This is a genomic window from Pinirhizobacter sp. (assembly GCF_036499745.1).
Taxonomy (GTDB): Bacteria; Pseudomonadota; Gammaproteobacteria; order Xanthomonadales; family Rhodanobacteraceae; genus Pinirhizobacter.
Genome location: NZ_DASYDG010000052.1, coordinates 1 through 51790, shown reverse-complemented (window position 1 = coordinate 51790; position 51790 = coordinate 1). Strand labels below are relative to the sequence as shown.

Genomic DNA, 51790 nt, shown 5'->3' with positions numbered 1-51790 from the left:
GCCAACCCCTTCTATCGCTGGCCGATGACGTTTGCCGAGATATTCCCCGTGGGGGTTATTGTCTCGCTGGTCTCGGCGGGGCTGCTTCGAAACCGTCGGTTCATGCCGGCACGTTAGTGGCCGCGCGCCCTGCTAGGCTTGAAGACTGACATTCACGTACAAGTACCAGGGGAAGATTTGGCCCTGCGGGAGTGCGCTGGTGCCGTCCAGCCCTTCGTTCGTCGCAATGTCCTTGCGTGGCGACGACGGGGGCGGGGAAGCTGGCTACGCCATCGCCACGGGGTTCAAGAACGCCATGTCCGCCTTTTCCTTCGTCTTCCGTCATTTCATCGCCTGGGGCGTGGTCTTCGCCATCGCCGTCTCGATCCTGTCGAGTTTCGACTTCCTGCCGGGTTTCCTGGTGTCGGTGTTCATACTGGCCATGCTGGGCGCCTGGCTGCTGCAGATGGCGCGGGTGATCGTGCATGTGCGTCGCATCCGCCTGTTACATCCGGGTAGTGGCCCGCTGCCGCTGGCGATTCGCCAACAGCGGACGATCGACTTGCCGGTGGGCGCCGAAATGGCCTTCGGCATGCTTGAAGCCGCCGTGCGCGAACTGCCCCGTGCCCGGGTGACGGAGTCCGCACGCGACAGCCTCCAGCTCTTCGCCACCGTGCCGCGCCGCATTCGCGACCAGGGTGAGCACCACATCCCGAATCCACGGCATCGCCTGGCCCAGGATCACGTCAGTGCGCAGGTGGTGGGCGATGATGAGGCTTCGTCGATCCGCCTCCTGTGCGAGCCGGCGACCGATCCGTGGATGGACCTGCTGTTCGTCGATGACGGCGCAAACATCGAGAACGCCGACGCCATCGCCCGTGCGCTGAACCGTCGGGTGCGCGAAAGCCGGCGCCAGGAACGCGAGGAGATGCGTGAAGTGCGCGCCACGCGCGAACTGGCACTGGCGCGGCTGAACCTGCTCAACGCCCAGGTGGAACCGCATTTTCTTTACAACACACTGGCCAGCGCACAGCTCCTGACCCGCTCGGCGCCGGCCAAGGCCGACGAGATGCTGGGCAACCTGATCACCTACCTGCGCCGCTCGCTTCCGCAAGAAGGGAATTTCGTCGCGCCGCTGGCGCGCGAGGTGGAGCGCGCGCGTTCGTACCTTGAGATCATGAAGGTACGCATGGGCGAGCGGCTCAATATCGAGATCGACGTGCCGCTGGACCTGGAAGGTATCCGGCTACCGGCGATGATGCTTCAGACCCTGGTGGAAAATGCCATTCGCCATGGCCTGGAGCCGCGCGAGGCCGGCGGCACGGTATGGATCAACGCCCGGGGTGGCAACGCCACGGGGAAGGTCACCATCTGCGTGGCCGACGATGGCGAGGGACTGCGCGAGGACAGTTCGGGCACGGGTGTGGGGTTGCGCAATATCACCGAGCGCCTGGCCCTCACCTACGGCGATACGGCCAGCCTGCGCGTTACGGCGAATATTCCCCGTGGCATCGTGGCGAGCATCGAGATCCCGCGTGAGATCCCGACGGAGGACGTGTGATGATCGATTGCATCGTTGCCGACGACGAAGAACTGCTGCGCGAGGCACTGGTGGCGCAACTGCGCCAGGCCTGGCCTGCGCTGGAGATCCTGGCCACCGCCGATTCCGGTCCCGATGCACTCGAGGCGATCGCCACGCACAAGCCTGCCTACGCCTTCCTCGATATCCGCATGCCAGGCATGACCGGGCTGGAAGTGGCGATGGCGCTTCCCGAAGTAAGCCCGGGGACCCTGCCAGTATTCGTTACCGCGTACGACCAGTATGCCGTGAATGCCTTCGAAGCCGGTGCGGTGGACTACCTCCTGAAGCCGGTGGAGCGCGAACGCCTGGACGCCACCGTGCGCCGGCTGCAGGGACGCCGTACGCCGTCGATGGACGACGCTCAGCGGCGCGGCGCGGTGCTTGACCAGTTGAATGCCGCAAGCCCGCCCACGGTGACCTCGCCGCTGGTGTGGATTACCGCCAGCGCCGGCCGCGAAACCAAGCTGATCATGGTCAGTGACGTGGTCTGCTTCCGCGCCAACCACAAATACACCACGGTGGTAACGGCGCAGGGCGATGCGGTGATCCGTACCTCGATCCGGGAATTGCTCGACAGGCTCGATCCGCGGTTGTTCCGCCAGGTGCATCGATCGACCATCGTGAACCTGGCCCAGGTTGTCTCGGTGATCCGCCACGACGCAGGCAATGGCTCGCTGCGGCTGAAGGGGCGCGAGGAAACCTTGCCCGTGAGCCAGGGCTACATGTCGCTGTTCCGGCAGATGTAGGAATTCTACGGTTTGAGCCCCAGCACTATCGTGGGCCAGAGTTCAGAAACAGTAGGATGGATCGGCACCGCCCAGCGCAGGTCGTCCACACTGCGGCCGGAGCTCATCATGTCCAGCAGGCCATGGATGGACTCATCGCCACCGATGCCCAGGATCGCCGCCCCCAGGATGCGTCGCGTCTTCGCATCGGCAATGAGCTTCATCAGGCCGGTGGTCTCGCCCATCTCCCTGGCACGGCCTACCAGCGACATCGGTCGCACCGACACCAGCACCTCGTAGCCCGCCTGGCGTGCCTGCGCTTCGTTCAAGCCGGCGCGGCCCAGCGGCGGATCGACATAAAGCGCGTAGCCGGGAACGCGTTGCGACAGGCTGCGGTTGTCGCCATCGAGCAGGTTCGCAGCGACGATCTCGAAATCGTTGTACGCGGTGTGGGTGAACGCGCCGCGGCCGTTGCAGTCCCCCAGGGCCCAGATACCCGGGACGTTGGTGGCGAGCGTATCGTCCACTTCGATGTAGCCGCGGTCATTCATGCGCACACCGGCCGCATCGAGCCCCAGGTCGTCGGTGTTGGGACGCCGCCCGGTAGCCAGCAGCACATGGCTGGCCACGATCTCCGGGGCACCATCGGTGCAATCCAGCCGAGCGGAAATGCCTTCGGGGTGGGACTTTAGCGCGATGCAGTCGGCACTGGTACGTATGGCGATGCCTTCTGCCTGCAGCATCTGACTGATGGCGTCGCAGATGTCGGGGTCTTCGCGGGAAAGCAGGTGCGGCTCTCGTTCGATCACCGTCACTTCGCTGCCGAAGCGACGGAACATCTGGGCGAATTCCAGGCCGATGTAGCTGCCGCCGACGATAGCCAGGTGCCGGGGCAGCGTTTCCAGCTGCAGGATCGAGACGTTGGTCAGGTAGGGGACATCATCCACACCCGGGAAGTCCGGGATGGCGGCGCGGCCTCCTACGTTGAGGAATATTTGCGTCGCCCGGATGCGGCGGCCGTCGATGTCGAGCGTGTCCCCGGAAACAAACCGCGCGTGGCCGCGAATCAATTCGACGCCCTCAGTATCGCCGAGCCAGGCTTCCTCCTCCGTGCGCGCCTTGTCGGTCACCGCGTGCGCGCGGGCCATCGCCACAGGCAGGTGGAAGGGACCTGGGGGACCCACCTGTACACCGTACTCGGCGGCGCGCGCCACCTGGTGCGCCACGCGCGCGCTGGCAATGAGAGTCTTGGTGGGCATGCAACCGGTGTTGACGCAGGTGCCACCCACCAGTTTCCGTTCCACGATGGCGACGCGCTTGCCTGCCCGGGCCAGGCGCACGGCCAGCGAAGGCCCAGCCTGGCCGGCACCGACGACGATGGCGTCGAAGTGTTGCGTCGAAGGATCAACCATGGCCGAGGCAGGCAACGATAGCCAGGCCGCCGGCGATGGCGACGAGGTCTTCGATGATGGCGGCGGGACGGTCGCTGCCGAAGGCACGCGCCATGCCGGCGCGCGCAGCAGCACCGCCCAGCGTTCCGATCACTGCGCCGACCACGCCGGCAACCAGGCCTTCCCACAGCATGCCGGCGGCCAGCCCCAGGGCCGCGCCGCAATATCCGCCGACGATCACGCGCGTGGCAAACTGCACCGGCACCTTGCGGTTGGGCGTGGTCGGCAACTGGTCGGTGAAGAGTTCGCCCATGGCAAGCAGGGTGAATACCCACGGCGTCCAGCGCCAGCCCATGAAGGCCAGCGCGGTGCCATCGAGGTGAACCCAGCCGAATTGCGCGGCCCAGGCCAGCACGGCGGGCGCAACCAAGGCCCGGAGGCCCGCGACGATCCCCAGCAGCAGGGCGGCGATGATCACGATCATGGCTTGCATCCTCGCGGCTAAATGTTGCGCCAGTCTACATGCCGTCCCCAGGCGCAGGGATCCTCCGAAAGGTCAGAATTCCAGCCGGTACGCCACCTTCACCAGCGCCTGCTCGACCTGGCGCAGGTCGAAGCTGTGGCGGAAATTCCCCGCCGCGTCGGTCGTGGTCGGATCGTCGTCGTAGCCGCCGCGGTTGTACACGATGTAGAGGTCCGACAGCGGCGCGATCTCGTAGCGGTAGCGCACCTGGAACCCCAGGTTGCGCACGCCGAAGTCGGCAACAGGCTCATCGGTAGGGATCCGGCTGCCATTGGGCGCAATCTCATAAGCCTGGCGCAATCGTGCGCCCACGCCCAGCGCCTGCAGCTTCACCCGCAGTTCCTGGTTGCCGCCGAAGTTGAGGTTGATGCCCGAATCCACGCCGATGGTACGGCCGTCAAAGGCGCCCACCAGGTTGCCCTTGCCCTGCCATATCGTCCAGTAGGGGTCCGATTCATAGCTCGCCCCGGTAAAGAAGCTCAGCACGTCGTTCACGTAGAAGGTGGGTACGAACTTGAACATGTAACCCAGCCGGTGCGCACCGGTAATCGGGTTGCCGGTAATTTCACCCTTCGACTCGAAACTCCAGTTGCCCACGCGCGGGCGCGTCCGTTCGTACATCAGGGTGACATTGGGCGGAAGCCGCATCGGGTTGCCGCCACGTGTGATGAGGTCGTCGTAGGCGGCACCATCGATGTTCAACTGCCAGGTTTCCTCGCCACCGTCACGGCGGAAGCTGTCGCGGATGATTCGCAGCTGGCGTTCGATGTTCAGGCCGTGGGTGTTATCCACGGCGATCACGCGGTAGTGCCAGGTATGCGAGGAATACGCAGAGTCCGCCGGCAGGCCGGTGATCCGTTGCCTCACTTCATAATGCAGGTACTCGAACGCATTTCGTGGCAGGTAACCGAAGTCGTTGAGTTCCAGGTGGCTGCCGAAGTACATGCCCAGCCATTGCTGGGTCCATACCGGGTTCATTTCATAGTCGATGACGGTGGTGGCGCCCAGCCCCGAAGAATCCTTCCCCGGCTCGTCGATCTTGCTTCCAACGACATTGCTGGTGATCGAGAAATGATCGGTGGGCTTCCAGCGATGGTCGATGCCAAGCACATTGGCGTCGCGATCATCGAACGGGTCGCCCACGTGGGTAGCCAGCAAGCCAAGGCTCTGGTTGCCGTAGTCCTGCAGCAATCGCAATGCACCGAACGTACGCCCTTCGTCGCCCTTTTCCTGCGCGGCGAGCACGCCATAGCTGGTGCTGCCAAGGCTGCCGTTGAGCTTCACCGCGCCAGCAATGTCCGCAGGTCCGGTGCCGTCGGGCTTCAAACCACCCACCCGGCGCGTGTACACCAGTTGGGTGTAGTCCTCCAACATGCTGAAGTCGAAGATGCCCTGGTTCTCGGTGAAGAACGGCCGCTTGTCGGTGAAGAAGGTCTCTTCCGGGGTGAAATTCACTACCAGGTCGTCGCTTTCCACCTGGCCGAAGTCCGGGTTGATGGTGGCAGTGAGCTGGGTCTGGCCATTGGGCTTCCACACAAGGTCCGCACCCTGCTGGAACGAAGTGCCACCGTGGACGCGGTCATTGGTGGCCACCATGTACGGAGTGACGGCGAACAGCGATTGCGAATACGCCGGCAACTGGACCTTGGCGAAGTCCGACAGGAACCTTGGCCGGTCCACGCTGGCGGTGGGCCACGACATGCGCTCACCGCTATAGGCCACCACGCGGTCCAGGTACAGGCCGATCGTGCGTGTATCGGTGGATACCGAACGCATCGGCGCGATGTACCAGGGAATAAGCACCTCCACCGACCAACCATCGGCATCCTGCGTGGTGGCGCTGTCCCAGCGGCCGTCCCAGTCGTAGCTGAAGGTATTCTCGCCAGTGACAATTTCATCGGCGACGCCGCCGGTGGAGGTCACCTCGAAGTCATAGCCGGTGCGGCCATCGCCATTGAAGTCGATCATCACATTGATGCGGTCGACCAAGGCCTCTTCATCCCGTCGCGTGTGCTGCGTGGTGCGCGGCACACCTGCCGGCTGGGTGGCGCGAATGGCGATCGCCAGGCCCTTGGGCGTGGACATCACCCAGGCCTCGGTGGGCAGGCTTCCCGGTTTCCGGGTGAGCGGCTGCGTATCGCGGAAATCTGTGATGTGACGGGCCCCTGCCCACTCGGCGGGATCGATCCGGCCATCGATCTGGATATCCGTGGCGGCGGCGGCTCCGGCCACCAGCAGCAGTGCGATAAGGACAAAAATACGGAAGAACATGCGACATCCATGGGCCAAATACATGGAGTGGGATGAGCCCCGAGCGTAAAAGGTTACGCATGACTGATGGCCTAGATTGCAATGTCCTTGTCATTTGGGCGACCTACGGTGGGCCGCTCGACAGGCAATCAACGATATTTCCCATGGATAATTCCCGACGCCGTTTCCTGGGCGTCGCCGGCGGACTCGCCGGTGCATGCGCCTTCACCGATGCGTTGCGCGTGGCCCAGGCGATGGACATGCCGATGAAACAACGCATGGCCATGCCGGCCCTCGCCGCGCCCAACGTGCCGCTGGTAAACCCGGTGACCATGGCCAGATTCGTCGACGCGCTGCCGGTGCCGCCGGTTGCCGTGCCCACGGGCAAGCGCGCCCACGCCGCCTTCCCGGGCCGGGAATTGCCGTTCTACCGTATGCCGATGCGGGCCTTTAGCGCCAAGGTGCATCGCGACCTGCCACCCACGCCGCAATGGGGCTACGCAGGCGCCACGCCGGGCCCCACCATCGTGACGCGCCGTGGCGAGCCGGTACTGGTGGAATGGGCCAACGAACTTCCCACCAAACATTTCCTGCCCATCGATCACGGTGTCCACGGAGCCGAGAAATCAAAACCCGAGGTGCGCACCGTCACCCACCTGCACGGCGGGCGCGTTTCCGCGCCGAACGACGGTTGGCCCGATGACTGGTACGTGCCGGGCAAGTCAGTGACGGCACTCTATCCGGGCGCCCAGGACGCGACCACGTTGTGGTATCACGACCACGCCATGGGCATCACGCGGCTGAACATCTACGCGGGCCTGTTCGGAAGTTTTCACGTCCATGACGAAGACGAAGAAGCGCTGGGCCTGCCGTCGGGCGCGTTCGACATCCCGTTGATGCTCTACGATCGCCTGCTGGCCAAGAGCGGCAAGCTCTATTACCCGGTATCGGACGATCCCGAGGCGCCCTGGGTGCCCGAATGCCGCGGCGACGCCGTACTGTGCAACGGCAAGCTGTATCCCTATCTTGACGTCGAGCCGCGTCCATACCGGCTGCGGCTGATCAACGTGGCTAACACCAGCTTCTTCAATCTTTCGCTGTCGCACGGCAAGCCGTTCCAGCAGATCGGCAGCGACCAGGGCCTGTTGTCCGCACCGCTCGATCGCCAGCGCATCGAGCTTTACCCGGCCGAACGCGCCGAGGTGGTCGTCGACTTCAGCCCATACGCAGGTCAGTCGGTGCAGCTACGCCACCAGGCCGAGGGCATCGTCGAGTTCCGCGTGCGTACCAAGGGCCGCCGCGATACCTCGGTGGTGCCGGCCGCGCTGCGACCGGTCCAGCGCACTGATCCATCCACCGCCGTGCAAGACCGCGTGCTCGCCCTGGGCGAGCACGACGACTCCGGCGGCAACCCGATGATCATGTTGCTCGATGGCAAGATGTGGAGCGATCCCATCAGCGAAAAGCCGAAGAAAGGCACGGTCGAAACCTGGACGTTCGTCAACGTGACGGGCGACGCGCATCCCGTCCACCTGCATCTTGTGCGCTTCCAGGTACTCGAACGCCGTCCGTTCGACCTCTTCGCGTGGAACGCCCGCAAGGAACTGAAATTCACCGGGCCGTCGATCCCACCCGAAGCACACGAAGCCGGCTGGAAAGACACCGTGCGCTGCGATCCTGGCATGGTCACCCGCATCATCACGCACTTCGACGGGGAACCGGGCAAATACGTCTGGCACTGCCACTACCTCGAGCACGAAGACAACGAAATGATGCGCCCTTACGAACTGGTGTGAACCCATAAGGGGTTGAACCCATAAGGGGTCAGAGTCATTTGTCCGTCTGCGGATAAATGACTCTGACCCCTTATGGTTTTTTTGTTGCGGTGGTAACGATTGTTCGCAATATCTTGCGTTGACACACGAACGTCATCACACCCTCACGCATTGTCGCGTGCGTGCCAACGATTCGTCATGTGCGAGGTAGATGCTCACGGCGGTCGATGAGGCTACCCACAACCTTGTCGACAAGAATCAGGGGGAAGACTTCCAGTAGGGAGAGATCCACAATGGTTACATCGTTGCGCCGCACACGGCTTTTGCCGCTGCTGATTGGTGCGCTTTCCGTCGGCCTCGCCGGCGTCGTCAGCGCCCAGGACACCACGCCCGACCACGATGCACAGTTCCGCTCGAATGTGCCCGTGGCCCCCTTCAAGAACCAGGTTGGCCTTCCCGGCGGAGTCGTTGTACTGCACAAGCCGAAGCAGGGCCAGGACAACAGCAGCAATACCGTTACCCCGATCAAGCACGTGATCCTGCTGATCGGTGAAAACCGCACGTTCGACCACGTGTACGGTACGTACACCCCGCCGAAGGGTCAGTCGGTGGACAACCTGCTGTCCAAGGGCATCGTCAATGCCGACGGCACGCCCGGTCCGAACGCGGACCTTGCCACGCAGTTCATGGCGTCCAGCACCGGCAAGTTCGACATGTCGCCGAAGAAGGCCGGCAAGTACAAGACGCTCCCGCAGATGAACACCGGTGGCGCGCCCACCGCGGCGCCGTTTGCCTCGGCGGCGCAGGCGCAGGCCATCGAGCCGGCACTGCCCGATGGCACCTACGACATGCTCGCTGCCGGTGGCACGGGCCTGCCCAATGGCGTGGTCGATACCCGTTTCCCGGCCAAGCTCGCCAATGCGCCGGTGGACATGCATGCGTCGATCAGCTACGACGCTTACGCCAACAGCCCCGTGCACCGCTTCTTCCAGATGTGGCAGCAGCTCGATTGCAACATCAAGTCGGCCACGGCGGCGAACCCCAGCGGTTGCCTCAACGACCTGTTCCCGTGGGTAGAAACCACCATGGGCGCGGGCAACAACGGCGCTCCGCTGCCGGCGAATTTCACCGACCAGAGCACCGGTGAAGGCTCCACCGCCATGCAGTTCCTGAACATGGCCCAGGGCGATGCCCCGTACTTCAAGAAGCTGGCCCAGAAGTATGCGATGAGCGACAACTTCCACCAGTCGGTGATGGGTGGCACCGGTGCCAATCACATCATGCTGGGCTACGGCAACCTGATCTACTACGCCGACGCCAACGGCGATCCGACCACCCCGCCGGAAAACCAGATCGAGAACCCGGACTCGCAGTTCGGCACCAACAACTGGTGGGTGCAGGACGGCTACGGTGGCGGCTCCTACGTGAACTGTGCGGACGATAGCCAGCCGGGTGTGAAGGAGGTCAAGAACTACCTGAAGTCCCTGCCGTACCTGACCTTCAAGGGCGGCGACTGCAAAGCCAAGGCCTACTACCTGGTGAACAACTACAACCCGGGCTACATGGGTGACGGCACACCGGCTCCGCTGGGCGCCGACCAGTTCACCATCCCGCCGACCACGCAGCAAAACCTTGCGCTGCTGCTTGAGAAGCACAACGTTTCGTGGAAGTACTACGGTGAAGGCTTCGGCAACGGCAAGGAAGACGGCGAAGGCGGCACCTTCTGCAATATCTGCGATCCGTTCCTGTACTCCACCCAGGTCATGACCAACCCGGAACTGCGGGCCAAGAACCAGGACATCAACGACCTGTACAACGACATCCAGAACAACACGCTGCCGGCGGTATCCATCGCCAAGCCGGACGGCATCCTCGATGGCCATCCGGCCTCGTCGAAGCTGGACCTGTTCGAAGGTTACGTGCGCAAAATCGTCGAAATGGCCGAGGCCAACCCGAAGGTATGGGATGACACCGTGATCATGGTGACCTTCGATGAAGGCGGCGGCTACTACGATTCCGGTTACATCCAGCCGATCGACTTCTTCGGCGACGGCACGCGCATCCCGCTGCTGGTGGTATCGAAGTACTCCCTGGGTGGCAAAGTCGTGCACACGTATTACGACCATGTCTCGTTCGACAAATTCGTCGAGGCCAACTGGAACCTGAAGGATCAGATCTCCGGCCGCAGCCGCGACAACCTGCCGAACCCCGTGGCGTTCAAGAAGAACCCGTACGTACCGGTGAACGCGCCGGCCATCGGCAACCTCATGGATATGTTCAGCTTCACCAAGAAAGACGTCAGCGACGCCTCGTCGATCAGCGACTGATCGGAGCGTTCGTGCAGTCACGACCCTGCCCGCGAAAGCGGGCAGGGTTTTCGCGTTTGCAAGGAAATACTGATGATGAAGAATAAAATCTGCATGTTCGGCCTTGTCACCGCCCTTGCCGCGTTCGGCGCCCACGCCGATCCCGGCGACTTTGGCGCCATGCCCGGGCTGTGGAAGATCCAGGTGCGGCACGTGGTCAACGGCAAGGCTGGCGCGCCGGAAGTGCACTGGCATTGCGTGGATGAAGGCGCCGACCCCTGGGTCACGTTCGCCGCGTGGACACCGGCGCAGGGCGAGTGCACGCCCACGAACCAGCATCGCAGAAGCACGGCGCTCACCTGGAACCTCACCTGCAAGGCGGCCCCGGGCGCTTCCGCGCACGTGGATTTCGACAGCGCCAAGCACTACACCGGCAGCGTCACCGTCGAAGGCCGTGGCGAGGTGACCCAGGTGCAAGGCGACCGTTACGCCGCCTGCACCAGTCCGCAAGACTAACGCGGCGGCGGCAGCCACAGTTCAAGCGTATTGGGAGCGCTGTTCGCCCACGAGGGCAACGGCACGGCCTGCGCGGCGCCCGGCGATACAGCAGTGGGATGCGCGGTGATCCAGGCCGCCAGCTTCTGCGCGCAGTCCTTGCCCTCCGGTCCATACAGAATCGTGGGCGAGCGCCAGCGATAGGGCGTGCGGCGATTCTTCATTGCCGCGGTGGCCGTGACGTTCTCGATGTCGGTGGCTGAGATGCCGATGAGCCTGGCCTGCCCCAGAAGCTGGTTGACGGGGTCGCGTTGGGATTCGTCATAGATCTGCGTGTACATCACGAATCCCGGCGAACCGGCTGGCCGGCAGGCGGCCAGCAGGGCTTGTGTCGTCGGCGCGGCGACGACCTTTGCGTTCGTCGCGATCGGTGGTGCCGCCGCCGGTGGTGGAGCTGCCGTGGTTACCGAAGCCGCGGCTGGCGCGGTGACATCCGGTGAAGTTGTCCCCGTGATGGCCGGCGGCGGTGGTGGCGGCGGCGGTGCGGGCGAGGTCACGTTCGCCGGCCCGGCTTCGCTGGCAACTTCCGCCGCGTCACGCGTGCTGCGGTCGTGCCAGGTGACATAGCCGACCAGGGCACGGTCCCACGGCGTGGATTCATGGCCCCCGCTGGCAAGGAAGAACATGCTGCCTTCGCATTTCCTTGAAGCCTGCTCGTCGGCAGTGGCATCGCACAGGGGCTGCAGGAGTTGCGAAAGATCCTGCAATACTTCGGTCTGGCGATCGGTGAGCGTCAGACCGTCGATGGACGAGGCGAACATGCTGACGCTGGCATCGGCATCTTCGTTAAAGGGAGCCTTCTTTTGCCCCGCGTCGAACAGGTACTCGCGCAACAGGCGTGACTCGCTGTTGAAGGTCGACTGCCACTGGACCTGTTGGTCCCTATGGTCGCCCCATGCCTGCCATCCGGCGATGGCGCCGGTGGCGATGGCGCCGATGCCCAATGATGCGCCCACGGTGGTGGCAATGCGCTTGCCGCGGGGCCGGTCCACCACCGGGGCCGTCATGCTGGCCATGTCGGTACCCATCACGGCGCCCTTTTCGGCCCATGCCGGGAGATGGTCGAGGAATGCCCGGGTAATGGGCGCACCAAGGATCGTTCCCAGCGCGCAATAACTTTCCCATTCGGACTCGCTGAAAAACTGGTTGCTGGTGCTTTGTTGCGGGAAGTCGCCTTCACGCCCCGCGTAACCGGCAACATCCAGCGGCATGTCCGGGCTCCTGCGTGGCTTGACGATCAGCAAGGCGCCGGGGGGGCCTTCGTCGTAGACGATGCGGGCAAGCAGGAAATGCTCTGGCCCATCTTCGGAAAGAATGGTGTCGGGAGTGCCGAACCATCCTGCATCGGAACCTGCCAGGGCAACCAGGCTTGCCGGGTCGATGAACGCGATGGTTGCGTCGTAATCGATGCGCGCCTTGCGCACCAGGTTTTCAACGTCCGCAAAAAGATACTCCGGGTCCGCGCCGCAGTCGGCCAGCACGATCAGCCGAAGTTTCCGCTTCAGCAACGCATAGACACCGGTATTGTCGAAGTGGCCACCGTCGGACAGGTACCAGTCGTTGTTCCGCAGGCCCGGAAAGCGGGCGAACATTTCCTGGAGTAGCGCCCGGTACTTGGAGAGGAACGTCGGCCCCTTGGGCGCACCGTCGAGCAGGTTTCCCTGCCAGTATCCCAGCCGCAGACCGGTAAGGAAGCTGAGCGCCGCCACGCCGGGCTTTGTCATCGACCCCATCCCCGAGCCGATCGCCGCACCGGACACGGCCACCCACTCGGCAAGCGTGGTACGCGCAAGCCATCCATCGGAACCGAGCACCGGTCCGTGCGTGCCGGTTTCGACGCCCAGCGAGCTCACCGTGAGGTAGATGCCATTGCGATCGGCATTGAAGTTGCCGGTGCGGTCATCCACCGTCTGGTTGATGCAGCAGTTGACCAGATGAACCGGGCCGCCGTACTGATGCGGGTGATAGGTGGACATGCACGCATCGTCGCCATTGACCAGGCGGGTGACGCCGGTCGTTTCCTGCGTGCGCTCGCGCGTATTCTCTTTCAGCGGAGAAACCTTGAACCGCGGCGTGTCGTTGCTGCCGGAGCGCTTCACCACGCCGTCGGCATCTCCTTCGGGGGAATTACCCACCGAGACATAGGCGCGCGCCAGCCGGGAACGATAGAAGTAGTGCAGCGACGACCGGTTCAGCTGCTGCAGCAGCCGCCCGTTGAGCAGGATATAGGCGGCGCTCGCCAGCGCTACCGCAAGCCAGCGCAGCCACGCATTGTGCAGGAGCGCCGCCAAGCCGTTGTCCTGCTCGGGGAAGATGATGGCCTGGAAAATCGTCAACCAGAAGACGGCCACCGACACCACAAGCACCAGCCCGACGATATGGGCGATCATCGCCCAGGGCAGGTTGGAAATCTTGCCGCCTTCCTTTGTCTTGAGCATGGGCATGACCATGCGCGCCAGGACCAACACCGCCGTGGTGGCGCCCACGCCGAAGGCAACGCGGCTGTTGGCCGGCGAACGGCCGGGTTCGAGCAGGGTGCGCATGTACCAGCTCACCATGTCCAGGGCGCCGAAGGCGAAGGTCAGCGCGACCAGCCGCAGGCTATGGCTTAGCCCGGTGGTGTAGCGAACGCGATTGGTGTCTTCGGCAAATCCCCTGGCGCCGCTGATGCGGGCTGCCAGCCACGCGACCGGCGAGGGCAGCAGGGCAAGGGCGCCGACGCCAAGCAGGACGGCGTCGAAGGTGCCTTTGCTGCTGCAGGCGTGGATCGCCAGATAAATGCCCACGGCCGTGGCAAGGATGGCGGTGGACACGCCCACGCCGCTTTCCTTGCCGAGGAACCAATAGGCGTAGCACATGGTTACCCCGCAAGCTGCCGGGATGGGAAGCAGGTACCACCAGACGCTTACGTGCAAAGGCAGCGTGTAGGAAGCGGAGAACAGCGACCAGCCAAGATGGGGAAGCGTGATCACGCCGGCAAACAGCACCATCAGCACCATCACTTCCACCTGGGTGGCCAGGAAACCCCGGAGCTGGCTGGCCAGGGCCTGCAACAGGTCCGCCGCCCCAGCCGGTGCGAGGAAGCGCCCGTTGTTGCGAAGCCACCACAGCACCAGTGAGCTGTCCCGGGCAAGGCCTTCTTCAACGTCTCCAGGGCTGACTTTGGCGTGGAACAGCCTGCCCAGCATCGAGCCGATATAGCCACCGCCGGACACGGTGGAAAGGTAGTCGAAGCGATGCAGTACGCGGTTCTTCGCCAGCGCCCTGAGCAGGCCCAGGCAGAAGGTGGCGCTGCGGATACCCCCGCCGGAAAGTGCCAGGCCGATCCGGGGAGCATCATCGGGAACGTTCGCGAGCTTGCGCCGTGCCGTGATCACGGCATCTTCGGCCACCCGTGCCGGGTTTGAAGGCGCCTGGACGGCGGCGTGGGTTGGGTCGGGCATGCTGGTTCCCCTGCACGAAACACGCTTCGCCGCGCGCCAAGGCGCGTTCGATGAAGGTGTTTTCTCCCCTGGTACCGATCTTTTAGAGCCGTATTTGCACGCGCACAAGTTGCGCATGTGGCCTAGGCATCGCTGCGGCGGTCGGCCATGTGTTGTAGGGCCGCGGCTTGGCGGAAGCGGAAGCGAGGGTCGGGTGCCGCAGGCACCTAGCCCGGTGTGCAACGTAACCTTATGTTTTTTTGGGCGTTGCGTCAGTGCAGTCTGCCACCATGCTCCTTCGCGACAGGGAGTGACGCACGACGGCCCCTATCGAAAATGTGAGTTGTGTCACATTATGGTGAGCGTTCGCGAGGCGACGCAGGGGAAGGGTTCGGAGGTTCTTCATGATCCTCGGTTCTGGGGCGCCAACGCCGGTCACAATGATTTTGCTTACTATCAGCTCATGAACACACTCACGCCAACATCGAGCGAACTCCGCCGCGGCAGCATCGCCTGCGTCGGCATGGGTATCACCCTGGGCTCCCACCTGACGCCGCTCTCGCGCAGCCATATCGAGACCGCGGACGTCGTTTTCGCAGCGCTTTCGGACTATGTGGTGGAGTTGTGGCTACGCCGCCTGAATCCGCAAGTTCGCAGCCTGCAGCCGTACTACCGGCCGGGCAAGTCGCGGATGAAGACCTACCGAGAGTGGGTCAACGTGATGATGGCCGAGGTGCGGGCGGGAAAACGAGTCTGTGCCGTCTTTTACGGCCACCCCGGTATTTTCGCCTGGTCGCCGCACAAGGTGATCGAACTTGCCCGCGCCGAAGGCTACCAGGCGCACATGGAGGCCGGCGTGTCCGCCGAAGACTGCCTGTACGCGGACCTCGGGATCGATCCAGGCCGCGTCGGCTGTCAGCATCTGGAGGCCAGCCAGTTGCTCTTCTTCGAGCGCAATCTTGACACGACGAGCCACGTGATCCTCTGGCAGCTCGGGGTGGTCGGGGACCGCTCGCTTGGCCGTTTCCGGACACCAGACGCGTACCGGGAGCTTCTGACAGAGCGCCTGCTCCAGGACTATCCTGCCGATCATCCGGCGATTGTCTATCGCGCGCCGACTTTGCCGATCGAAGCGCCGCACATCCAGCGCATGCCCTTGCGTGACTTCCCTGCCGCCCAGTTCACCGGCCAGGAAACGCTGTTGCTGCCGCCGGCGTGCGCGCTCAAGCCAAACGCCATCATGCGCGCGCGCCTGGATGCGCTCGATGCGGTCCACGGCACGGGCACCGAACCTGCCGTTCCGGCCTGAGAAGCTAAAGAAACCGGGCGCCTCGCCGCTACAGCGTCATGCCGGACCGTCATCGCGCCATCGGGCGCTGGTGGTCGACGCCACAGGTAAACAAGAACCAAGGGAAGCATATGCGCGACACCGTCGAACTGCTCGAAGCCATCGGCCGTGATGCCAGATTGCGGCACGCGTCGCCTGAGGAACTGGCACAGGCGCTTGAGTCCTCCGATGCCTCGGCCGGGTTGCGCGAACTGGCCGCCCATGGAGACGCCACGACCCTGACGAAGGAATTGGGTCTCGAGCAGATGCATGTCGAGCACCATAGCCAGACGGGTGGGCATGAGGGTGAAGGCCCCGACGACGACCATCACCATCACCCCGACGACGATCATGGCGATGGCAAGGACGACGAGCGGAATCCACGTCCCGACGATCCCGACGATACGCCCTCGACCTGAGGGGAGAATCGGCATGGCCCTCCGTCACCTTGGCCACATGCGGTCCTGGCCGGTCCTGGCAGGGCTCGCTCTGTGGGCGTTGGTGCCGCGCGGCCATGCTGCTCCGGCGCCGCCGGGAGACTCTGACGGCGGGCGGATCGCGCAGGTCGACGCCATACGCACGACGGATCACGCGCGCTTTGTAGACAAGCTGGGCGAGCTCCATCGCGGAGCGGCCGGCCTGAGCAAGGGTGAAAGGTGGCACCTGCGTTTCCTCGACGGCTGGGAAGCGAATTACGAAGGGCACTATCCAGAAGCAGAGGCCGCCCTCCGCGACGTCGTGGCGCATGCCGATGACAATGCGTTGGCAACCCGCGCCACCGCCATGTTGATGAGTAACCTGGGGGAGCAGGGCAAATACGCAGAGGCTTACGCCATAGCGACCCGCGCCGCGGACACGCTGCCTGTCGTGACCGACCCGGTGGCCCGATTCGTGTTATTGGCGAACCTGTCGCAGATGCTGACGTTCGCGGGCCAGCCCAAGCAGGGACTGAAGTACGCCGAACTGATGCTTAAAGCCACGCCGGCCGGACAATCCCCTTGCCAGGCCATGGTGCAGAAGGTTACCGCCCTCGAGGGCTCCCGCCAGCTCACTTCCCGTAGTCGGGAATTACTGAGCACGATCGACATCTGCACGGCCGACCGCCAGCCGATTTTCACCAACACCATGTCGCTCATCCTCGTGGATCGTTTGCTCGCCGAACACAAGCTGGCCGAGGCCCTGACGACCATCCGACGCATTTCGCCCGCCATCAAGGCAAGCCAGTATTTTCCGCATGTCATCGATCTGGCCAGCCAACGCGCCCGGATATACCAACAATTGGGCAATACCACCGAAGCGCGGAGAGCTGCACTCCAGACCGTTGCCATGGGCCATGCCGGCGACGTCAACGAGGCGCTGCGGTTCGCGTACCGCGTCCTGTACTCGATCGACAAGGCGCAGGGGCATCAAGCCAGCGCACTGGACTTCTACGAGCACTATGTCGTCCAGGACCAGGGCTACCTGAGCGATGCAAACGTCAGGAATGCAGCCTACGAGGCTGCGAGCCAGCACTTCCTCGCAGAGAAGCTCGAGACGGAGGGCCTGAGCAAGCAAAACCGCATCTTGCGGCTCCAGCAGGCGTTCGATGCCAAGGCCGTGGAGACGGGCCGTCTCTATATCGTGATGATGTCCCTCGTCCTGCTTTCGATCATCTTCTGGATGGTACGCATCAAGCGTTCGCAACTTCGCTTCATGAGGTTGTCGTCCTGCGATGGGCTTACCGGGATCTTCCACCACCAGCATTTCATGAGCGAATCCGAGCGCGCGCTGCGAACCCTGGAGAAGCGGTCCGGCGACGGCTGCCTGGTTTTTCTCGACCTGGATGATTTCAAGCAGGTCAACGATACGCATGGGCACGCCGTGGGCGATGCGGTGCTCAAGCATGCTGTCACGATCTTCAAGGGACAGTTGCGCAAGGCCGACCTCCTCGGGCGCCTGGGTGGCGAGGAGTTCGGCATGCTGCTGATGGATACACCGCGATTGCAGGGTGCCCTGGTCGCCGAGCGCATCCGCCTGGCGCTCGCAGCCTCGCCGCTGGTCATGGAAGGCGTGGTGGTTTCCTACTCGGCCAGCATCGGTCTGGCCTGCACCGATATGACTGGCTACGACTTGCAGCGCCTGTGCCGTGCATCGGATGCCGCGCTGTACCGGGCTAAGCGCACGGGGCGCAATCGGGTCGTCCTGGATGGTGACGGGGGCGATTCAGCCACCCTGCCGCTACCAGGCGCCGCATCCACGAAACCCCGCATGGCATAATCAAAAAAACGAGAATTATTCGCATTTATAGAATCGCCTGACATACGACGGACACCGTCGCATGGTGCAATCCATACCTGTCGGTTTGACTTTGAATACAGCGAGCGGGCAGACTCATCGGCCCTTTCCCCCGGAACGCTACCTGCGTGCGGAGGGAAGGTTGCGCCGGAATGTTTTGCGGCGAGTCGGGACGGGGGAGTCTTTCAATGGACCACTACATCCAGGGTCAGCATCGCGCGACCAACGGCGAGGTCTACGCCTACCAGGCCCAGATCAAGATGGCCGGTAGCGTGGCCCAGGTGTGGGAGCTTGAAACCGTGCATCGCCGCAGCGGACGCCGCGCGTACATCCACGTCCAGGACATCCAGCTCGTCGATGGCAGCAACCTCATGCCGATCACCACCAAGGTGTCGCAGAGCATCCACAAGGCGCTCGACCGCCTGCCATAGGGCTGTTTGGCCGCCTAAAGCGGCTTGATGCGAATGCTGCGGAAAGTGATGTGGATCGGTTCGCTACCCTTGTCTTCATCTCCCTGCAGGGAGATATGACCCTTCCTGTACTTGGCGTAGCCGGGCATTTTGGCGAACTTCGTCCCAGCTACCAGCGCCTTCCATTTTTCGTCCCACAACTGGGTTTCCACCACTTTGTGGCCGTTCTGGAAGAACTGCACGTGGCCGTCTTTGGCAATGATCTCGAATTGGTTCCACTGGGGCGATTCATGCACCCATTCCACATTGGAGGAGATCAGGTCGAAGAGGTCGCCCGAGCGCTCGTACAGGGTGGTGCTGTCCGGGCGGGTGCAGGTGAGGTCGGCGATCTGCATTTCAGGGCCGGTGGCCCAGGTGTAGTGGTATTCGGACGACTCATGCACGTAGAACATCACGCCTGAGTCGGCGCAGGGCGTCATCCGCCACTCGAGCTTCAGGTCGAAGTTGTCGTATTCGTCGTTGGTGACGAGGTCGGCGAAATCGGCTGGGTCATCCTTGATGTGCTTTTCCAGCACGATGGCGCCGTCGGAGACTTTCCAGTCCTTGCCGGTGCCCTTCTGCAGGTACGAATGCCAACCCTTGAGCGACTTGCCGTCGAACAGCAACTTGAAGCCGTCGGCTTTTTCCTGGTCGGAAAGCGTGTTCGGTTCCGGTTGCGCGACGGCGGCCATGGCAACAGGGAGGGCGAGGGCAAGCCCCAGGCCGAGGGCAACGGGGGTCAGCAGCCGATATGACATGGTTCGATTCCTGGGGACAATCCAATGCGCAGGCTAGCCCAGTTCGCCCGCATAGGAAATCTCAAGGTCGCCCGGGGGCTGTTCGGAAGCCGCCGAAGAGGCCGAGGCCACCCGGTTGCGGCCCTCCCGCTTGGCCCGGTAAAGCGCGTCGTCGGCGTCCACCATCAGCCGGTGCAGGTTGTAACCGCTTCGCTCGGCCGAGGCCACGCCCAGGCTTGCCGTCACCATGACATGGCCGGCATCGCGGTCCAGGGGCACCTCGGCGATGGCCTGGCGGATCTCCTCGGCCCGGGCCAGGGCCTGTTCGGCGCCGCACTCGGGGAACAGGATGCCGAATTCCTCGCCGCCCAGCCGCCCGAACACGTCGCGCGAGCGCAGGTGGCGCTGGCACACGGCGACCGTGCGCTTCAACACATGGTCGCCCACGGCGTGGCCGTGGGTGTCGTTGATGGTCTTGAAGTGGTCCAGGTCGATCAATATCAAACAAGCGCTGCGCGAGGATTTCGCCGAGTAGCGCAAGGCCTGGGTGGCCTCGTCGACGAAATGCTGGCGGTTGCAGATGCCGGTAAGGCCATCGCGCCGCGCCAGGCGCATGAAGCGCAACTGCGAGCGGCGCAGGCGGTACAGCAGGAATCCGATCGATGCCAGCAGGAAAAGCAGCAACACGATGTACGTGCGGCTGGTTTTCACCGCATCCCGGTCGAGCTCCTGTTGCAACTGCAGGATCTGGTTCCGGCGGCTGAGGTCGAACAGCTGGATCTTCTTGTCTTCCACCTGCTGGCGGACCATCTGGTAGGCCAGGGTACGCGCCGTGATGTCGTTGAGATGGCCCTTGTCGGCGGCCATGAACTGCTCGTGGTAGTCCAGCGCCGCGCGTGTGTTGCCCTCTTCCTTGGCGATCCGGTACAGCACGTCGTAGGCCATGCTCAAGGGCTCGGTGTATTCGCTCTTGATCGACATATTGATCGCCGAGATGGCAGATGCGCGGGCGTGTTCGGAATCGCCGGTTTCCCAGTAGGCCTGGGCGAGCAGCGCGTCGAACTGTGACATCAGGCTCGGGTACTGGTCGCGGCGCACGTCGGCATAATTGGCCTGCAGCAAGGTGATGGCCTCGCGGCTGGCGCCCTGCTGGATCTCGAAGGCGGCGATATCCGCACGCAGTGTATTGGCCACCAGTATTTCGCCGGCAGCCACGCAGGTGTCTACGCCTTCGGCGAAGGCAGGATCGAGCGACTGCAACCGGCCGCTTTTGAACAGTGCATGGAGCTTGAAGACCATCCCCTTGCACGTCGTCTCGCCTTTGGGGTAGTCGGCGATCATCTGCTCGGCATAGCTGGCGGCCTGGTCGTACTGGCCCGCGGCAATCAGTACCTGGGCCGCCTCGCCCAGGCCCTGGAAACGGGCCGTGGCATCGTTGATGGTAGGCAGTTGGTCGAGCAACTGCGACAGGCGTGCGAAGGCTTCGTCGTAGCGGTGACCAATGCCCAGGATGTTGACCAGCGTCGCGGTGGCGCGAAAGCGCAATACCGGGTCGTCGGACTTGTCGATCACCTGGGTAAGCAACCGTCCACCGACGTCGTAGTCCCCCGAATAGGCCACCTGCCAGGCTTCAAGGAACCTCAGGTAGCCCAGTTGCGTCGGCTGAAGGCTGTTCGACCGCGCGGCCAGGTCCTTGATGATCTGTACGAATTGCGGATGGTCTATCGTCTTGATCTTGTCTGCATGCGCAAGCAACTGGCCGGGATCCGTCGGCTCGGCCTTGCCAAACGCGCACGCGGCGAACAGCAGGCACGCCAGCACCAATGCTGGGCGCCAAAGGGCGCGGCGCGTACAGCCGGCCGCGCGCATGGTGTTAGGTGAGGCAAGCCATTGGAATCTCCCGCGCACGCAACTGCGTGCGGCCATCGTCGCCAGGGCGGTCGTCTTCCTCGTCTTCCTCGTCTTCCTCGCCTGGCTCGCGCTCGTCGTCGGGTTGTTCCTCCGCTGGCATCTGCAAGGCGAACATCGCGCCGTGTCCCAGCAGCGACCGTAGCCCGTCGACATCGCCGGCAAGGATCGCCGCGCGTTGCGCAGGTTCGATACAGGCGTCCTCAAGCACGCGCGCAAGAACGTCGCCCTGGTCGCGCAGGCCGGGCTCGCACCCGATGCGCTCGAGAAAATCAATGATGTCCGGCATCCCCACGACCCCGCAAAAGAGAGTACTGATGCTATGGCCCCAGCCTGTCCGCCAGGTCCCCCGACCGCAGATCATACGCCGAATACGGGTCGCCAGTGCCTTACGTCCGGCCTAGGACTTCCAGCCGTCGGCGGACTTCGGGATCGATCGTTGGCGGGCCAGGGTGGCCTGAACCATGTCGCGGTAGGTATTCCGCTGGGTACGAGCCCGGGTCCAGGTTGCCGTGTCTGTCTGGCGGACGAATTGCGCAAGAGTCCCGCATGCCGACTTCGTAGACTCGCGGGCCGCTTATGACGAAGGCATGGACGCCCCATGAAGACACCGGACGCAACGGTGGCCGCCAGTCCCGTGTCAGCCAAGGATGGATCGACCCACGAAAACATGATTTCGCGCGCGATCGGAAGCGTGCGGAACCTTGTTTCAGCCTGGTGGCAGCCGGGCGAGCCCATGTGTGACTTCACCGACTACTTGGATGAGTTCCGTACTAATCCGCGCCCAACCCTGTCGTTCCTGCAGGCATACGAACGTGACCCGACGAAGGATTTTAATGCCGTCCCTTTGAACCTCATGGAGACATCTTCGTTGGGGGACGCTCGGCCAAAACTGGACTTCACCCGCCTTTCCCCCGTACGCGCTGCCCTGCTCGCACTGGCCGCGCCTGGCTTTGGAGCAGCCCTGGGTTCCATCAGCCACCCATCATCGTCCAGGTTGCCCGGGACATCCGGCCTGGGCGCATGCACGATGCTTTGTTTCCCCATGGCAGACGCCGAACTCGTGCCTCAAAGGCGCGTCCCCTGGGCGTTGCACAGACGTCAATCGCCAGTAGTCGCAGGGCGCGGCGCATCCATGCCCGGTTCCGGAACATTGAAAATCAATGTCCCCCCGCCGACACGAAACCTGACATCGGCACCGGGTGCAGCCACGTTCCTGGCCGACGCGAAAACCTGGAACGATGACGTCGTCCGCCGGCTGGCGGTGGAGCAGCTCAACGCTTTCATGGGTCCACTTCCGCAGAACGAATGGCGGGCGTATCTCAAGCTACGCACTGGAATTCGAACCAGCGCCGATGCCATTTCGCAAGATTTCCAGGCGCGGGTGAAAACCTGGGAAGACGATTGCGTGGCTGCGATCAACACCGCCATCAACGTGGCGATCGGGCCTCAGGTGGATGGTCCGCTGGACTGCCGGACCGCCTGGCTGAACACCGACTACCATGAGGTTCATTCACGCCTGCCCCGGGCGCTGGCCGAAGGCGAACTTGTGCCCAAGCGTCACTCGGTCACGCTCTGGGACGCCGCACGCCAGGGCTTCTCCTATGCGGTTGCCTGGGATTTCGGTGCCGGCCGGGACTTCGTCACGGCGTCATTCATCAGCAGGGTCCGGGGCGGCGGCGCGGCGGTCTGGTCTGCGGATGTTTCCCAATTCGCCGGTATCGTGCGTCGCGTCGATCCCGGTGCGCGGGCGGCGCGGCTGGGTGACGATTTGCTTGAGGCCGGGTCGGGCGCCGCCCTTCGCCGGAACGATTTACACATCGATACCATGGCATTTGACATCATGGATGCCGCCCGCTCACCGGCGACGACGGGCGTCGATGCCTCGGTGCGTGATCGCCTTCATAAGGCCACGGTCGTTGCGCCAGAAAGCAGTAACTGGCGTCGCTACCGTGCCGAGTTCGGTATCACCGTGCCGGCACTTGGCGTGGGACACTGGGTGCAGTTGCCGTACTTTACCTATGCCATCGAGGACGTGGGCGTTGTTGCCCATGCGATCGGCTATCCGGCTTATCCGTTGCGCGTTTTTAGCCACCAGGCGCAAGCCGAGGCATGGCTGAATTCCACCGTGGATCTTGCCGCGCCATGGCTGCAGGCACAGTTGTCGGCGGATGACCGGGAACGTGCCGTTGAATTGCGTAAGTCGCTTGCCCAGACGGACGCGCCGCTTCCCGGCCTGAACCAGGTTGCGGAGTTGCTTCGCGATGTGGTGTCCGCAGTGCTTCCGAAACCCGCCATCACGCTGGTGATTGATAGCTGGAGGCCGCAGTCATTATCCCGTCCTTACGCATCGGCGGTCGCCCCACCCTGGGCGCTCGCATCCCCCGGTCGGGATTTCGCCCGTTCGCGGATCAGGGCCAATGCCGCTCGCCTGGCAACTCCCAAAGGACAACTGGACTGGACCTACGCCAGGCAGGCAGGCCTGGAGATGGCTTCGGAGATCCTGGACCTGCTCATCACACCGGTACCGGGCAGGTTGCATGGCCTTAACCGCTTGCGCACAGCGGCTTTTGGCGGATTCATCGGTGTGGGCGTAGCGCAAGGAGTCTTCGATGGCAGCCGTGGCAGCGGTGCGCGTCTGGCAGGCGCCGCCGTCGACATACTGGACCTCGCGTTCGGACTTTACTCAGGCCGTATGGCCGCTCAGGCGGAGCTTCGGCAAGCGGGGTATCGACGCGTTGCCCTTGATGGCGCCACCGACGGATTCTGGCGATTCGACGCCGATGCCATGGTCCGTCCGGTGGCGTCCATGGTGGACGGCCAGCAACCCTCAAACGATGGCGTCATCCATGTGCTGGGCAAGTCGTTCGTTCGCCTGGACGAGCCGCCTGGAACGACGACCGTACTGGCCGCTGGCCGCGGCGATGATGGCAGGTGGCGACTACGTCCAGGCGACACCGGCGACTACGCGCCGGCGATCAAACGCAGTGGCGACTACTGGGTGCTGGACCTCGATGACACGCCGGGCCTGGACGACACTACCTTGCTGTCCCGTTCGCTCTCCATGGCCGGTTTGCCCGCTACCCGGGATGCCGCGACGCGACTGCAGGACATGACCGGCATAACCCGTGCGGAGCTCGACCGTATCTGGGGCGGTGAAGCACCGCCATCGTGGTTCAACGCTGCGGCGACCCGCATTGCCATCGGCGACATACTCAACCGCCTGCTGTCGACGTACCCAAGGCACGAGGAGCCGGTGCATGGAATCGGCGAGGCGCTCTATGCGCAGTTCCTCGCCGATACTCTGGGTAAGCGGGTACATGTGGTGGACGACAATGGCATAACGGCCTACCTGCTCAGTCCACGCTCAGGCCTGGTGACCAGGGGCGACGAGTTCACGTTGCATCGCCAGCCTGGAGGGTTCTACGGCGCACGGCGTGATGCACCACGCGGATCGCGCATCGGCATCCCGGGCATCCTGGACGTCGCCCTGGCTGAGGAGCCGTTCCTGGGCGCCAGTCATGTTTCGGCAGCCGGCACCCCGCCTCTGCAGGCACGCCGCCAGATCGTCAATGCGGCCAGTGACAACTGGGTGCGACGCCATGTTCGGGAAATCAGACGTGCATGTCTGCATGCCTTTGACCTGGAGACCCCTCGACAGCCCAACGATTTCCTTACTGCCGGTCGGGTTGCGGCCGGCTCCCCTGCGTCTGCGTCCGATACGCGTGCCGAGGCGACCATGGCGCAACTGCAATATCGCTATCCTGGCATGACGCGGGCCGATGCCATGGCCGTACTTGCGGACCAGACCCTGGGACCGCTCGCGCGCGGCGAGCCGGATGCAGACGACCTAACCAGCGCCATGGGCGATCTGGGCGTGTTCTCCCGCGTGGTGGCGGCGCGTTTCCGTGCGCTTTATGGACAGTACGACGCCGACAGCGAAGCCTTGCTATTGACGGGTCTCACTTCCCATCCGGTATGGCCAGCGCACCTGTCCATCGAGGTTTTCCAGGGCGGTGTTGATCCTCAGACAGGCGACATCGTCAGTCATGGATTGTCGGTGGCGCGGTTTGGCACGGGCAGTACGCCATTGATGCTGGTCCGCACGCCCGAGGGATCGCACCGGCTGGCGTGGATGCAGGGCACGACCATGGTGGTTGCGCAAAAGCACGGGCCGCATGCCGTGCCATTGGTTCGCAAGGTGATCGAGGCGCTTCCAGAGGACCATCGCCATCGTTTCCGGGTATTGACGTTCGATGCCTCGTCCATCGTGGACTCACTGGACATGCCGGCAACCTCGAAAATTCTCGTTGATGCGGCGGCGCAGGGTATCCGTGCAAGCACACCGCTGGAAGGCAGCTATGCCGCGCCCATCAGGCCGGAAGACTTCCCGAACGGTGCCGTCAATGGATATTACAGCGCCTTCATCGGGGGCGCGCCGCGCAGCTTCGTCCAGGTCGACGGCGTGATGGCCCGCGCGATTCCCGACGGGGACGATCCGGCGCGCGCACGCCTGCTTTCACACCTGGAAGAAAATCGTCCCGGCCTTGAATACGCACCGGTCGTTCGCCTGGATCATCAAGGGCACTGGCGATTGGTTCGGGTGACGGACAGGGCGCAAGGCGAGCTGACCCAGTGGGAAAGCCCTGGGGGCGGATTCTCACAACCATCGACCTTGCTGATGCCCTTGGACGGTATCGAAACCATCGTGGTTGCGGGTTCGACGTGGCACCTTCTGGTGGGACGTGAGCGCGTCAGGGTCGCCTTCGACGTCGACTTCCAAGCCTGGCGAAGCATCGCCCAACCTGGCCGAGTGTTCCGGCGGGCGGAACATCGTTGGCGGGAAGGTGCTGTTACCAGTGCCCTTGATGCGCCAACGCACTTTGAATCGGTCCAGATTCCCTCGATACCCGTCCCGCCCATCGATGCAAAGCCATTGCCCAAAACCATCGGCTTTGGGTGGACGGGCCTCACCCCGCCATCGGCGGCCTGGTTGGCCACACTTGTTGATAACGCCAGGGTAGTCAATGACGGCAAGGGTGGATGGTCTACCCAGTTGCACGTGGACCTCGGCGACGCCTCGCAGGTCAGGGCACTCAAGGCAACGCTTGAGCCGCAGCACGTCCAGGTCAACGACCTGCGACGGGACCGGGCGTTCCTTGACTGGTTGAGGACGCCGGCGGGCGAGCTCTACACCGCCGCGCGAGATGGCCTGCATCCATGTAACGCCGCCGCCATGGACATGTTGCGGTTTGCCTGGATCCTCAAGCGCCATGGTGGCCTGTACGTCGATATGGACGATGTCATCCTCAAGGATTGGACCAAGGTCGAGGAGCTTCAGGCGGCTCCTTTCCAGCTAGTGTCCGGCGGACCGGTCAATCATGCATTGCTGGGGCTGGACTGGGATGTCAACACCAGCAACCTGGGTTCGCATGCAGGCAATCCATTGCTGGACCGCATCGTCGAAAGCATGATCGAGCGCGCCGCAATCAAGCCGGATTTCTTCAATGAACCCCCGCAGGCGGATGCTCAATCCTATGGGCGTGAACTGTCTGAACTCACAGGACCGGCCATGCTCAGGGACGTGCTGAAGAAGCATGCGCCGGAGATACCTGACCTTATAGCGGCCATGCGTGTGCTCAGGGAGAACGACATTCGCTACGAGGCACTGGAGCTCGCCGTCGCCGATGCGATAGAAGCTTATTTCCCGCTGGCGGCGCGAATCGACCCCGGAAGCCGGAACAGTTGGGTGCCATCGAATGATTGATGCTCATCCGCGCGCGTTGAGAAACTCCTGCAACCTGGGCACCACGAAATCCAGGAAGGCTGTCACCCGCGGCGCCATGCGAGTGCCGCCCAGGTACACGGCGTTGATTTCCTCGGGTTCATCGACACCAGACGATTCAAGCACCTCCACCAGGCGTCCGGCCGCAACGTCGTCCGTGACATTGAACGAACCCAACCGCGCCAGCCCGACGCCGGCCAGCGCCATGCGGCGGACCGTTTCGCCATTGTTGGCCAGCAACGAGCCGCCCAGCATGCGCGACACCACGCGGCCGCCATCCTTCATCGGCCAGACCGGTGCCGCACGACGGAAGTTGAAGCCAAGGCAGTTATGCCGGTCCAGGTCCTGGACGGTGAGCGGCGTTCCCTCGCGGGCGAGGTAGCCGGGCGATCCGACGATCATGCGGCGTGCCGTGCCCAAGCGCCGGACATGCAAATTCGAATCCTGCAGTTTGCCCACGCGGAAGGCGACGTCGGTGCGATCGAGATAGAGGTCGACAATGGTGTCGGACAGGGAAAGGTCGATCACGATGCCGGGGTAATGGGCCCAGAACGCCGGCAGAAGAGGTTCCAGTGCCATCGTGCCGAAGGCCACCGACGCATTGACGGTCACCGTGCCGTGCGGCTGGCCATGGTGCTGGGCCAGGCTGCTCTCGATGTCGTCAAGTTCCGCCAGCAGGGCCTGGCTACGCTCGAAATAAGCCACGCCCTCGGCTGTCAGTGCCAGTGCGCGCGTGGAGCGTTCCACCAGGCGTACGCCAAGGCGTTCCTCGATGCGTGACACCAGTTTGCTCACCGTCGATGGCGTCATCCGCAGCTTGCGTGCGGCTTCGGAAAAACTCCCGGTTTCCGCCACGCGTACGAATACCTGCATTTCCCCGGTCCGGTTATCCATGGCGCACCTGTGAACTGGATTCACTAGTGATGGGAACGATGGGCGGATTGTCAAGGCGACCGGCATGCTTCATCTTGCACTGCAGCATCCTTATTCATTGGCGGGAACTTCATGAAGACCAACTGGCCCCTGCTGGCGCTGGCCGTCGGCGCGTTCGGTATCGGCACCACCGAATTCGCCCCGATGGGCCTGTTGCCGGTGATCGCCGATGGCGTGCACGTATCCATTCCCACGGCCGGCATGCTGGTCAGTGCCTACGCCATCGGCGTGATGGTGGGCGCACCGTTGATGACCCTGGCCCTGGGCCGGGTGCGGGCGCGCACGGCATTGATCGCGCTGATGGGTATCTTCACGGTGGGCAACCTGTTGTCCGCGCTGGCCCCCGGTTACGGCTGGCTGCTGGCATCGCGCATCGTCACCAGCCTGAACCATGGCGCCTTCTTCGGCCTGGGCTCGGTGGTGGCCGCAAGCGTGGTGCCGCGCGAGAAACGCGCAAGCGCAGTGGCCACCATGTTCATGGGCCTGACCATCGCCAACGTCGGCGGCGTGCCCGCGGCGGCATGGCTGGGCCAGGCGATCGGCTGGCGCATGGCCTTTGCCGCCACGGCGGGCCTGGGCGTGTTGGCGATGGCATCGCTGGCGCTGGCCTTGCCCAAAGGCGAGGCCGGCAAGATGCCGGATGTGCGCAGTGAGCTGAAGGTGCTTACACGTCCGGCGGTATTGGGCGCGCTGGGTACCACGGTGTTGGGTTCGGCGGCGATGTTCAGCGTGTACACCTACATTGCGCCGGTGCTAACCAACATCACCCACGCCAGCGCCGGCTTCATTACTGCCATGCTGGTGGTGATCGGCCTCGGCTTCACCATCGGTAACGCTATCGGCGGCAAGCTGGCCGACCGTTCCCTCGACGGTAGCCTGATCGCCTTCCTGACCGCGCTGGCCCTGGTGATGGTCGCGTTGCCCATGCTTGCGGGCAGCCACGTGGGCGCAACCATCGCCATGCTGCTATGGGGCGCCGCCGCCTTCGCCGTGGTACCGCCGGTGCAAATGCGCGTGATGCAGGCCGCGCATGAAGCACCGGGCCTGGCTTCTTCGGTAAACATCGGCGCGTTCAACCTGGGCAACGCCCTGGGCGCCGCCGCCGGAGGCGCGGTGATCTCCGCAGGCCTGGGCTACGTTGCGGTATCGATGATGGGCGCCGTGTTCGCAGCTTCCGGGTTGGCACTGGTACTGCTCGGTCGCCACCATGCCCGCCGCGTGGCCGTAGTGGCCTGATCTAGGGCTTCATGCCCGGCAGCGGCACACCTGCCGTATTGAGCAACAGCGCCACGTTCAATGCCAGCACCACCACTGCCGCAAGGATCGCGGCAGCCAGCAAAATCCTGCCACAGGCAGGGCCCATCAACTGGCGGCGGGTGGAGAACCATAGCAATGCCACCATCGGCACCGGCAACGCCACGCTCAATGCCACCTGGCTCATCACCAGCGCACGAGTGACATCGAAGCCCATCCACACCACCACGAAAGCCGGCAGCATCGTCGCCAGCCGCCGTACCCAGATGGGAATGCGGAAATCCACGAAGCCCTGCATGATCATCTGGCCGGCCAGTGTGCCCACGACCGAGCTTGATAGCCCCGACGCCACCAGGGACACCAGGAACACCGTCGCTGCCGCGCCACCGAGCAGCGGCAACAAGGTGCGATAGGCGGTTTCGATCTTCGCCACGTCCGCGTGGCCGGGATGGAAGGCCGCGGCCGCCATCAGCACCATGGCGATGTTGATCAGTCCGGCCACGCCGAGCGCGACGACCACTTCGATGTCCGAATACTTCACCAGCCGGCGGCGTTCGATGTCGCCCCGCGGAGGCATGCGGCGCGCGGTAAGTTCCGAATGCAGGAAGAGCGCGTGGGGCATCACCGTGGCGCCGATGATCGCCATGGCAATAGTCAGCGCAAAGCCATCGGGAAGGCGCGGGCTTACCAGCCCGAAGCCTGCCGCGGCCCAGTCGACGGGGGCAATGAATACTTCCAGCAGGTAACAAACACCCACCACCCCCACCAGGCTGCCGATAATGATCTCCAGCCGGCGGAAGCCGCGCTGCTCCAGCATCAGCAGCACGTAGGTCGCCACACCCGTTACCACCATGCCCGCCATCAGTGGGATGTGGAACAGCAGCGATAGCCCGATCGCACCACCGAGGAATTCGGCAAGGTCGGTGGCCATGGCCGCCAGCTCACTGACCACCCACATCACCCATACCAGTGGGCGTGGGAAGTGAGCGCGGCAAAGCTCGGCCAGGTTCTTGCCGGTGACGATGCCAAGGCGCGCAGAGAGCGACTGGAACAGCATGGCCACGATGTTGGCCATCAGCACTACCCACAGCAGGGTGTAGCCGTAACGCGCACCACCTTCGATGTTGGTGGCGAAGTTGCCCGGGTCGATGTACGCCACCGACACCACCATGGCGGGGCCTACGAAGGGCACGAGCCCGCCCATACCGCGGCGGCGACCCTGCTTGGTGCCCGCCTGGATGAGTTCGTCGTGCTTCGTGCCGTGCCCTACCGTGTCACGCATTGCCTTCGCCCTGCCTTCGAAGGCCTGACGTTAATGGGGGGCGTGTGAAAGGGTCATTTCCGCCATTCGCGTGCGAGAAGGGCGAACACCACGTCATCCACCCATTCGCCGCGAAAAAGGTAGCTCTCCACGTGGTGGCCTTCCTGGCGCATGCCCACCGCTCGGCACAGCGCAACGCTTGCGCTGTTGCGCGGGTCCACTGAAGCCACAAGGCGCCGGTAGCCCCATGGGCCGAATGCAAGATCGATGGCCGCTTCCATGGCCTCGCGCGCGAAGCCGTTGCCCTGCGCATCGGGCTGCAACGACAGGCCGAACTCGATGGGGTCGTCAAGCGAAGGCGGGAAGTGTATGCCGAAGTCGCCCAACAACCGACCCGTTTCGCGATCGCGTATCGCCAGCTGGCACCAGCTGTCGGGCGTACCGAACGCGCGTGCCCGCTGGTCGGCGATGAACCGGTCGACTTCCGCCTCGTTGGCCGGCTTCCATCCCTGGTATTGGCTCACGGCGGGATCGCTGCGATAAACGAACACGGTTGCCGTGTCTTCCTCGCGCAAGGGATCGAGGATCAGGCGTGCGGTCTGGATGATGGAGCCCGCGGTTTTGTCCATGTCACGGAGTATAGAAAAACTATCGAGTGAACATGCGAAACCGGCTCGATCCGCATGGTGTCTTGTCGCACACTCAGCCGCGATGAAGATGTCGCCAACGGCCCGAGGGGCGTATGCGTAGCAAGTTGTTCGTTCCCGGCGGCCGGCCGGAACTCTTCGCCAAGGCATTGGCCGGGCCGGCCGACGCGCTGTCGCTGGACCTGGAAGATTCAGTGCTGGATTCGATGAAAGCCCAGGCGCGGGCCCATGTCAGTGCTTTCGTAGCCTCAGCCGAAGCCCGGGCGGCCGCGAAGCTGATCATCGTGCGGGTGAATTCCCCTGATGGCGAATACTTCACGGACGACATCCGTGCCGTGGTCTGTGATGGCCTGGGCCTGCTGAACCTGCCCAAGATCGAAACCGTCACTGCGCTGCGACAGGCGGTAGAGGCCATCGAAGCGGTCGAGCGGCATCATGGCGTGGCAACACCGACCCGGTTGCTGGTGAATATCGAGACGCCGCGCGCACTGGCCCATGCCGCTGCCATCGCCATGGCCGATCCACGGGTGGCAGGGCTACAACTGGGCCTGGGCGACCTCTTCGAACCCCATCGCATCGATCGAGCGGACATGGCCAATGTGCATGCGGCCATGTTCACCATGCGCATGGCGGCGGCCGAAGCAGGTATCTTCGCCGTCGACGGCGCCTTCGCCGACATCGACGATATGGAAGGTTTCATGGCCGAGGCGGGCATGGCCAGACGCATGGGTTTCATCGGCAAGAGTTGCATCCATCCGCGGCAGGTGGCGTTGGCCAACGCTGCCTTCGCCCCATCGCCAGAAGAACTGGCTTTCGCCCGGCGTGTAGTGGCGGCGGCGCGCGAGGCCCGCGAAACCGGACGAGGCGCCTTCACCGTCGATGGCCGCATGATCGACCTGCCCTTCCTGAAGCGAGCCGAGGCGATCGTGGCTGCTACCCGATGACCGTCTGGCGCCGGGTGGCCACGGCAGTGTTGCTGGCGTCGATCACATGTTTGGCCGTGGCACGCCAGGCGAACGCCGACCCTGCACGCGATGCGTTGACGCCGATGCGTACGTCTGCGCTTCCGGCACTTCCGGTAACGGCCACGCCCACGGGCATGGGCACGGTGGATGGCACCGCGGTGGCTATCGGCGGCGGTGCCGCCTGGGCGCTGGATGACGGTGCCACGGCGTGGCGCAGCGTGGCCTGGCCACGCGCCATGGTGCCGGCGGATATGGCCGGGATCGGAAGCGATGGCAAGAACAGCTATCTGTTGTCGGGTAGCGGTGGCCACGTTGATACCGTGGCGCGACTGCAACTGTCGCCGGCTGGCGGACTTTCCGTGCAACCGCTGCCGGCACTGCCCATGCCGCTCGACGGTGCCATGGCTGCCATCTCGGATACCGCCATTTATGTGGGCGGCGGTGCGAAGGGAATATGGCGCATCTTCCGTATCGATCCTTCTGCCGACCGTCCAGCGTGGTCGACGGTATCGGCATGGCCGGGGGTCACAAACGTCTCTTCCATGGTGGTGCAGACCGGCGCGCTGTTCGTTACGGCACCGTCGGGCGATGGCGAGGCGATCTGGCGGTACATCGACGATGGCGGTTGGTCGCGTCGTGGCATCCTGCCTGGCCGCGTGCTGCCGCCGCCGCGCCCCATCGGCCAGGCGCATGTGCTGTATCTGGTAGCACCCGCCAAAGGCGCTGCCCCCATCACGCCGGTCACCTTCCAGACCATCACCAGTTCGTGGACGAAAGTGAAGGGCAACGACCTGCCATCCGCGCCGCTGGCGGTGATGCCCTGGCACGACGGTATCGCCTGGGCCAGCGCCGCGGATGGCCGTACGGCCGTCACCACTGCCCAGTTCCAGGGAAGCAAGCTGCTGCTGAAATGGCTGGACTGGATCGTCATCGTCGTCTACCTGGCTTCGATGATCGGCATCGGGCTTTATTTCTACCTGCGGGAAAAACGCAACTCCACCTCGAACTTCTTCGTCGGTGGCCGCAGCATCCCGTTCTGGGCGGCCGGGGTGAGCCTGTATGCCGCCAACACCAGTTCCATCAGCTTCATCGCCATCCCGGCCAAGGCCTTCGAGAGCAACTGGCAGTACCTCACCAACAACCTCATCGCCGTGTTCGGCCTGATGTTCGTGGCCGTCTGGATCGTGCCGCTGTTGCGCCGGCTGGATCTCATGAGCGTGTTCTCGTACCTGGAAACGCGCTTCCACCCGGCCATCCGCATGATCGCCAGTGCGCTGTGCATCCTTACCCAGCTGGGCAGCCGCATGAGCGTGATCCTGTTCCTGCCGGCGCTGGCCATCGCCACCATCACCGGCATCAGCACCACGTGGAGCGTGATCCTGATGGGCGGCTTCACCATCATCTACACCGCCATGGGCGGCATGAAGGCGGTGATCTGGACCGATTTCGTGCAGGTGATCGTGAAGATGGGCGGGGCGATATTCGCCATCGGCTTCATTATCTGGAGCCTGCATGGCGGCGTGGGGCAGTTCTGGTCTACCGCGATGGCCGAACACAAGATGCACCTGTTCGACTTCAGCTTCGACCTGACCAAGGCCACGGTCTGGGGTTTCATGTTCCTGGTGCTGTTCGACGTGGTGCTGACCTTCCCCAAGGACCAGGTGCTGATGCAGCGCACTTTGTCGACCAAATCGGACAAGGAGGCCGGGCGGTCGATCTGGGCTTTCGCCGCGATGATGATCCCTGGCGGTTTCGTCTTCTACATGATCGGCACGGCGCTGTTCGTGTTCTACAAGGCGCATCCGGAACGGATGAATCCGCTGCTGCCGATCGATGCCACGTTCCCGCTGTTCATCGCAGCGGAACTGCCGATGGGCGTGACGGGCCTGATCATCGCCGGCATCTTCGCCGCGGCCATGGCCACGTTGTCGGGCATCATGAATTCGGTAGCGACGCTTGTGTCGGTGGATTTCTTCGACAAGCTGGTGAAGAACCCCACGCCGCGTCAGAGCGTGCTGTTCGCCGAGCTCACCACGGTAGCGGTGGGGTTGGTGGGCATTGGCCTGGCCCTGGTGCTCAGCCGCTTCGACGTGCATTCGCTGTTCGACGTTTCCATCGAGTTGGCGGGCCTGTTGGGCGGCGGCTTCGCCGGGGCGTACACGCTGGGCATGTTCACCCGCCGGGCCAACGCACCTGGAGTTGCCATCGGCGTGGTGGGCAGCATCTCGCTGACCTTCGTGGCCTGGGTCTTCAGGCTGGTCCACCCCTACTTTTACCTGGCCATCTCGATATTCCTGTGCATCGTCATAGGCTACGTGGCAAGCCTGTTCTTCCCGCCACCCGCCCAATCTCTGCGTGGGCTCACCATCTACCGTGACGGTCCCGAGCATCACTAGCGGGACGCCCGTGCCCTACCATGGGCAGCATGCCCACCAAGGCCGATATCGTTGGATACCCAGTTCCTCAATACCTTCATCACCACGGTCGACCATGGGTCGATGGCGGCTGCGGCGCGCATACTGAACATCACACCCGCCGCGGTGGCGCAGCAGATACGTACCCTGGAGCGGGAAATCGGCGCCACCCTGATCGCACGCGTGGGCCGCACGGTAAGCGTCACCGAGGAAGGATCACGCATCCTGGAGCGGTCACGCGACCTCCTGCGCAGCGTGGCGGACCTGCGCAGCGTGGCCAACGAAACCGGCGTGTCGGGCGAGCTGCGCCTGGGCGCATGCCCGACGGCACTGGCCGGCATGCTGCCGGATGTCCTGGCGCGCATGGTCGAAACATTCCCGGGCATAAACGTGTTCATCAAGCCGGGCTATTCGGTGGACCTCTACCGCGCGGTGGAAGCTGGCGATCTTGATGCCGCGGTGGTGCTGCAGGCACCATTTCCACTGCCCAAGACCTGCCAGTGGCAGCTGTTGCGTGAGGAACCGCTGATCGTGCTCGCGCCACGCTCGATGGAAGGCCGTGATCCACACGAACTCCTCTCCAGTGAACCCCTGATCCGCTACGACCGCAACCAGTGGGGTGGCCGCCAGGCCGACGACTACCTCCGGGAACACGGCATCGTGCCGCGCGAACGGTTCGAGTTGAACGCGCTCAACGCCATCGCGGTAATGGTCGACAGGGGCCTGGGCGTATCGCTGGTGCCCGACTGGGCAAAGCCCTGGCCCGAGGGCTTGAACCTGGTGCGCATCGCGCTGCCGCATCCGGCCGTGCCACGGCGCATCGGCATCGTGTGGTCGCGCTCGAGCGTGCGCGTGCGGCTGGTGTCGGTGTTGCTGCAGGAAGGCCGCAGGGTGACGGCCGTCGCTGGGTGAAAACATGTTGCAAAGCAACATGTTCCGGCGCATCGGTAGCAACAAAAACTAGTCTCTGAACATAGTTCGCATCGGTTTGACGATGCATGCGAACGCCCTAGGCTCGCCAGCAATAATTCACGTTGTGCGCACGCCGGGGAGAGCGTCACACGCCATGACCAAGCCACTTACCACCGCCATCAGCGGCATACTGTTTGCTGCCCTTGCCACGGGCACCGCCTTCGCACAGGACACCACGCCGCCGGCCGACAGCAGCGCTCCGGTACCTGCGAAGAAAGAGGCGCAGGACAAGAACGGCAAAGTGGTGAACCTCGACCAGGTGATCGTCACCGGTACCCGCACGCCCAAGGCGATCGACGAAATTCCCGGCGCCATCACCGTGGTGAACAAGGAGGAGATCGCCCATACGCTGCTGGTCACCGAGGACGCCACCGCCGTGCTGGCGCGTTCGGTGCCGGGCTACGCGGAATCGTCCCAGGCCATGAGCAATACCGGCGAGACGCTCCGCGGCCGGATCCCGCTGCGCCTGTTCGACGGCGTACCCCAGGGCTCGCCACTGCGCGAAGGTACCCGCAACGGCACCTTCACCGACATGGGCATTGTCGGCCGCGTGGAGGTGATCAACGGTCCCTCCGCCTCCGAAGGCATCGGCGCCGCCGGCGGCATCATCAACTACATCTCCAAGGTGCCCACCAAGGAAGGCAACGAGACTACCCTTTCCACGCGTTACCAGACGCAAGGCCATGACGGCAGTGGCGGCTGGAAGACAGGCATCACCTTTGCGCGCAAGGAAGCTGCCTACGACGTGCTGCTGTCCGGTTCGCACATCGACCGAGGCATCACCTACGACGGCAATGGCCGCCGCATCGGCTTGAATACCTCAGGCTCGCTGGCCGATTCGACCTCCAACAACCTGTTCGGCAAGGTCGGCTGGAATTTCGGCGAGGATAACGACCAGCGTCTGCAGGCCAGCTATAGCCGCTTCAAGATCAACGGCAAGGGCGATTACATCCAGGTGCTGGGCTGCCGCGGCCCCACCGACGATCCGCCGTGTGCCACGCCCAGGACCAACACCTCGGAAAAAGGCCAGATCTTCGGCTCGAAGGACGCCTTCAACGACTTCAAGCAATACAACGCCGAGTACACCAACAAGAGCCTGTTTGGCGGTTCGCTGGACATCAACGCCTACAAGGCGGACCAGGCCATGCGTTACCTGCCGGAGAACACCGAGGACAAGCAGGATCCGTTGATCGCCCCGCTGAACACCCTGTTCGACCAGTCCGAGATCGTCGCGCACAAGAAGGGCCTGCGCACCTCATGGACGCGGCCGGACCTGTTCCTGACCGGCCTTGAACTGCACGTGGGCGTAGACCTGGCCCGCGACGAGGCACAGCAACGCCTGGCGCTGACCGACCGGCTGTGGGTGCCGCCGATGAAGTACAAGAGCACGGCGCCCTATGCGCAGATCTCCTATGACATCGGGCCGATCACCATCAGCGGCGGTTACCGCCGCGAAGACGACAAGCTTACCGTCGACAGCTACACCACCACGTATTACCGCAACCGGGTATTCGTGCAGGGCGGCGGGGTGAAGTACAAGGAAAACCTGAAGAACATTGGCGGCATCTGGCGCGTCACCGACGAGTGGTCGATCTTCGCGTCCTATAGCGAAGGCTTCACCCTGCCCAACATCGGCATCCCGCTGCGCAACATCAATGTGCCCGGGCAGTCGGTGGACCGGATCAGCGATCTGGATGCCATCATCTACAAGAACAACGAAGTCGGCTTCAACTGGCGGGGCGAGCAGGCGTCTTTCGGGGCCACGCACTACATCTCGAAATCGCCTTTCGGGTCGTCGCTGGCGATCGATCCGCATACATCGGATTTCATCCTCTCTCGCGCCCCGGTGCGTATCGAGGGCACCGAAGTTACCGCCGACTGGAAATTCAACGACTACTGGAAGGTCACGGCGCTGTACTCGCACATCACCGGTAAAACCTCCTTCTGGTCGGAAGATCCCGCCGGCGCCTATGGTTCGGGCAAGCTCAAGAAGCCGCTTGGTGTGCTGGACATCAACCCGGACAAGCTCGCCTATTCGGTGACGTGGAACTTCATGCCGCACGGCGATGCAACGCTCGGCGCCACCTCGTTGTTCGGCCGGCATGTGTCCGGCCACGATGTGCGCGCCTACGACGGCGAGGATTTCAGTTACTCCGAGCGCACGCACGGCTATACCCTGTGGGACCTTGGCGTGAACTACGATCTGGAAAACTACGGCAAGGTATCGCTGGGCGTGGAGAACCTTCTGAACAAGCAGTACATCCTGAGCTGGTCGCAGCTGGCCGGGTACCAGAACTACTGGGCGGGCCGCGGCAGGGTAACGTCGCTCTCCTACAGCATCACGTTCTAGCCGGAATGAAGCGCGCATGGACCGCGTGGTGGTGCGCGCTTTGTATCTTGGCGCTGGGTGCGCCGGCGTGGTCGGCCGACGCGCCGGCGTGGTCGCCTGAACGGCTCGGCCGCCTGCATGCCTTCATGGACAAGGCCACGGCCGCCGACGGTTATCTCGGAGGCGTGACCCTGGTGATGCACCGCGAATCCGTCGTCGACGTGAAGGCCTATGGGTATCGTGATCTCGCCCGCCGCGTATCGATGACGCCGGACTCGATCTTCCGCATCTACTCGATGACCAAGACGGTGACGTCGGTGGCGTTGATGATGCTGGTGGAGGAGGGCAAGGTAAGCCTTGAGGATCCTCTTTCCCGGTACCTGCCGGGCTTCGACCACCCTTACGTGCTCCATGATGGCAAGCGGCGGCCTGCCTCGCGCGTGGTGACCTTGCACGACCTCCTGACCCATACCGCAGGCTACCCTGCCGGCGTGGAAGGCGACGATGAGGCCGTGAAAGCCATGGAGCGCATCGACCCACACGGCGCCGCGGATCTTCGGGATTTCGCCGCGCGCATGAGCCGCGTGGACCTGGCGGCCGACCCTGGCACGCGCTTTGGCTATGACGGCGCTTCGCTGGAACTGATCGCCCGCGTGGTGGAGGTGGCCTCGGGCCAGCCTTTCGCGCAGTTCCTGGAAAGCCGGATTTTCCGGCCGCTGGGCATGGTCGATACTGGCTTCCGCGTGCCGCCCGCACAACGGGTGCGCGTGGTGGACATCACCACCATGGGCGACGACGGCCACCTGCGCATCGCCGATGGCCCCAGCGCGAAGCATCCGGGTGAGCCGCTCAATCGCTACGACAGCGGCGCCGGTGGCCTTTATTCCACCGTGGGCGACTATGCGCGGTTCGCCCGCATGCTGCTTGATGGCGGCACCGTGGATGGCCATACCCTGCTCGGCCGCAAGACGGTGCAGCTGATGATGCGAAACCACCTGGGCATGCTCGATCCGCCAGTCACGCAATTCAGCCCGGCCGAAGGCTTCGGTATCGGCGGCTCGGTGGTGATCGACGCCGCGCGCCGCGGGCAACTGGGTTCGGACGGCCAGTACGGATGGACGGGTGCGGCATCCACTTACTACACCATCGATCCGAAGGAACACCTGGTCGCCGTTCTTTTCCTGCAGCACCTGCCGCGCGACGATGCAAAACACGACCTACCGCGCATCAGTCGGAATTTCTACAACCTGGTGTACCAGGCCATGCCATGAATGACCCATCGTGCGGCACCGTGCTGGTTGCAGGCTCCGCCAACCTGGATTTCGTCGTGCGCGCCGCGCACGTGCCGGCGCCGGGCCAGACCATCCTGGGCCGCGACATGGCCACGTTCCCCGGCGGCAAGGGTGCCAACCAGGCGGTGGCCGCGGCCCGCGCCGGCGGCGCTGCCACACGCATGCTGCTGGCGTTGGGTAACGATGCGTTTGCCGACCCGATCGAGGCATCGTTGCGCGCGGCCGGCGTGCGCATGGATATTCTCAGGGCGAAGAACGAACCCACCGGCGTGGCCTTCGTATGCCTTGCCGACTCGGCCGAGAACGCCATCACCGTGGCACCCGGTGCCAACACGACGCTGCGGCCGGAACACCTGCCTCCGCTGGCCGGCGTGAGCCACCTCCTGCTGCAGCTGGAGACGCCGCTGGCAGTGGTATCGGCTTGGGCCGCGGCTGCCCACGAGGCGGGTGTAACGGTGGTGCTGAACGCCGCCCCGGCAGCTGCGCTTCCCGCGGATTTTCTCGAAGCGGTGGATATTCTCATCGTCAACGAGGGCGAACTCGCCTTGCTGGCGGGCCCGGAAGGCGACCTTGACAACCGTATGCGCCGTCTCGGCGTGGCCATGGTGGTGGTGACGCTGGGTGCCCGTGGTTGCCGCGCCCTCGTGCATGGCGACGTCATCGTGCAGCCGGGTTTTGCCGTGGACGCGGTCGATACCACGGGGGCAGGTGATACTTTTTGCGGCACCCTGGTGGCGGCGCTCTCGCATCGGCTTCCTTTCGACACGGCACTGCAACGCGCGACCGCCGCTTCGGCCCTGGCCTGTACACGGCTGGGTGCGCAGGCCGGCGTACCCGCGCATGATGAGGTCGACCGCTTCCTTTCAGCGCCGCCACCGCTCGCCCCTCTTTCAGCCGCGCTCGTAGCCCAAGACATCCAGACATGACACAACCCACTGCCCCTGGCGATCCATCCGACGACGAAGCCCCGGTACGAACGGAGTTCAAGTTCTCCCACGTCACCACCGGCCGCTACCTGCCCACACCAGGGAAGGCGCCCGGCTGGCCCTTCGCCGAGATCGGCCACTGGAAGATGGATGTCGACGGCAGCGTGGACGACTGGGTGCGCGAACTGCGTGACTGGCGGCGTGAGCACCTGACCCGCATCGGCTACGACGACAGCAACTACCGCCGTGCGGAATTGCAGTGGGCCCAGCGCAACTTCGTCCACACGCAGATGATGGTGGAAGACCGCTACTTCTACGATCCGGTGGCCGGACGTTACACGGTGGATCGCTACCTCGATGACCTGAAGCAACGCTTCGGCGGCATCGACAGCGTGCTGGTGTGGTTCGTCTATCCCAACATCGGCATCGACGATCGCAACAAGATCGACCTTGCCCACGACCTGCCCGGGGGCATCGAGGGCCTGCGTGGCGCCGTGGATGATTTCCATCGCCGCGGCGTGCGCGTATTCCTGCCCACCATGCCGTGGGACAACGGCACGCGTGAACTCGGTGTCAGCGACTGGCAGGCGATGGCGGAACTGGTAGCCGCCACCGGCGCCGATGGCATCAACGGCGATACCTACAACGGCGTGCCGCGGGCCTTCTTCGATGCCTGCGACGCGGTGGGCCATCCCGTGGTGCTGCAGCCCGAATCCACTATCAGCGCCGAGGAGCAGCTGATCTGGAACGTGCAGAGTTGGGGCAAGAAGGCGCCCAACGAGCCGGTGCCACCGGTGGCCAAGTTCAAGTGGCTCGAGCCGCGGCACATGATCAACTACGAGAACCGCTGGGGGCGCGACCGCAACCACGACCTGCAGTACATCTTCTTCAACGGCATCGGCTACAACGCCTGGGAAAATATCTGGGGCATCTGGAACGGATTCACCCCGCGCGATGCCGAAACGCTTCGCCGCGTTGCCACCATCGAGCGCCAGTTCGCGCCGGCCATGACCAGCATGGACTTCCGACCGTACGAGCGCACCCTGCAGGCAGGCATCTTCGCCAGCCGGTTCCCGGCCGATGGTTACACGCTGTGGACGGTCGTCAATCGCAACGAGCACGACATCGACGGCGAGCAGCTATCGCTTCCCCATCGTGAAGGAGTGCACTATCTGGATGCATGGCACGGCGTGGCGCTGGAGCCGCGGCTGCAGGGCAACCGGGCCGTGCTTGCCTTCCCCATGGAAGGGAAAGGCTTCGGCGCGGTACTGGCGATCGCGCCTGGTACCGTGATCGACGGGCTGGACGCTTTCCTCGCCACCATGAAGCGGCATGCGGCGACCCGCCTGGGATCGCTTTCCAGCCAATGGCGGTCCCAGCCGCAATACATCGTCGATAACCCGCCAACGGCGGGCGCGAGCGAGGCACCTGAAGGCATGCTGCCGATCCCGGAGGCCACCTTCGACTTTGTCGTCGGCGGCATCGAGATCGAGGGGCAATCATGGGAGGGCAACGACGTGCAGTACCCGTGGGAATCGAGCGCGCGGCGCAACCACCGCCACCGCATCGAGATCCCCGCCTTTTTCATCGACCGCACGCCGGTGACCAACGCGCAGTTCAAGGCCTTCCTCGACGACAGCGGCTGGAAACCCGCCGACCCGCACAACTTCCTTCGGCACTGGCGGCAGGGTGCGCCCGTCAAGGGAGAGGAAAATAAACCTGTCATTTGGGTAGGCATTGAGGATGCTCGCGCTTATGCCGCCTGGGCCGGCAAACGCCTGCCACGCGAATGGGAATGGCAGTACGCGGCCCAGGGCACCGATGGCCGTCATTATCCCTGGGGTAATGAGGCCGACGCATCGAGGGTGCCTGCCACGAACCGCGGCCGCACGCTGCGTGCGCCCGACGATGTCGATGCCCATCCTGAGGGTGCCAGTCCCTTTGGCGTGCTCGACCTTGTCGGCAATGTCTGGCAGTGGACCGATGAATTCCTCGACGAGCACACGCGTGCCGCGGTGTTGCGTGGGGGCGGCAGCTATCTGCCACAGACGTCGCACTGGTATTTCCCGCAGACTCACCGGCTGGACCAGCACGGCAAGTACCTGCTGATGGCGCCGTGCAAGGACCGCTCCGGTTGCGTGGGTTTCCGCTGCGTGTTGGACGCCGCAATGACTGGAGCGTTGAAATGAGCGTACCCGGCACGCGGCTGGGCGGCGTGCTCGGTGATGCCCTGGACGCCAACCTGCATGGCCGTCTTTCGCATTTCATCGTCGACGAGCACAGCCCTGCCATCGTGCTGTTCGCACCGTCGCAGCGCGAACTGAACCGCGAGGGCGACTGGTACGGCGAGCACGCCGGCAAATGGCTTGTCGCCGCCGCCCGTGCCGCCGCCCGTAGCCGCGATGCGGCATTGCGGGCGCGCGTATTGCGAGTAGCACAGTTCCTGGTAAGCACGCAGGAAGCGGACGGCTATCTGGGCACTTACGCGGTCGATCGCCGGTTCATGCAGCCGCAACCACCCAAGCCCGTCACCTGGGATGGTGCGCCCAGCGTACGCACCTGGGATATCTGGACCCATGCCTACCTGGTGCTGGGGCTGCTGGAGGTTCACCAGCAATTCGATGCGCCCGTTTGCCTGGAGGCTGCCCGTCGCATCGGCGTGCTGTGTTTGAACACGCTCGAGGGCGGCGGGATCGACATCACGGACCTGGGCAACCACCACGGCATGTCCGCCACCGTGCTGCTGGACCCGGCCGTGGCGTTGTACTTCGCCACGCACGACGATGCCTTCCTCAAGCTTGCCCGGGTGGTGCTGCGCCAGGCCAATGAGCATCGCGAGCTCGCCCTGCTGCCGAAGGCGCTGGCAGGCACCGACGCCGCCTTCATCGCCACCGGCAAGGCCTACCAGCTTGCGTGGAACCTCGTAGGCATCGCCAAGCTGTACCGCGCGACCGGCGACACGGAACTGCTCACGGCGGTGGAAATGCTCTGGCAGAGCATCCGCGACCACCACCTCACCCTCGGCGGCGGCCCATGGGGCGGCGTGGCGCATCGCTCACGCGAATGCTTCAACCCGCCTGGCGTGTTCAGCCCCCAGGGATACGTGGAAACCTGTTCCACCTTGGCGTGGATCCAGCTCAATCGCGAGTTGCTGCAGATCACCCACGACGCGAAGTACGCGGAGGAAATCGAAAAATCCGCTTACAACGATCTGTTGGCGGCGCAGGCGTCCGATGGCGAGGACTGGTGCTACTACGTGTTTCCCAATGGCCGCCGCGTGCATACAACTTACTGGCGCTGCTGCAAATCCAGCGGCGCCATGGCACTGGAAGAACTTCCCGGCATTGCCTTCACCCAGGTCGACGACCGCACGTTGGCCGTCAACGTGCACGGCCCAGGCGAGGCCGGCTTCGAGATCGCCGGTGGCGTGCGCCTTGAATCCATCACCATGTACCCGTACTCGGGCGACGTTCGCATCCGCGTGTCGCTGCATGGTGCGGCGAGGTTCACCGTTCGCGTGCGAGTGCCGTCCTGGGTCATCGATCCCACCATGCACATAAACGGCGATCCCGTCGAAGTGGCCGTCGTCGCGGGAACCTATGCCAACCTCGAACGCGAATGGCACGACGGCGATGAGATCCTTGCCCGCTTTCCGGCGCAGCCGGTGGTGCACCGCCGGATCAACCGCAACGTGCAGGAGTCGCTGGCTCCCGACGGCAGCCCCGTGCGCCAGGAAGTGCTGAGAGACGCCTTCGTGGCTGTGACCCAAGGCGCACTCGTCTATGCCACGGCGTTGATCGACGGCTTCAAGTCGAGCGAATCGGTGCGCTTGCCGGCCGGCGAGGGCGGCACATGGCTGAGGCACGATGCCGATCCGCCGCGAGTGACCATGGATCTGGGTTACCGAGAGCCATTGGCCTTCACCCCGTACTTCGCGGCCGGCGGCCGCGCCGACGGTGCATGGCGCCTGACCTGGCTGCCCCTGGCGCCGCCCACGCAAGATTCATGAGGATGCCTTCGTTACACAAGAATTTGTGGCTTAAGAACATATCCCGGCCTGCTTTTTAACCCCGGCAGGCTCATGCAAAGTGACTTCGGTACAAGGGTCGGCGAACCGGATGAACGAGCAGCGCAAGGAATCACCCAGGCAACACGTACCACGCACGCAGGCTGGTCCTTTGGCGGGTGTGCGGGTGCTGGATCTGTCGGCATACATCGCCGGGCCGTATGGCTGCACGCTATTGGCCGACCAGGGCGCCGATGTCATCAAGATCGAACCGCCGGCCGGCGACAACCTGCGCCAGTATCCATCCACGCTTGCGGCCGAGAGTCGCGCGTTCCTGGGCGTGAACCGCAGCAAGCGCGGCGTCGTCCTGGACCTCAAGCGCGCTGAAGACCACGCAGCACTTCTGCGCCTGGTGCGCGATGCCGACGTACTGGTGCACAACTTCCGGCCGAGCGTGCCCGCGCGCCTGGGCATCGACCACGAACGCCTGAACATGGTGAATCCACGCCTGATCTACTGCGCCGTCACCGGCTATGGCGAAGACGGCCCGATGCGCGACAAGGCCGGCTATGACCAGGTGCTGCAAACCATGACCGGCATGTGCGCGCTGCAGGGCAAGCGTGGCGGACCGCCGGAAGTGATCTATGGTTCGGTAGTGGATTACTATGCCGCCGCACTGCTGGCCGCGGGTGTTTCTTCGGCATTGTACGAACGCGAACGCAGTGGGCTGGGCCAGTTCGTCGGCGTGTCGTTGCTGCGCAGTGCGCTCACCATGCAGTCGGCGCGGATGATCTGGGCGGAAGGCGAATCGCTGGACATCGGCCGGGACATGCGCTCGGGCGGTGTTACCGGCATCCATCCCACGCGCGAAGGCTACATCTACATCTCCGCCAATACGCCGCGTTTCTGGAAGGCGCTGTGTGAACGTACGGGACTCACCCTGCATCACGACGAACGCTTCGACACCGTGCGCAAGCGTGCTGAACACCACGCCCAGATCGTGCCGGAGCTGCACGCAGCGCTGGCCACGCGCACCGCCTTGGAATGGGAATCGATCTTCGGCGACGACGTGCCCAGCGCCGCGGCGCGGCGCATCGAGGACATGTTCGACCACCCGCAGGTGGCGGCCGAGGGCCTGGTGGCCACCTTCGAGCATCCCGTCGTGGGGAAATACCGCGGCGTCACCCATCCGGTGAAATTCGGCCGCACTCCGGGGCCCGAGCCGTTCGCTGCCCCAGTATTGGGGCAGCACAACAGCGAGCTGGATTAGGCGGCCTGGCGCCTGGCCAGACGGGAAATCCACAGGTACATCGCGGTGATCACCGCCGCGAACGCGATGCCGCCGATCCACAGGGCGGCGGTGCCGAAGCCCTCGCCCACCAGCGCCAGCGGCGTGCCTTTGCCGGAGAACACCACCAGCGCAGCCAGGGCCACGCCTATCAGGCTTTCGCCGACGATCATGCCCGAGGCCAGCAAGACTCCCAGCTGCTTGGTCGGTTCCGGGCGCGGGCCGCGGTCGGCGCGGCGATCGAACCACCAACCCACCACTGCGCCGACCACGATCATCAGCGTGGTGGAACTGGGCAGGTAGATTCCCAGGCCCACGGCCAGCGGCGGCAGGCTGGCCGAGGAGGTGCGGCGAAGGAAGGCATCGATGATGATGAGGGCCACGCCGATCAGGGCGCCCTGGCCGAGCAGAGACCAATCCAGGTTTCCTTCGATCACGCCCTGGGCCAGTGCGGAGATCAAGGCTGCCTGCGGGGCGGGCAATGCTTTGGCGGCATCGACACCCGGGGCGCCAGCGAAACCGTAGGCCTGGTTCAACAGGTCCAGCACCGGCGGGATCACCGCCGCGCCGGCCAGCACGCCGACGATCAGTGCCACCTGCTGGCGCCATGGCGTGGCGTCCACCAATTGACCGGTTTTCAGATCCTGCAGGTTGTTGTTGGCGATGGTCGCCACGGCGAACACGACGGCCGTGGCGAACAGGGCGAAGGCCACCAGGGCCTTGCCGGCATCGACGCCCAGCAACGGCTTCACGCCGAACACCAGCAACACCGCCGCGCCGATCACGACCAGGATACCCACGCCCGAGAGCGGGCTGTTCGACGAGCCGATCAGGCCCGCCATGTAGCCGCACACGGCCGAGACGAAGAAGCTCATCACCACGATGTACACCAGGCCGCTGATGGCTAGCAGCCACGCGTGGCTGGCCAGCGTGCCTACCGCGCTGAAGTCGTAAAGCAGCCAGATGACCGGCAACAGGCACACTACCGAAATGATGCCCACGATGTGGATGGGAATATCGCGTTCGGTGCGCGGCAGGCTGGCCGCCTGGCCGGCCTTGCGAATGCGCGCGGCGGCGGCTGCCGCCGTCAGCCCGCTCACCACCGGTTTCACCAGCTTGGCGAGGGTCCATATGGCCGCTACGCCGATCACGCCTGCGCCCATGAAGCGCACCTTGTGCGTCCACACCGCCTGTGCGGTGTCGGCGATGCTGCCCACCACCTCGTGGCCGCTGGTGAACCACGGCACGATGCCGCCCCAGGCGATCAGGAAGCCCACCAGCATGGCCAGGCCCACCCACAGGCCCACAAGGTGACCCACGGCGAACAGGGCGAACGACAGCGAGAAATCGAAACCGCTGAGCGCTCCCTTGCGGCCGATGGCGAAGGTGCGCGCGATGTCGCTGGCGAAGATCTGCGTACCCACGACCACCGCGAAGGCCGCGGACACCACCGAGCCCACGACCACCGCCTTCAGGCCCGCGCTGCTCGATTCAGCCGCTTCGGCTGTGGTCTGGCCGCTGGATTCATCGTGCGCACCACCAACTTTCAGTACTTCCGCGCACGCCACGCCTTCGGGATAAGGAAGATCGGAGTTGGTAACCAATGCACGGCGCAACGGGATGGAATACATCACGCCCAGGATGCCGCCCAGGGCGCAGATGGCGAACGACGTCCAGTAGGGGAAGCCCGTCCACCAGCCCACCATGATCAACCCGGGGAGGACGAAGATGATCGATGACAGCGTGCCGGCGGCCGAAGCCACCGTCTGCACGATGTTGTTTTCCTGGATGGTCGCCCCGCGCACCGCGCGCAGCACCGCCATGGAGATCACCGCTGCTGGGATCGAGGTGGCGAAGGTCAGGCCTGCCTTCAAGCCGAAGAACACGTTGGCGGCGGTGAAGACCAAGGTGATCACCACGCCCAGTACCAGGCCGCGGATGGTGAGCTCGGTACGGTGGTCCTGCAGGACGGCTGGCTGTGTCATTGGCGCGTTTTCCCCTTTTGAATCATCCGCCGAGCGTAAACCATCGCCTCGCTTGCTCGCCAGCGCTGGCTTATCCCTTGACAGTCACATAGGTGAAGCCTCGGACCAGCCGGAGGTTAAGCCGACAGGCCATGCCTGCAGACTGACATTGATTCGCCAGGGCGCCGTGGCGAATGATGATCGCCCTTCGACACGGAGTGTCACCCATGCAATCAAACCCGTTCCTCCGGTACGGTCTTGCGGCCGGGCTGCTCACTTTTGCCAGCGTGGCCACGGCTTCGGACGCGATGTCCTCAGCCACCGAAACGGTGAGCTACGATTCCGACAAGACGCTCGTCCTGGATTTCCACGAGGCAGCGTTCGCTTGCCTGGACCTGAGGGAGGCCCATAAGTATCTTTCGGCCAGCTTCATCCAGCACGACCCGGCCGTGGAAGATGGTGTGGCCGGCTTTGCCAAATTCCATGCAAGCCTGCGGTCTGCCTATCCGCGTTATTCGTCCGAGGTCCGGCGGGCCATATCGTCCGGTGGCCTGGTCACCATCCATGTCCTGCAGCGGCTCAATCCGTGGGAGCGCGGCGACGTGCAGGTTCATATGTATCGCGTAGTGGGCGGCAAAATCGCCGAGCACTGGGTTGCGGGCAACCCGATCCCGGCCACCAGCCTCAATGCCAACGGCCTGATCTAGGAGCCAACCATGAATTTCTCTACCAGCATCCGCCGCGCGGCCATGGTCCTCCTACTGGCCATCCCCTTGGGTAGCGCCGCCGAGCCTTCACGGGCGGTCGTGCTTAATACCGCATCGGAGGAGGCGAACAAGCAGGCAGCGCGCAATCTCTACCATGCCATCTTTACCGCGCGCGACGTCGAATTGGCCAAGCGCTTCCTCGGGCCTGAATACATCCAGCACGCCCCGGACGTTGCCGACGGCAAAGCTGGCCTGGCTATCGCCATCGCCGAAATCGTCAAAGATACGCCGCAGATCAGCTACGAGATCAAGCACATCCTGGCCGAGGACGACATGGTGACGGTCATGGCCCATCTCCGCGTGACGCCGGATTCTAGGGGCATGGCGCTGTTCAACATCTATCGCTTCGACGCCGGCAAGATCGTTGAGCACTGGGAGACGTTGCAGGAAATCCCCGAACGCAGCGCCAATGGCAACGGCATGTTCTAGGCGTTGGCCGTCAACGCACAGGTCCCGACACGTAACGGCTTCCGGCGGCATGGAAGCGCCACGGAAATTCCAGCCCCGCGCTAATGCCGATGCGTGGTCCTGCGACGATGGCCGCCGGTGCTGGCGCGCCATCGTCCACGACGGCAAAACCCTGCGAGCCACGCACCAGGTCCACGCCATCCTGTACCCCGGTGATGCCCATGGCCTGGGTAAGTCGCGCCGGGCCGCGGCAGAGGTCGCGGTCGGTCTTGGCGCCAGGGCGCGCCGCGCGCATCAGTTCGATCCCATGCAACGGTTCCAGTGCACGGATCAACACCCCAGAGCCCTGGCCCTGGAGATCGCACACGCAGTTGCAGCACCAATGCATGCCATAGGTGAAGTACACATACATGTGTCCTGGCGGGCCGAACATGGTGGCGTTGCGTGCCGTCTTGCCACGGAAGGTATGCGCTGCGGGGTCGACGGCACCGACATAGGCTTCGACCTCCACGATGCGTCCGGCGCGCCCATCGCGCGAGGCCAGCACCATGTGCAGCAGATCCGGCGCCACCTCCGGCGCAGGGCGCGCGAAGAACGATCGGTCAAGGCGTTTGCCGGGCCATCGAACGCGCGGACCTGTCGTGTTGATGGCGCCCATGGCGTTAAGCGAACAGGCTGGCCAACGAGCGTACGGCTTCCTCGGATACCGCCCGCACCGGCGTGGTATCGGCGTTGTTGAACTGCCCATGATCGTCCAGTACCTGCACCATCAGGCCGTCGCTTCGCGGCACCATGCTCAGGTGTGGCGTGTTCAGTCCGTAGGTAACTTCCGGCTGCGGAATCAGGCGAGCCGTCTGGCCACGGACGGGGATGATGGATTCGTCGCCGAACAGCGCCCGCGCGCCGTAGCCGGTGGCGTTGACCAGCGTTGCCTCGGGCAGGGCCACCAGCTCGCTGGGGTGATGGAACTCACGCACCTGGATCTTTCCACCGGCGGTGAGGAAATCGGTCACCAGCATGTGCGCGTACGTGCCGATGTTGAACATCAGCGTGGTATAGCGGCGTGTGTAGTGCTGTTTGAACGGAAGGCTTCCCGGTGGCAGGTCCACCGAATGCGGTGTGAGGTCGGCCACGCGTTGGTGGAATTTGCCGTAATCCGGCTCGTCGTTCACGGGATCTGGCGGTTCGTGGCCACGGGGGTAGTCCGACAGCGAATAGCCCTCGATCCACTGGATCGGGTTGCCAGGCAGGCCCAGCATCGACTGGTAGTTTCGCCACGACGTACGCGCCATGGCTTCCCAGCGATCGGCCAGCGCCGGTGCGTGAGCGGCATCGCAGATGCGCGAATCCGGCGTCCACAGGCCCGAGGCGCGCATGGACAACACATCCGGCGGCAACTGTTTGGCGTAGATCGTCACGGGCAGGCCGGCGCGCTGGGCAAGGATCGCGGTAGTCAGGCCAAGCGCGCCACAGCCGATCACGCCCAGTTCGCGGGCGCCGGTCTGCATGGCCAGTTCCAGCGCCAGTGCACCTGAGCCCCATGACAGTGACCAGCCGCTGCCACCATGCCCGTAGTTGTGCACCACGGCCTTGGGGCCGATCTTCTCAAGCTCGATGCGCGGACCGGCGGCGCGGAACGGCCGCGTGCATACGTAGACGCCGGTAATGCGGTCGGGGCTGGCCTTGACCGGCGCGAGCGTCGGGACACCCGAGCCCATCAGCGCCGCGGGGGTCGCGCCGCCGCGCCTGGGCCCCTGTACCACGCAGCCGGGCAGGGTGGCTGCGGACACCATGGCCGCCACGGCCGCTCCCTGGCGCAGGAATTGCCTTCGGTTATGCAGCATGGGCTCAGCCACCGTTGCGCGGTACAACCGTCAGGGTAATCGAAGACGGATGCCCGGCGTCGTGGTGGACGGCGTTGCGCGCGATCACGCCCTTGGCCTCGTCGTAGTTGTTGCCGCCGGTGTTGAGGTTGCGGTCGAAGCGGGGGAAATTGCTGCTGGAAACCTCCACGCGCAGCTTGTGTCCGGCACCGAAGTAATTGCTGGTGTCGATCGGCTGGAAGGTTACCTTGGTCACTTCGTCGGGCTTCATCCAGGCCAGCGGCTTGTCATAGCCATTGCGATAGCGCATGCGCTGGATGTTCTCGGTGATGTTGAAGGCCTTGCCGTCCGGGTGCACGTCGATCACCTTGAAGGTGAAGTCGGTATCCTTGGCGCTGGACGATACATACAGCGTCACCGTGATCGGGCCTGACACTTCCTTGCCTTCCTTGAAGGGCTCCGAGTCGTACACCAGCACATCGTTGCGCACTTCGTGCGAGGTCTGGTCGAACGAGCCGAACTTCACCGCATTGCCCTGGCAACAGCCGCCGCCGCCGAACGTGGGCACGGGGTTGGCCGGGTCGTAGATGAACCGGTCGGGGTTGTCCTCGCCAGCAGGTGCCGTGGTGAGCTTGCCGTCACCGTACAGCGTGTTGGCTTTGCCCCCGCTGGTGAAATAAAGCGTCTGCGTGGTGGCGCCGGCAGGCGGCCAGGTATCGGACGTCTTCCACTTGTTCTCGCCCATCACGTAATAGGTGACCTTGGCCTGGTCGATGCCGCCCTTGCCGTCACCCTTCAGGAACTTGTCGAAGAAGCCCATCATCAGCTTCATGTAGTCGTAGCGGGCGTCACCCATGTCCAGGTCGCCCACCATGGTGTGCTCGGTGGCGCGGGTATAGGCGCAATGCAGCACCGGGGCGATCACGGCGTATTGCTGGTCGGCAACGTCTTTCGGCGCGGTCTTGCGTACATGGTTGAAGGCAGCAAGGTTGGGCGATACCGACACATCGAACCAGCTCATGAACCAAAGGCCCGGCCGCTTGATCGGCATGTCCTCGTTCCACAGGCCACCCTTGCGCCAGACCGGATCGTTCGGTGCGCGGGCGATCATGTTGCCGCCCGTGGGCACCGGCATCTTGTCGGCGAAGATGCCCTTGGGGCCGTCCACCGCGGCGATGATGTCGTTCTCGGGCAGGTGCCAGAAGGCTTTGTCCCAATCTACCGGGGGCATCTGCGGGGCGAGATCGAACATGCGCGAGGCATTGATCAACTCAGCCTGGGTGGCGTCCTTGGGGAACATCGGCCGCACCTGGTTCTGCTCGCCGTAGAGCCAGGCGATGAACAGCATCTGCACCGCGCCGCCGCGGTACCAGTTGCCCTGTTCCCAATAAGGACTCACCCGCCCCACGCCCGCGCCGAAGCCCTGCGGGATCATGGCCGCGTATGACGGATTCCCCTGCGCCGCCACGCCCAACTGCCATTCGGCCGTCGACGAGCATCCGATGGTGCCCACCTTGGTGTTGGACCATGGCTGTTCCGCCATCCACGAAATG

36 protein-coding genes are annotated in these 51790 nt (G+C 64.1%); 22 read left to right on the top strand and 14 right to left on the bottom strand.

Annotated features, from left to right (window positions below; genetic code table 11):
• The first annotated feature begins 199 nt into the window (after positions 1–199).
• Both VGM61_RS17615 and VGM61_RS17610 read left to right on the top strand, forming a co-directional pair.
• Complete coding sequence (locus VGM61_RS17615; protein ID WP_331524198.1) at positions 200–1540, top strand: sensor histidine kinase; 1341 nt, start codon at positions 200–202, stop codon at positions 1538–1540.
• The gene (locus VGM61_RS17610; RefSeq protein WP_331524197.1) at positions 1540–2307 is read left to right on the top strand and encodes a LytTR family DNA-binding domain-containing protein; all 768 of its coding nucleotides are present in this window, start codon (positions 1540–1542) and stop codon (positions 2305–2307) included. Before VGM61_RS17615 ends, VGM61_RS17610 begins: the two co-directional genes overlap by 1 nt.
• 5 nt (positions 2308–2312) lie before the next feature.
• Here the strand turns inward: VGM61_RS17610 and VGM61_RS17605 are convergent, their stop codons facing one another.
• From VGM61_RS17605 to VGM61_RS17595, 3 genes are all read right to left on the bottom strand, one after another.
• On the bottom strand, positions 2313–3698 hold the full coding sequence (locus VGM61_RS17605) for an FAD-containing oxidoreductase (RefSeq protein WP_331524196.1): 1386 nt from the start codon (positions 3696–3698) through the stop codon (positions 2313–2315).
• Positions 3691–4161, bottom strand: a complete 471-nt coding sequence (locus tag VGM61_RS17600) for a DUF4126 family protein (protein WP_331524195.1) — start codon at positions 4159–4161, stop codon at positions 3691–3693. Before VGM61_RS17600 ends, VGM61_RS17605 begins: the two co-directional genes overlap by 8 nt.
• 72 nt (positions 4162–4233) lie before the next feature.
• Positions 4234–6471: a DUF5916 domain-containing protein gene (locus tag VGM61_RS17595; protein WP_331524194.1), complete on the bottom strand. Its 2238-nt coding sequence runs from the start codon at positions 6469–6471 to the stop codon at positions 4234–4236.
• A 143-nt stretch (positions 6472–6614) separates the two neighbouring features.
• Between VGM61_RS17595 and VGM61_RS17590 the strand changes: the two genes are divergently transcribed.
• From VGM61_RS17590 to VGM61_RS17580, 3 genes are all read left to right on the top strand, one after another.
• Positions 6615–8246: a multicopper oxidase family protein gene (locus VGM61_RS17590; protein ID WP_331524193.1), complete on the top strand. Its 1632-nt coding sequence runs from the start codon at positions 6615–6617 to the stop codon at positions 8244–8246.
• Between the two features lie 272 nt (positions 8247–8518).
• Positions 8519–10552: an alkaline phosphatase family protein gene (locus tag VGM61_RS17585; protein ID WP_331524192.1), complete on the top strand. Its 2034-nt coding sequence runs from the start codon at positions 8519–8521 to the stop codon at positions 10550–10552.
• A gap of 72 nt (positions 10553–10624) precedes the next feature.
• Positions 10625–11047 carry a DUF3617 domain-containing protein gene (locus VGM61_RS17580; protein ID WP_331524190.1) on the top strand — a complete coding sequence of 141 codons (423 nt, stop codon included), beginning with the start codon at positions 10625–10627 and terminating at the stop codon, positions 11045–11047.
• Here VGM61_RS17580 and VGM61_RS17575 read toward each other — a convergent pair.
• Positions 11044–14529, bottom strand: coding sequence for a patatin-like phospholipase family protein (locus tag VGM61_RS17575; protein WP_331524189.1), 3486 nt, complete (start codon positions 14527–14529; stop codon positions 11044–11046). The two genes, VGM61_RS17580 and VGM61_RS17575, sit on opposite strands and share 4 nt — an antisense overlap.
• Positions 14530–14971: 442 nt before the next feature.
• Here VGM61_RS17575 and VGM61_RS17570 point away from each other — a divergent pair, with 442 nt between their 5' ends.
• The 4 genes from VGM61_RS17570 to VGM61_RS17555 all read left to right on the top strand — a co-directional run bounded on the left by VGM61_RS17570 (position 14972) and on the right by VGM61_RS17555 (position 18540).
• Entirely contained in the window at positions 14972–15817 is an 846-nt protein-coding gene (locus VGM61_RS17570; protein ID WP_331524199.1) for an SAM-dependent methyltransferase, read from the top strand.
• A gap of 110 nt (positions 15818–15927) precedes the next feature.
• Positions 15928–16254 (top strand): hypothetical protein, encoded by a 327-nt coding sequence (locus tag VGM61_RS17565; RefSeq protein ID WP_331524187.1) that lies wholly within the window; start codon positions 15928–15930, stop codon positions 16252–16254.
• 13 nt (positions 16255–16267) lie between these two features.
• A complete protein-coding gene (locus VGM61_RS17560; protein WP_331524186.1) occupies positions 16268–18091 on the top strand; it encodes a GGDEF domain-containing protein in 1824 nt (607 codons plus the stop codon).
• 206 nt (positions 18092–18297) lie between these two features.
• Entirely contained in the window at positions 18298–18540 is a 243-nt protein-coding gene (locus VGM61_RS17555) for a hypothetical protein (RefSeq protein WP_331524184.1), read from the top strand.
• A gap of 14 nt (positions 18541–18554) precedes the next feature.
• On the opposite strand, the gene VGM61_RS17550 is transcribed toward VGM61_RS17555, so the two are convergent.
• The 3 genes from VGM61_RS17550 to VGM61_RS17540 are packed head-to-tail and all read right to left on the bottom strand — an operon-like array spanning position 18555 to position 21492.
• On the bottom strand, positions 18555–19316 hold the full coding sequence (locus VGM61_RS17550; protein WP_331524183.1) for a DUF1080 domain-containing protein: 762 nt from the start codon (positions 19314–19316) through the stop codon (positions 18555–18557).
• Between the two features lie 33 nt (positions 19317–19349).
• Positions 19350–21203: a diguanylate cyclase gene (locus VGM61_RS17545; RefSeq protein ID WP_331524182.1), complete on the bottom strand. Its 1854-nt coding sequence runs from the start codon at positions 21201–21203 to the stop codon at positions 19350–19352.
• Positions 21169–21492, bottom strand: coding sequence for a hypothetical protein (locus VGM61_RS17540; RefSeq protein ID WP_331524181.1), 324 nt, complete (start codon positions 21490–21492; stop codon positions 21169–21171). Before VGM61_RS17540 ends, VGM61_RS17545 begins: the two co-directional genes overlap by 35 nt.
• Positions 21493–22338: 846 nt before the next feature.
• On the opposite strand from VGM61_RS17540, the gene VGM61_RS17535 reads away from it, so the two are divergent.
• Positions 22339–26970 (top strand): glycosyltransferase, encoded by a 4632-nt coding sequence (locus VGM61_RS17535; RefSeq protein WP_331524180.1) that lies wholly within the window; start codon positions 22339–22341, stop codon positions 26968–26970.
• 3 nt (positions 26971–26973) lie between these two features.
• Here VGM61_RS17535 and VGM61_RS17530 read toward each other — a convergent pair whose 3' ends face one another.
• Positions 26974–27882 carry a LysR family transcriptional regulator gene (locus tag VGM61_RS17530; RefSeq protein WP_331524179.1) on the bottom strand — a complete coding sequence of 303 codons (909 nt, stop codon included), beginning with the start codon at positions 27880–27882 and terminating at the stop codon, positions 26974–26976.
• A gap of 111 nt (positions 27883–27993) precedes the next feature.
• On the opposite strand from VGM61_RS17530, the gene VGM61_RS17525 reads away from it, so the two are divergent.
• Positions 27994–29157, top strand: coding sequence for an MFS transporter (locus VGM61_RS17525; RefSeq protein ID WP_331524178.1), 1164 nt, complete (start codon positions 27994–27996; stop codon positions 29155–29157).
• Position 29158: 1 nt separating this feature from the next.
• Here VGM61_RS17525 and VGM61_RS17520 read toward each other — a convergent pair whose 3' ends face one another.
• Complete coding sequence (locus VGM61_RS17520; protein ID WP_331524177.1) at positions 29159–30457, bottom strand: Nramp family divalent metal transporter; 1299 nt, start codon at positions 30455–30457, stop codon at positions 29159–29161.
• 53 nt (positions 30458–30510) lie between these two features.
• Positions 30511–31065 carry a GNAT family protein gene (locus tag VGM61_RS17515; protein ID WP_331524176.1) on the bottom strand — a complete coding sequence of 185 codons (555 nt, stop codon included), beginning with the start codon at positions 31063–31065 and terminating at the stop codon, positions 30511–30513.
• A 113-nt stretch (positions 31066–31178) separates the two neighbouring features.
• On the opposite strand from VGM61_RS17515, the gene VGM61_RS17510 reads away from it, so the two are divergent.
• From VGM61_RS17510 to VGM61_RS17470, 9 genes are all read left to right on the top strand, one after another.
• Complete coding sequence (locus VGM61_RS17510) at positions 31179–32027, top strand: CoA ester lyase (RefSeq protein WP_331524175.1); 849 nt, start codon at positions 31179–31181, stop codon at positions 32025–32027.
• A complete protein-coding gene (locus VGM61_RS17505; RefSeq protein ID WP_331524173.1) occupies positions 32024–34444 on the top strand; it encodes a sodium:solute symporter in 2421 nt (806 codons plus the stop codon). Before VGM61_RS17510 ends, VGM61_RS17505 begins: the two co-directional genes overlap by 4 nt.
• Positions 34445–34495: 51 nt before the next feature.
• Positions 34496–35374, top strand: a complete 879-nt coding sequence (locus tag VGM61_RS17500) for a LysR family transcriptional regulator (RefSeq protein ID WP_331524172.1) — start codon at positions 34496–34498, stop codon at positions 35372–35374.
• A 154-nt stretch (positions 35375–35528) separates the two neighbouring features.
• Positions 35529–37784 (top strand): TonB-dependent receptor, encoded by a 2256-nt coding sequence (locus tag VGM61_RS17495; protein ID WP_331524171.1) that lies wholly within the window; start codon positions 35529–35531, stop codon positions 37782–37784.
• Positions 37785–37789: 5 nt separating this feature from the next.
• Positions 37790–39034, top strand: a complete 1245-nt coding sequence (locus VGM61_RS17490; protein WP_331524170.1) for a serine hydrolase domain-containing protein — start codon at positions 37790–37792, stop codon at positions 39032–39034.
• Positions 39031–39981 carry a ribokinase gene (locus tag VGM61_RS17485; protein ID WP_331524169.1) on the top strand — a complete coding sequence of 317 codons (951 nt, stop codon included), beginning with the start codon at positions 39031–39033 and terminating at the stop codon, positions 39979–39981. Before VGM61_RS17490 ends, VGM61_RS17485 begins: the two co-directional genes overlap by 4 nt.
• Positions 39978–42170 (top strand): formylglycine-generating enzyme family protein, encoded by a 2193-nt coding sequence (locus VGM61_RS17480; RefSeq protein ID WP_331524168.1) that lies wholly within the window; start codon positions 39978–39980, stop codon positions 42168–42170. Before VGM61_RS17485 ends, VGM61_RS17480 begins: the two co-directional genes overlap by 4 nt.
• Positions 42167–43990 carry a beta-L-arabinofuranosidase domain-containing protein gene (locus VGM61_RS17475; protein ID WP_331524166.1) on the top strand — a complete coding sequence of 608 codons (1824 nt, stop codon included), beginning with the start codon at positions 42167–42169 and terminating at the stop codon, positions 43988–43990. Before VGM61_RS17480 ends, VGM61_RS17475 begins: the two co-directional genes overlap by 4 nt.
• A gap of 109 nt (positions 43991–44099) precedes the next feature.
• The gene (locus VGM61_RS17470; protein ID WP_331524165.1) at positions 44100–45257 is read left to right on the top strand and encodes a CoA transferase; all 1158 of its coding nucleotides are present in this window, start codon (positions 44100–44102) and stop codon (positions 45255–45257) included.
• Here VGM61_RS17470 and VGM61_RS17465 read toward each other — a convergent pair.
• Positions 45254–47260 carry an OPT family oligopeptide transporter gene (locus VGM61_RS17465; protein ID WP_331524164.1) on the bottom strand — a complete coding sequence of 669 codons (2007 nt, stop codon included), beginning with the start codon at positions 47258–47260 and terminating at the stop codon, positions 45254–45256. The two genes, VGM61_RS17470 and VGM61_RS17465, sit on opposite strands and share 4 nt — an antisense overlap.
• Before the next feature lie 206 nt (positions 47261–47466).
• Between VGM61_RS17465 and VGM61_RS17460 the strand changes: the two genes are divergently transcribed.
• Complete coding sequence (locus VGM61_RS17460; protein WP_331524163.1) at positions 47467–47946, top strand: nuclear transport factor 2 family protein; 480 nt, start codon at positions 47467–47469, stop codon at positions 47944–47946.
• 9 nt (positions 47947–47955) lie between these two features.
• Positions 47956–48435 (top strand): nuclear transport factor 2 family protein, encoded by a 480-nt coding sequence (locus tag VGM61_RS17455; protein ID WP_331524162.1) that lies wholly within the window; start codon positions 47956–47958, stop codon positions 48433–48435.
• 10 nt (positions 48436–48445) lie between these two features.
• Here the strand turns inward: VGM61_RS17455 and VGM61_RS17450 are convergent, their stop codons facing one another.
• The 3 genes from VGM61_RS17450 to VGM61_RS17440 form a co-directional block, all read right to left on the bottom strand.
• Positions 48446–49072 carry a DNA-3-methyladenine glycosylase gene (locus tag VGM61_RS17450; protein WP_331524161.1) on the bottom strand — a complete coding sequence of 209 codons (627 nt, stop codon included), beginning with the start codon at positions 49070–49072 and terminating at the stop codon, positions 48446–48448.
• A gap of 4 nt (positions 49073–49076) precedes the next feature.
• Positions 49077–50258 carry an FAD-dependent oxidoreductase gene (locus VGM61_RS17445; RefSeq protein WP_331524160.1) on the bottom strand — a complete coding sequence of 394 codons (1182 nt, stop codon included), beginning with the start codon at positions 50256–50258 and terminating at the stop codon, positions 49077–49079.
• Between the two features lie 4 nt (positions 50259–50262).
• The coding region (locus tag VGM61_RS17440; protein WP_331524159.1) for a CocE/NonD family hydrolase at positions 50263–51790 on the bottom strand (1528 nt) is incomplete at its 5' end.

What these genes read in the sequence shown, in the direction of transcription:
- VGM61_RS17575 (WP_331524189.1), bottom strand. Translation starts at nt 14,529, where the DNA reads ATGCCCGACCCAACCCACGCCGCCGTCCAGGCGCCTTCAAACCCGGCA.
- VGM61_RS17505 (WP_331524173.1), top strand. Translation starts at nt 32,024, where the DNA reads ATGACCGTCTGGCGCCGGGTGGCCACGGCAGTGTTGCTGGCGTCGATC.
- VGM61_RS17465 (WP_331524164.1), bottom strand. Translation starts at nt 47,260, where the DNA reads ATGACACAGCCAGCCGTCCTGCAGGACCACCGTACCGAGCTCACCATC.
- VGM61_RS17595 (WP_331524194.1), bottom strand. Translation starts at nt 6,471, where the DNA reads ATGTTCTTCCGTATTTTTGTCCTTATCGCACTGCTGCTGGTGGCCGGA.
- VGM61_RS17565 (WP_331524187.1), top strand. Translation starts at nt 15,928, where the DNA reads ATGCGCGACACCGTCGAACTGCTCGAAGCCATCGGCCGTGATGCCAGA.
- VGM61_RS17610 (WP_331524197.1), top strand. Translation starts at nt 1,540, where the DNA reads ATGATCGATTGCATCGTTGCCGACGACGAAGAACTGCTGCGCGAGGCA.
- VGM61_RS17535 (WP_331524180.1), top strand. Translation starts at nt 22,339, where the DNA reads ATGCCCGGTTCCGGAACATTGAAAATCAATGTCCCCCCGCCGACACGA.
- VGM61_RS17585 (WP_331524192.1), top strand. Translation starts at nt 8,519, where the DNA reads ATGGTTACATCGTTGCGCCGCACACGGCTTTTGCCGCTGCTGATTGGT.
- VGM61_RS17540 (WP_331524181.1), bottom strand. Translation starts at nt 21,492, where the DNA reads ATGCCGGACATCATTGATTTTCTCGAGCGCATCGGGTGCGAGCCCGGC.
- VGM61_RS17510 (WP_331524175.1), top strand. Translation starts at nt 31,179, where the DNA reads ATGCGTAGCAAGTTGTTCGTTCCCGGCGGCCGGCCGGAACTCTTCGCC.
- VGM61_RS17570 (WP_331524199.1), top strand. Translation starts at nt 14,972, where the DNA reads ATGAACACACTCACGCCAACATCGAGCGAACTCCGCCGCGGCAGCATC.
- VGM61_RS17600 (WP_331524195.1), bottom strand. Translation starts at nt 4,161, where the DNA reads ATGATCGTGATCATCGCCGCCCTGCTGCTGGGGATCGTCGCGGGCCTC.
- VGM61_RS17450 (WP_331524161.1), bottom strand. Translation starts at nt 49,072, where the DNA reads ATGGGCGCCATCAACACGACAGGTCCGCGCGTTCGATGGCCCGGCAAA.
- VGM61_RS17455 (WP_331524162.1), top strand. Translation starts at nt 47,956, where the DNA reads ATGAATTTCTCTACCAGCATCCGCCGCGCGGCCATGGTCCTCCTACTG.
- VGM61_RS17520 (WP_331524177.1), bottom strand. Translation starts at nt 30,457, where the DNA reads ATGCGTGACACGGTAGGGCACGGCACGAAGCACGACGAACTCATCCAG.
- VGM61_RS17580 (WP_331524190.1), top strand. Translation starts at nt 10,625, where the DNA reads ATGATGAAGAATAAAATCTGCATGTTCGGCCTTGTCACCGCCCTTGCC.
- VGM61_RS17460 (WP_331524163.1), top strand. Translation starts at nt 47,467, where the DNA reads ATGCAATCAAACCCGTTCCTCCGGTACGGTCTTGCGGCCGGGCTGCTC.
- VGM61_RS17490 (WP_331524170.1), top strand. Translation starts at nt 37,790, where the DNA reads ATGAAGCGCGCATGGACCGCGTGGTGGTGCGCGCTTTGTATCTTGGCG.
- VGM61_RS17560 (WP_331524186.1), top strand. Translation starts at nt 16,268, where the DNA reads ATGGCCCTCCGTCACCTTGGCCACATGCGGTCCTGGCCGGTCCTGGCA.
- VGM61_RS17590 (WP_331524193.1), top strand. Translation starts at nt 6,615, where the DNA reads ATGGATAATTCCCGACGCCGTTTCCTGGGCGTCGCCGGCGGACTCGCC.
- VGM61_RS17605 (WP_331524196.1), bottom strand. Translation starts at nt 3,698, where the DNA reads ATGGTTGATCCTTCGACGCAACACTTCGACGCCATCGTCGTCGGTGCC.
- VGM61_RS17445 (WP_331524160.1), bottom strand. Translation starts at nt 50,258, where the DNA reads ATGCTGCATAACCGAAGGCAATTCCTGCGCCAGGGAGCGGCCGTGGCG.
- VGM61_RS17530 (WP_331524179.1), bottom strand. Translation starts at nt 27,882, where the DNA reads ATGGATAACCGGACCGGGGAAATGCAGGTATTCGTACGCGTGGCGGAA.
- VGM61_RS17495 (WP_331524171.1), top strand. Translation starts at nt 35,529, where the DNA reads ATGACCAAGCCACTTACCACCGCCATCAGCGGCATACTGTTTGCTGCC.
- VGM61_RS17515 (WP_331524176.1), bottom strand. Translation starts at nt 31,065, where the DNA reads ATGGACAAAACCGCGGGCTCCATCATCCAGACCGCACGCCTGATCCTC.
- VGM61_RS17475 (WP_331524166.1), top strand. Translation starts at nt 42,167, where the DNA reads ATGAGCGTACCCGGCACGCGGCTGGGCGGCGTGCTCGGTGATGCCCTG.
- VGM61_RS17550 (WP_331524183.1), bottom strand. Translation starts at nt 19,316, where the DNA reads ATGTCATATCGGCTGCTGACCCCCGTTGCCCTCGGCCTGGGGCTTGCC.
- VGM61_RS17555 (WP_331524184.1), top strand. Translation starts at nt 18,298, where the DNA reads ATGGACCACTACATCCAGGGTCAGCATCGCGCGACCAACGGCGAGGTC.
- VGM61_RS17470 (WP_331524165.1), top strand. Translation starts at nt 44,100, where the DNA reads ATGAACGAGCAGCGCAAGGAATCACCCAGGCAACACGTACCACGCACG.
- VGM61_RS17480 (WP_331524168.1), top strand. Translation starts at nt 39,978, where the DNA reads ATGACACAACCCACTGCCCCTGGCGATCCATCCGACGACGAAGCCCCG.
- VGM61_RS17485 (WP_331524169.1), top strand. Translation starts at nt 39,031, where the DNA reads ATGAATGACCCATCGTGCGGCACCGTGCTGGTTGCAGGCTCCGCCAAC.
- VGM61_RS17525 (WP_331524178.1), top strand. Translation starts at nt 27,994, where the DNA reads ATGAAGACCAACTGGCCCCTGCTGGCGCTGGCCGTCGGCGCGTTCGGT.